General features: G+C 37.4%; 60 protein-coding genes and 2 pseudogenes (1 of these 62 cut by a window edge). 52 read left to right on the forward strand and 10 right to left on the reverse strand.

Features of this window, described 5'->3' with window-relative positions; all coding sequences use genetic code 11:
* Positions 1-264: the beginning of a class II histone deacetylase gene (locus CSV74_RS12690; protein WP_099691927.1), read on the reverse strand. Its footprint begins 846 nt before the window's first position; the window shows 264 of its 1,110 coding nt (coding positions 1-264); it begins with the start codon at positions 262-264; its stop codon lies beyond the left edge, outside the window.
* A gap of 161 nt (positions 265-425) precedes the next feature.
* Between CSV74_RS12690 and CSV74_RS12695 the strand changes: the two genes are divergently transcribed.
* The 6 genes from CSV74_RS12695 (at position 426) to CSV74_RS12715 (ending at position 5,685) form a co-directional block, all read left to right on the forward strand.
* Positions 426-1,181 (forward strand): helix-turn-helix transcriptional regulator, encoded by a 756-nt coding sequence (locus tag CSV74_RS12695; protein WP_099691928.1) that lies wholly within the window; start codon positions 426-428, stop codon positions 1,179-1,181.
* 217 nt (positions 1,182-1,398) lie between these two features.
* Positions 1,399-2,205, forward strand: a complete 807-nt coding sequence (locus CSV74_RS12700; RefSeq protein WP_158231798.1) for a conserved phage C-terminal domain-containing protein — start codon at positions 1,399-1,401, stop codon at positions 2,203-2,205.
* Complete coding sequence (locus CSV74_RS12705; RefSeq protein WP_158231799.1) at positions 2,186-3,466, forward strand: replicative DNA helicase; 1,281 nt, start codon at positions 2,186-2,188, stop codon at positions 3,464-3,466. The genes CSV74_RS12700 and CSV74_RS12705 overlap by 20 nt, the downstream gene beginning before the upstream one ends.
* Positions 3,463-3,933: a hypothetical protein gene (locus CSV74_RS12710; protein ID WP_099691931.1), complete on the forward strand. Its 471-nt coding sequence runs from the start codon at positions 3,463-3,465 to the stop codon at positions 3,931-3,933. The genes CSV74_RS12705 and CSV74_RS12710 overlap by 4 nt, the downstream gene beginning before the upstream one ends.
* Positions 3,930-4,061: a hypothetical protein gene (locus tag CSV74_RS17055; RefSeq protein ID WP_255408342.1), complete on the forward strand. Its 132-nt coding sequence runs from the start codon at positions 3,930-3,932 to the stop codon at positions 4,059-4,061. Before CSV74_RS12710 ends, CSV74_RS17055 begins: the two co-directional genes overlap by 4 nt.
* A gap of 154 nt (positions 4,062-4,215) precedes the next feature.
* Complete coding sequence (locus tag CSV74_RS12715) at positions 4,216-5,685, forward strand: methyl-accepting chemotaxis protein (protein ID WP_099691932.1); 1,470 nt, start codon at positions 4,216-4,218, stop codon at positions 5,683-5,685.
* A 147-nt stretch (positions 5,686-5,832) separates the two neighbouring features.
* On the opposite strand, the gene CSV74_RS12720 is transcribed toward CSV74_RS12715, so the two are convergent.
* Positions 5,833-6,906: a tartrate dehydrogenase gene (locus CSV74_RS12720; RefSeq protein WP_099691933.1), complete on the reverse strand. Its 1,074-nt coding sequence runs from the start codon at positions 6,904-6,906 to the stop codon at positions 5,833-5,835.
* 241 nt (positions 6,907-7,147) lie between these two features.
* Here CSV74_RS12720 and CSV74_RS12725 point away from each other — a divergent pair, with 241 nt between their 5' ends.
* The 6 genes from CSV74_RS12725 to CSV74_RS12750 all read left to right on the forward strand — a co-directional run bounded on the left by CSV74_RS12725 (position 7,148) and on the right by CSV74_RS12750 (position 13,657).
* Entirely contained in the window at positions 7,148-7,780 is a 633-nt protein-coding gene (locus CSV74_RS12725) for a GntR family transcriptional regulator (protein ID WP_255408343.1), read from the forward strand.
* A gap of 88 nt (positions 7,781-7,868) precedes the next feature.
* Positions 7,869-8,915 (forward strand): TRAP transporter substrate-binding protein, encoded by a 1,047-nt coding sequence (locus CSV74_RS12730; RefSeq protein WP_099691935.1) that lies wholly within the window; start codon positions 7,869-7,871, stop codon positions 8,913-8,915.
* Positions 8,916-8,993: 78 nt separating this feature from the next.
* Entirely contained in the window at positions 8,994-9,509 is a 516-nt protein-coding gene (locus CSV74_RS12735; protein ID WP_099691936.1) for a TRAP transporter small permease, read from the forward strand.
* Positions 9,510-9,527: 18 nt separating this feature from the next.
* Positions 9,528-10,796 (forward strand): TRAP transporter large permease, encoded by a 1,269-nt coding sequence (locus CSV74_RS12740; RefSeq protein ID WP_099691937.1) that lies wholly within the window; start codon positions 9,528-9,530, stop codon positions 10,794-10,796.
* A 35-nt stretch (positions 10,797-10,831) separates the two neighbouring features.
* Entirely contained in the window at positions 10,832-12,253 is a 1,422-nt protein-coding gene (locus tag CSV74_RS12745; protein WP_099691938.1) for an amidase, read from the forward strand.
* Between the two features lie 507 nt (positions 12,254-12,760).
* Positions 12,761-13,657 (forward strand): AEC family transporter, encoded by an 897-nt coding sequence (locus CSV74_RS12750; RefSeq protein ID WP_099691939.1) that lies wholly within the window; start codon positions 12,761-12,763, stop codon positions 13,655-13,657.
* A 138-nt stretch (positions 13,658-13,795) separates the two neighbouring features.
* Here CSV74_RS12750 and CSV74_RS12755 read toward each other — a convergent pair whose 3' ends face one another.
* A complete protein-coding gene (locus CSV74_RS12755; protein ID WP_099691940.1) occupies positions 13,796-15,139 on the reverse strand; it encodes an ATP-binding protein in 1,344 nt (447 codons plus the stop codon).
* Between the two features lie 276 nt (positions 15,140-15,415).
* Between CSV74_RS12755 and sda the strand changes: the two genes are divergently transcribed.
* Complete coding sequence (gene sda, locus CSV74_RS12760) at positions 15,416-15,532, forward strand: sporulation histidine kinase inhibitor Sda (RefSeq protein ID WP_081657949.1); 117 nt, start codon at positions 15,416-15,418, stop codon at positions 15,530-15,532.
* 130 nt (positions 15,533-15,662) lie between these two features.
* Here sda and CSV74_RS12765 read toward each other — a convergent pair.
* Positions 15,663-16,336: pseudogene (locus CSV74_RS12765) on the reverse strand (isocitrate/isopropylmalate family dehydrogenase); the annotation flags it as partial.
* Between the two features lie 507 nt (positions 16,337-16,843).
* Here CSV74_RS12765 and CSV74_RS12770 point away from each other — a divergent pair.
* From CSV74_RS12770 to CSV74_RS12785, 4 genes are all read left to right on the forward strand, one after another.
* The gene (locus CSV74_RS12770; RefSeq protein WP_099691941.1) at positions 16,844-18,751 is read left to right on the forward strand and encodes a hypothetical protein; all 1,908 of its coding nucleotides are present in this window, start codon (positions 16,844-16,846) and stop codon (positions 18,749-18,751) included.
* 1 nt (position 18,752) lies between these two features.
* Positions 18,753-19,601: a hypothetical protein gene (locus CSV74_RS12775; protein WP_099691942.1), complete on the forward strand. Its 849-nt coding sequence runs from the start codon at positions 18,753-18,755 to the stop codon at positions 19,599-19,601.
* On the forward strand, positions 19,591-20,352 hold the full coding sequence (locus tag CSV74_RS12780; RefSeq protein WP_099691943.1) for a hypothetical protein: 762 nt from the start codon (positions 19,591-19,593) through the stop codon (positions 20,350-20,352). Before CSV74_RS12775 ends, CSV74_RS12780 begins: the two co-directional genes overlap by 11 nt.
* A 301-nt stretch (positions 20,353-20,653) precedes the next feature.
* On the forward strand, positions 20,654-22,327 hold the full coding sequence (locus CSV74_RS12785; protein ID WP_099691944.1) for a DUF262 domain-containing protein: 1,674 nt from the start codon (positions 20,654-20,656) through the stop codon (positions 22,325-22,327).
* A gap of 107 nt (positions 22,328-22,434) precedes the next feature.
* Here CSV74_RS12785 and CSV74_RS12790 read toward each other — a convergent pair whose 3' ends face one another.
* Together CSV74_RS12790 and CSV74_RS12795 are read right to left on the reverse strand one after the other, a co-directional pair.
* Entirely contained in the window at positions 22,435-24,855 is a 2,421-nt protein-coding gene (locus CSV74_RS12790) for a DEAD/DEAH box helicase family protein (protein WP_099691945.1), read from the reverse strand.
* On the reverse strand, positions 24,848-25,174 hold the full coding sequence (locus CSV74_RS12795; protein ID WP_099691946.1) for a nucleoside triphosphate pyrophosphohydrolase: 327 nt from the start codon (positions 25,172-25,174) through the stop codon (positions 24,848-24,850). Before CSV74_RS12795 ends, CSV74_RS12790 begins: the two co-directional genes overlap by 8 nt.
* Positions 25,175-25,467: 293 nt before the next feature.
* On the opposite strand from CSV74_RS12795, the gene CSV74_RS12800 reads away from it, so the two are divergent.
* Both CSV74_RS12800 and CSV74_RS12805 read left to right on the forward strand, forming a co-directional pair.
* A complete protein-coding gene (locus CSV74_RS12800) occupies positions 25,468-27,498 on the forward strand; it encodes a putative bifunctional diguanylate cyclase/phosphodiesterase (RefSeq protein ID WP_099691947.1) in 2,031 nt (676 codons plus the stop codon).
* Positions 27,499-27,644: 146 nt separating this feature from the next.
* A complete protein-coding gene (locus CSV74_RS12805; protein WP_099691948.1) occupies positions 27,645-28,550 on the forward strand; it encodes a chemotaxis protein in 906 nt (301 codons plus the stop codon).
* 118 nt (positions 28,551-28,668) lie between these two features.
* On the opposite strand, the gene CSV74_RS12810 is transcribed toward CSV74_RS12805, so the two are convergent.
* Positions 28,669-28,848, reverse strand: a complete 180-nt coding sequence (locus CSV74_RS12810) for a hypothetical protein (RefSeq protein WP_099691949.1) — start codon at positions 28,846-28,848, stop codon at positions 28,669-28,671.
* A 229-nt stretch (positions 28,849-29,077) separates the two neighbouring features.
* Between CSV74_RS12810 and CSV74_RS12815 the strand changes: the two genes are divergently transcribed.
* From CSV74_RS12815 to CSV74_RS12910, 14 genes are all read left to right on the forward strand, one after another.
* Entirely contained in the window at positions 29,078-29,494 is a 417-nt protein-coding gene (locus tag CSV74_RS12815) for a hypothetical protein (RefSeq protein ID WP_099691950.1), read from the forward strand.
* Between the two features lie 80 nt (positions 29,495-29,574).
* Complete coding sequence (locus tag CSV74_RS12820) at positions 29,575-29,814, forward strand: ATP-dependent Lon protease (RefSeq protein ID WP_099691951.1); 240 nt, start codon at positions 29,575-29,577, stop codon at positions 29,812-29,814.
* Positions 29,815-29,943: 129 nt separating this feature from the next.
* Positions 29,944-30,402 carry a hypothetical protein gene (locus tag CSV74_RS12825; protein ID WP_099691952.1) on the forward strand — a complete coding sequence of 153 codons (459 nt, stop codon included), beginning with the start codon at positions 29,944-29,946 and terminating at the stop codon, positions 30,400-30,402.
* A 296-nt stretch (positions 30,403-30,698) separates the two neighbouring features.
* Positions 30,699-31,274, forward strand: coding sequence for a YrvL family regulatory protein (locus CSV74_RS12835; RefSeq protein WP_233190922.1), 576 nt, complete (start codon positions 30,699-30,701; stop codon positions 31,272-31,274).
* Between the two features lie 70 nt (positions 31,275-31,344).
* Positions 31,345-31,608 (forward strand): YczI family protein, encoded by a 264-nt coding sequence (locus CSV74_RS12840; RefSeq protein WP_233190924.1) that lies wholly within the window; start codon positions 31,345-31,347, stop codon positions 31,606-31,608.
* Between the two features lie 266 nt (positions 31,609-31,874).
* Positions 31,875-32,249: a hypothetical protein gene (locus CSV74_RS12845; protein ID WP_099691954.1), complete on the forward strand. Its 375-nt coding sequence runs from the start codon at positions 31,875-31,877 to the stop codon at positions 32,247-32,249.
* Positions 32,250-32,884: 635 nt separating this feature from the next.
* Complete coding sequence (locus CSV74_RS12860) at positions 32,885-33,412, forward strand: GNAT family N-acetyltransferase (RefSeq protein ID WP_099691957.1); 528 nt, start codon at positions 32,885-32,887, stop codon at positions 33,410-33,412.
* A 613-nt stretch (positions 33,413-34,025) separates the two neighbouring features.
* Positions 34,026-34,409 carry a VanZ family protein gene (locus tag CSV74_RS17155; RefSeq protein ID WP_099691959.1) on the forward strand — a complete coding sequence of 128 codons (384 nt, stop codon included), beginning with the start codon at positions 34,026-34,028 and terminating at the stop codon, positions 34,407-34,409.
* Complete coding sequence (locus CSV74_RS17160) at positions 34,339-34,680, forward strand: VanZ family protein (RefSeq protein ID WP_099691960.1); 342 nt, start codon at positions 34,339-34,341, stop codon at positions 34,678-34,680. Before CSV74_RS17155 ends, CSV74_RS17160 begins: the two co-directional genes overlap by 71 nt.
* Complete coding sequence (locus CSV74_RS12880; RefSeq protein ID WP_233190925.1) at positions 34,617-35,225, forward strand: Type 1 glutamine amidotransferase-like domain-containing protein; 609 nt, start codon at positions 34,617-34,619, stop codon at positions 35,223-35,225. Before CSV74_RS17160 ends, CSV74_RS12880 begins: the two co-directional genes overlap by 64 nt.
* Before the next feature lie 107 nt (positions 35,226-35,332).
* Positions 35,333-35,524, forward strand: coding sequence for a hypothetical protein (locus CSV74_RS12885; protein WP_099691961.1), 192 nt, complete (start codon positions 35,333-35,335; stop codon positions 35,522-35,524).
* Between the two features lie 421 nt (positions 35,525-35,945).
* Positions 35,946-36,125: a DUF4083 domain-containing protein gene (locus CSV74_RS12895; protein WP_099691963.1), complete on the forward strand. Its 180-nt coding sequence runs from the start codon at positions 35,946-35,948 to the stop codon at positions 36,123-36,125.
* Between the two features lie 150 nt (positions 36,126-36,275).
* Positions 36,276-36,695: a cytidine deaminase gene (locus CSV74_RS12900; RefSeq protein ID WP_099691964.1), complete on the forward strand. Its 420-nt coding sequence runs from the start codon at positions 36,276-36,278 to the stop codon at positions 36,693-36,695.
* Positions 36,696-37,069: 374 nt separating this feature from the next.
* Entirely contained in the window at positions 37,070-37,303 is a 234-nt protein-coding gene (locus CSV74_RS12910) for a DUF3953 domain-containing protein (RefSeq protein ID WP_099691966.1), read from the forward strand.
* Positions 37,304-37,507: 204 nt separating this feature from the next.
* Here the strand turns inward: CSV74_RS12910 and CSV74_RS12915 are convergent, their stop codons facing one another.
* Together CSV74_RS12915 and CSV74_RS12920 are read right to left on the reverse strand one after the other, a co-directional pair.
* Positions 37,508-37,750, reverse strand: coding sequence for a ribosomal protein L7/L12 (locus tag CSV74_RS12915; RefSeq protein WP_099691967.1), 243 nt, complete (start codon positions 37,748-37,750; stop codon positions 37,508-37,510).
* A gap of 34 nt (positions 37,751-37,784) precedes the next feature.
* Positions 37,785-38,312 carry a hypothetical protein gene (locus CSV74_RS12920; protein ID WP_099691968.1) on the reverse strand — a complete coding sequence of 176 codons (528 nt, stop codon included), beginning with the start codon at positions 38,310-38,312 and terminating at the stop codon, positions 37,785-37,787.
* 445 nt (positions 38,313-38,757) lie between these two features.
* On the opposite strand from CSV74_RS12920, the gene CSV74_RS12925 reads away from it, so the two are divergent.
* From CSV74_RS12925 to CSV74_RS12975, 11 genes are all read left to right on the forward strand, one after another.
* Positions 38,758-40,149, forward strand: coding sequence for an L-cystine transporter (locus CSV74_RS12925; RefSeq protein WP_099691969.1), 1,392 nt, complete (start codon positions 38,758-38,760; stop codon positions 40,147-40,149).
* Positions 40,150-40,380: 231 nt separating this feature from the next.
* A complete protein-coding gene (locus tag CSV74_RS12930; protein WP_099691970.1) occupies positions 40,381-41,079 on the forward strand; it encodes a CPBP family intramembrane glutamic endopeptidase in 699 nt (232 codons plus the stop codon).
* 636 nt (positions 41,080-41,715) lie between these two features.
* The gene (locus CSV74_RS12935) at positions 41,716-42,015 is read left to right on the forward strand and encodes a hypothetical protein (protein ID WP_158231802.1); all 300 of its coding nucleotides are present in this window, start codon (positions 41,716-41,718) and stop codon (positions 42,013-42,015) included.
* Between the two features lie 161 nt (positions 42,016-42,176).
* The gene (locus CSV74_RS12940) at positions 42,177-42,536 is read left to right on the forward strand and encodes an SMI1/KNR4 family protein (protein WP_158231803.1); all 360 of its coding nucleotides are present in this window, start codon (positions 42,177-42,179) and stop codon (positions 42,534-42,536) included.
* Positions 42,458-42,934, forward strand: coding sequence for a hypothetical protein (locus CSV74_RS12945; RefSeq protein WP_143560775.1), 477 nt, complete (start codon positions 42,458-42,460; stop codon positions 42,932-42,934). The genes CSV74_RS12940 and CSV74_RS12945 overlap by 79 nt, the downstream gene beginning before the upstream one ends.
* A 366-nt stretch (positions 42,935-43,300) precedes the next feature.
* Positions 43,301-43,762 (forward strand): helix-turn-helix transcriptional regulator, encoded by a 462-nt coding sequence (locus CSV74_RS12950; RefSeq protein WP_099691974.1) that lies wholly within the window; start codon positions 43,301-43,303, stop codon positions 43,760-43,762.
* A gap of 204 nt (positions 43,763-43,966) precedes the next feature.
* On the forward strand, positions 43,967-44,458 hold the full coding sequence (locus CSV74_RS12955) for a DUF4825 domain-containing protein (RefSeq protein WP_099691975.1): 492 nt from the start codon (positions 43,967-43,969) through the stop codon (positions 44,456-44,458).
* A gap of 106 nt (positions 44,459-44,564) precedes the next feature.
* Positions 44,565-45,611: a threonine aldolase family protein gene (locus CSV74_RS12960; protein WP_099691976.1), complete on the forward strand. Its 1,047-nt coding sequence runs from the start codon at positions 44,565-44,567 to the stop codon at positions 45,609-45,611.
* A gap of 465 nt (positions 45,612-46,076) precedes the next feature.
* Positions 46,077-46,511, forward strand: a complete 435-nt coding sequence (locus tag CSV74_RS12965; protein WP_099691977.1) for a hypothetical protein — start codon at positions 46,077-46,079, stop codon at positions 46,509-46,511.
* A 260-nt stretch (positions 46,512-46,771) separates the two neighbouring features.
* Positions 46,772-47,425 carry a VTT domain-containing protein gene (locus CSV74_RS12970; RefSeq protein ID WP_099691978.1) on the forward strand — a complete coding sequence of 218 codons (654 nt, stop codon included), beginning with the start codon at positions 46,772-46,774 and terminating at the stop codon, positions 47,423-47,425.
* A 319-nt stretch (positions 47,426-47,744) separates the two neighbouring features.
* Positions 47,745-48,347, forward strand: coding sequence for a protein kinase family protein (locus CSV74_RS12975; protein WP_099692000.1), 603 nt, complete (start codon positions 47,745-47,747; stop codon positions 48,345-48,347).
* Positions 48,348-48,408: 61 nt separating this feature from the next.
* Here CSV74_RS12975 and CSV74_RS12980 read toward each other — a convergent pair whose 3' ends face one another.
* Positions 48,409-49,254 (reverse strand): DegV family protein, encoded by an 846-nt coding sequence (locus CSV74_RS12980; RefSeq protein WP_099691979.1) that lies wholly within the window; start codon positions 49,252-49,254, stop codon positions 48,409-48,411.
* A 623-nt stretch (positions 49,255-49,877) separates the two neighbouring features.
* Between CSV74_RS12980 and CSV74_RS16780 the strand changes: the two genes are divergently transcribed.
* From CSV74_RS16780 to CSV74_RS13020, 8 genes and pseudogenes are all read left to right on the forward strand, one after another.
* Positions 49,878-50,054, forward strand: coding sequence for a hypothetical protein (locus tag CSV74_RS16780; RefSeq protein ID WP_199170354.1), 177 nt, complete (start codon positions 49,878-49,880; stop codon positions 50,052-50,054).
* A 229-nt stretch (positions 50,055-50,283) separates the two neighbouring features.
* A pseudogene (locus CSV74_RS17165) lies at positions 50,284-50,697 on the forward strand (tubby C-terminal domain-like protein); the annotation flags it as partial.
* Between the two features lie 142 nt (positions 50,698-50,839).
* Complete coding sequence (locus tag CSV74_RS12990) at positions 50,840-51,475, forward strand: LysE family translocator (RefSeq protein WP_099691981.1); 636 nt, start codon at positions 50,840-50,842, stop codon at positions 51,473-51,475.
* Between the two features lie 115 nt (positions 51,476-51,590).
* Complete coding sequence (locus CSV74_RS12995) at positions 51,591-51,815, forward strand: hypothetical protein (protein WP_099691982.1); 225 nt, start codon at positions 51,591-51,593, stop codon at positions 51,813-51,815.
* A 115-nt stretch (positions 51,816-51,930) separates the two neighbouring features.
* Complete coding sequence (locus CSV74_RS13000; RefSeq protein WP_304442375.1) at positions 51,931-52,290, forward strand: glyoxalase superfamily protein; 360 nt, start codon at positions 51,931-51,933, stop codon at positions 52,288-52,290.
* Between the two features lie 938 nt (positions 52,291-53,228).
* Positions 53,229-53,585: a hypothetical protein gene (locus tag CSV74_RS13010; protein ID WP_099671428.1), complete on the forward strand. Its 357-nt coding sequence runs from the start codon at positions 53,229-53,231 to the stop codon at positions 53,583-53,585.
* Between the two features lie 199 nt (positions 53,586-53,784).
* On the forward strand, positions 53,785-54,279 hold the full coding sequence (locus tag CSV74_RS13015; RefSeq protein WP_099691985.1) for an RNA polymerase sigma factor: 495 nt from the start codon (positions 53,785-53,787) through the stop codon (positions 54,277-54,279).
* Positions 54,266-54,922, forward strand: coding sequence for a zf-HC2 domain-containing protein (locus tag CSV74_RS13020; RefSeq protein WP_099691986.1), 657 nt, complete (start codon positions 54,266-54,268; stop codon positions 54,920-54,922). Before CSV74_RS13015 ends, CSV74_RS13020 begins: the two co-directional genes overlap by 14 nt.
* The last annotated feature ends 488 nt before the right edge of the window (positions 54,923-55,410 follow it).

The following is a 55,410-nucleotide window of genomic DNA, read 5'->3' on the forward strand; positions in this document are numbered from 1 at the left end:
TGCACTTAGCTCTTGAACTTTATCAATATAACTTGGTAAGTGGAATAACTCAATATCTTCTCTAGATGCACGTTGTGGAGCAATGGATTCCAGTTGGGGAGTCAAACCGCAAATGTCCATCAGGTTTTTGAAGCGTCTCTTTGTTTCGGGATCTTCACCGTACGTATGGCTTTGTACATAGCCACCGGATGCTAAATGTAATGCACCCGATCCATTATCATGCCAGAAATAGCTTTCATCGTAAATAAATCCTGTTTTCTTCATTTGACTTCCTCCTCGTAACCTCTGTAATATTGGTGTTGTGTTCATTATTCCAAATTATTAGATAATTGTAAATTACACAAAAGGATAACATTTCTACTCATTTTCAAAGAACTTCACGATGTAGTTGTTGACCAATTTATTATAGTACAGGAGGAAACTATATGAATTTAGCGAAGAAGGATTATCAAAGTATTGTTAATATAATCAATCAAACTCACTATGATTCCAATGTAATACAATCATCACTCTCCAAGTCATTTGCGTTACATCACTCATTATTGTGGCATGCGGATACACAAGGGAATATGCATAATCTGAAATTCTATAATTTCGACGAACAGATGATGTTTGATTATACGGAAACTCACTACACGAATGATGTAATGCATCCTAAAAAGCACTTATCTAAACTAGGGGATACTCAAGAAACAGTGTATAGAATAAAAGAAGTAACCACTCCTGGAGAACTGGACAAGTCATTGTACAATCAGTTTTTCGAACGCCATCAAATAATCGATCAAATGGTCATGTACTTTGCGACATCCACTACCATATATGGCGGTATTGGCTTTGTGAGATTTAAAGGGGATGAGCCTTTCACACGGAGGGATAAAGCTATACTACAAACACTTTCCGTACACCTGCAGCATGTAGTGAAGAATACGTTAAACGCACAAAAAGCTGAAACGAAGAGTATTTTGATCGATACAGTCACTACACACAAAGCGAATCTCTCCAATAGAGAATTAGAAATCTTCGAGTTAGTCACTAAAGGATATAGTAACCAAGAGATTGCGGATCAGTTATGGATCACAATTAATACTGTAAAGAAACATCTACGAAATATGTATGAGAAGTACGAAGTCAATAGCCGAACAAGTTTGATTTATAAGTTGGAAGGATTAGCAAATACGTGACAGAATTAATGAAAGCGCTATCTTTACTCTGGTGTAATAAAATATAATAACAAAAAAGAAGTTACAGCTCAAAACACGAGCCGTAACTTCTTTTTTTGTGTGCAATTTTCAACTTTATAAAAATAAAAATGAAAAACCAGTATCCTTTTTGAATAATTCTTCTATATGACTAATGAAAGAACAAATCATAAAGCGATTGAACAGGAGGCGCAAAGCAATGAAACGAAAAATCCAAGATATCAAAATACCATTTTCACCACAGTTTGCGGCAATAGTAGGCACGAATGAAGCGCTGTTTCTACAGCAACTGCATTATCGATTGCAAATATCTAAAAATATCAACGATGGTCATCGATGGGTGTATAACACGTATGAAGAGTGGACGCATGAATTCCCATGCTGGAAGGCTCATGTGATGAAAAGGATAGTAAAAAAACTGGAAAAAGACCAACTAATCATTACTTCAGAATACAATAAAATGCCAATGGATCGCACGAAATGGTATCGAATTGATTACGAAAAGCTGTCACAGACGTGCGGCGAATTTGTACCATTCGAGCGGACAGAAATGGTCGATAGAGTCGAACAAAAACGTCTGTCTGAGGAGAACGTTTTGCTCCCAGCAATAACCAAAGAACTTAAACACACTACAAAGAAAAAAAGATATAGCGAGAAGGATCTCGCCACTATTTCTTCTGTCATTGAGTATTTAAACCAAAAAGCTTTCAAACGATTCAAGGACAATACGAATACGACGAGGGATCTTCTCCATGAGCGTATCGAAGAAGGCTACACACTGGATGATTTCAAACTAGTGATCGATACGAAGGTGGCGCAATGGCTCCATCACCCACAATTTCGTCACTACTTACAACCATCGACATTATTTAAAGCAGAGAAATTTGAAAACTATTTGAATGAAGCCCCAATTGAAATGGTTCGATCAATCGTATTGGAAGCCTATGTGTCACCCACATTAGATTTTGAAAAAGGAGAGAATGCATATGAGTTACGAACTTGCTGAAAAAAGCTTACTAGGTGCGATGTTTGAAGAAAATTATTTAATTCTCGATAGTCACATGCAAGCGAGATTCTTCCAGGGGCACGTTCATCAAATGATCTACATGGTCATGCGGGAATTGGCGCAGGAAGGAAAATCGGTAGATTATATTACCGTTATGGCTGGAAGAGAACCGAGCGATCTAGGAGGAATCAATTACGTATATGGGCTCAAACGATTTGCGAATGTCGTACGTTTTGATGAATACGAAGAGATGATCATCGACCAATGGAAAAAGCAAGAAACGGCACGGATATTGCAGCAGGCGATTGAGTATGATTGGAGCGCGGATGATGTACTGCATGCCTTAGGGGAACTGGAAGAACTCCGTAGCGGTAGAGAAGCGACTACTTTAACGGAACACCTACTCACACAATATGAAAGACCGTTCAGACCGGATGAAACAAAGCCTGGCATTTCAACAGGACTTAGCGATTTGGATAAAATCCTGAACGGCTTCCAAAGCTGCGAATACATCATCGTCGCGGCTCGGCCATCCATGGGAAAGACGGACGTGCTAAACCATTTCGCACTACAAGCCAGCAAAGATGGACATATGCCGATCATCTTCTCACTTGAAATGAGTCGTAAATCGATGATTGACCGAATGATCGCTGCAACAGGTGAATACAATCGCTTACGAATGCGCAATCCGTATAAATATTTCACCGAACCACAAAAAGAACGGTGGACACCCACGCTGAATCACTTGAACGGTGGGGGAATTCATATTGACGATCAAAGCACGTTAACCGTTAGAAAAATTAAAGCAAAAGCACGGAATATCATCAAAACGAATCCGACCAAACGACCGATTATATTCATCGATTACTTACAAATCATTCGACCTGAAGGCCAAGTAATCAATCAGACGGTAGCAATCGGACAGATCAGCAATGAATTAAAAGCGATGGCAAAAGAGTTCAACTGTCCTGTCGTCGTCTTATCGCAACTATCAAGAGCGTCTGAAACGCGGCACGACAAACATCCCGTCATGAGTGACTTGCGTGACTCAGGAAATATTGAACAAGACGCCGATGTCATCGCGCTTCTCCATCGTGAAGATTATTACGACAGAGATAAAGAACCGACGAATGTAATGGAAATTGAAATTGCTAAACACCGTAATGGACCGACCGGCACGATTACGACCATCTACAGCAAAGAAACTGGCAAGCTATATGACTTCGATAAAGACTATTACAAAAGGGGAGAAAACAAATGATTACCGTTCAAGATATGTTCGACTACGCACTAGAAATGGACTTAGCACACTTAGCCAACAGCATCTACTGGGCATTACTGAAAGACAAAGTCACATTTCAGGATGACAGTAAAAAACTACAAGCAATTGAATTCGACGAAGTGGAAATTAAGCGATTAATGGAGAAAAACGACTTGAATATCGGCAAAGTAAATCTATTTGTTATGGACGGCCCTGATGACTGGTACGCCTTTTATCTGGCAGAACATTCACTGGATGCCTACCGACTACATGAAGAATTATTTCGCGAACAACAACGCAACATCACACGAGCCGATCGACTGATGATCCACTACATGACCTTTGCGGAAACCGGTGCCGAAGAATGTTTGTATGAACATAAGAAAGAGATTATTACGTACCCAGCGTATGTGGGGCACGCGAAAGCAGGAGAGCGTGTGTTGTATCGGGTGGAGGTGGGTGCATGACCGAAGAAGAACGCGGCGTGCTGATCTTGGTGATTTGTTTGCGCTCGAATTACTCGATGAGCTATGTAGAGCAAATGGGGGACGACGAGTTGGGGGTGTTGTACGAAAGGTTGATAACCAAGTGGTAGGATTGAAAAAAACTTTGCCACCTCTTCTACTGAAACATTATATAAATATAATTGAATCAAACTACCTATATATTTAGATAATTCAAAATGATACCTTATACATAAGGGTATTCCATAACCCTCCTAGGCTATCGCCTCCAAAGGAGAATGAAAGATGAAAATAGAAGAACTAAAACACACCGATTGGATGAACAAAAACAAAATTATGGCGCTTAGCTTTGGACTGGCTGCGGGACTTGGGCTCCTTGCTCAAATCCTTCTTCAGTCGTCGGCGATTATTATTACATCGGTTGCGATTCCATTTGTCGTGGCCATCCTTTTTTACGTATTTATGAATACATCCACTTTCATTGCGAAACAATTTCCATACATCTTAGTCTTTTTAACTTTCAGCATTGCGATGAGTCTGATTCTATTCTCGAATGCTAACCTAGGGACGATTGGCGTAATCTATCTGGTTTTAGTGTTAGGTGCCGTTCATGGGAAAATGCGTATTATTGGATTTGCCTACGCACTGAGTTTACTTGCACTGCTCGTGAACAATACATATTTCATATCGCCTGAAATTATTGTTGGAAGCGGTTCTAATTTACTTCTATTGCACTTTCTCACAGCCCTTTGCTTGTTTTTATTGGTCAGACAGAATGACCGTGTCTTTCATCACGTAGAAGAGCTTCTCGCACTGACGTCGCAGAATGCCGAAGAAGAACAAGTGCTGTTTGAGGAGCTGGATACGGCGGTGACGAAAATCACGTCTAATTTAGCATTTATTCAAACGAATGCGGCCAGATCCACTACTTCTCAGCGTGAAATGTTAGAGGCGGTCAATGAAGTGAGTTCAGGCAGCCAACATCAGGCGGATCATATTGCGGAGATTGCGGAAAATGCGGAACAAACACATGAAGCGATTCAAGAGATTTCGGCAGGGCTTGGTGAACTAGGGGACAAAACAAACGATGCAGGTAGTAAGGCGAAGACAGGAACTGTACAAATGAATCGATTGAAAGAGAGTCTCGATACATTTGCCGAATTCTTTACCGATTTGAATAATACATTCGGTATTCTTTCTAGTAAAATTGACGAGACGAATGCATTTGCTAGTTCGATTAAACAAATTACAGAGCAAACAAATTTATTGGCGTTAAATGCATCGGTTGAAGCAGCGCGTGCAGGCGAACATGGTAAAGGCTTTGCGGTAGTGGCGGATGAGATTCGTAAATTGGCCAGATTGACGGATGAGACACTTCAGAAAATTGATACGAATTTAGTGGAGTTGAATAGTACGAATACGATTGCCGTTGGAAAATTAGAAGAAGGCTTGAAGCAACTGACGATGCAAAACAGTGTGGCGGATGAATCCAGTGCGTCATTCGGCATGTTACATCAAGTCATGTCTGCATTGCAAAACGAGTTAGCTACATTTATCCATGAATTTGAGATCATTACAGGACGCACATTGACAATTCGTGAACGGACAGTAGAGTTTGCCGCGGTAGTGGAGCAGAGTACAGCGGCAGTAGAAGAATTAAATGCGACGCTGACTGAATTGGCAGGAGAGCAAGAAGAAATTGCAAAGTATATCAATGAAACACATGATGAAGCCATTTCCATTCGTAGAACGTAATATGCTCGGTAGCTTACCATTTACTAAATAGCATCGTGTCATTACGAAAAAGAAGTTACATCTCAAAAACAGGAGCTGTAACTTCTTTTGCATGTAGTTTTCTCGTTCAAAAAACAAAATAAACACAGCCACGAGAGCATCTTGACATTAAGCATATTTTGATTCAATTGATTCCACTATCGCATCTCCAACTTCTATAGTAGAAGAAGTACCGCCTAAATCAGGAGTCAATGCAGCTTGCGTTACTAACAACTCTTCGATTGAATTCAACAACAGTTTACCGAGGTCTTCAAATCCGAAGAAGTCGAACATTTGGCTAGCTGACCAAATTGCAGCTAACGGATTGGCAATATGTTGACCTGCAATATCAGGAGCCGATCCGTGAATCGGTTCGAACATAGAAGGGTACGTCTTTTCAGGATTAATATTCGCCCCAGCAGCCAGTCCCATTCCACCAGCTAGTGCTGCGCCTAGATCCGTTAAAATATCACCGAATAGATTGGACGTGACAACGACTTCGAATCTTGCGGGATCTTTAATCATCAGCATCGCAGCCGCATCAACCAAATAGCTAGCGGTCTCCACATGTGGATACTCTTGACTCACTTCTTCAAACACTTGATCCCAGAATACCATCGAGTAGTTCAATGCATTGGCCTTACTAATACTAGTCAATGTCTTTCCAAGATCTGAAGCCGTCTCAAATGCATAACGAATGATCCGCTCCGTTCCTTTACGAGAGAACACTCCCGTCTGCAATACCACTTCTTCCGGCTTACCTTTAAACAGCCAATCACCGGCTCCCGCATATTCACCTTCACTATTCTCTCGAATAAACAACATATCAATCGTCTCTTTTGTCCCATTCTCTATTGGACAAGGCGCACCGTTCAGCAACTGAATCGGTCGGATATTGACATATTGATCAAACTGCTTTCGAATGATCAACAGTAAATCCCATAACGAAATATGATCAGGCACTCCAGGGAAACCTACCGCACCTAAATAGATCGCATCAAACGTCGACAGTTGCCCCATCCCGTCACTTGCCATCATTTGTCCATTCTCCAAGTAATACTCGCATCCCCATGGGAAGTAGGTGAATTCGAAGGTGAGTCGTCCGTCCAGTTCAGCAACTCGCTTCATTACTTTGATACCTTCGTCAATTACTTCTGGACCAATTCCGTCTCCAGCAATGACTGCAATTTTAAAGATTTTCATGTGACCACTCTTTTCTATGTAATAGTACATTCTTTATTAGACTATCACCTTCAGACAAGAATGTATATTCAGATTATTTTATTAGTTTGAATCTAAAAAAGAAAAAAATAGGTTGTACTTAGAAAAGAAATACTAAATATTTTTAAATAAATAGAATATTCTGTATTATATACAATGTATAGACTTTATTTTCTAAATAGTATATATTATTAAAAAGTGATGAAGGGGAGCAAGTAAAATGATGTATCCGAGAAGTCAAAAGACTCTTAAGAAGGATGTATATCTAAAAGTGAAAGAAGACATCACAAATGGCGTGTTAAAAGATCACGTCTCTATAACTCAAAAAATGGCGCTAGAACTTTACGGGGTAAGTGGAACGCCATTTCGTGAAGCGGTACAAATCTTAGAATCTGAAGGTTGGGTTTACTCGCTACCTAACAAAGGTGTGTATGTAAGCCCTTTAACTCAAAAGGATATTGATGAATTTTTCGAGCTAAGATGTATTTTTGAATGTGCAGTTGCCAAAAAGGTTAGTAAAACAATTACTGATGAAAAAATAGAAGTATTTCAAAAGCTAATTGATCAAATGCATACTGATACAAGAATACAAAGTGACTTGGAGTTCACTAACTTAGATTTTCAATTTCATAAAAGACTAATCGAATATGCTGAAAACAATAGACTTTTAGTTTTAAGTGAGCAAATATATGACATGATGAAAAGAATAGGAAACATCGTATTGAAAGGACCTTCCAGACGAGAAGAAGTAATAATAGAACATACAGATATATTGCAAGGGTTATCTAACGGAGAATATGAAAGCGCAATCACGTACCATTTAGATCGTGCTAAACACAAATTAAGAAGTATTTAGTGAGTAGGTATTAATTTAACTGAAAGGAGGTGTGAAAAAGAGTTTGACATAGAATAGCCAATAATAAAAATGTATAGGGGGAATTCCATTGAAAAAACTAAGAGGATTACTAATAACTACTATAATGGGTGTTTTATTACTTGTACTTGTTGCGTGTGGTGGAAATGATACAAAAGAAGAGTCAGGTGGTAGTGGCGGGAATGCAGATGGAATAGAAAGTCTAACAATTAAGCTTTCGCATGAAGTTGCCGAAAACACATCGCAACAAGCGGGTTCACTAGCTTTTAAAGAATATATCGAAAAAGAATCGGATGGAAAAATAAAAGTTCAAGTATACCCAAATGGTCAATTGTTTGGTGATAAAGATGTCTATCAAAACTTAGTAGCAAATAACGTTCAATTTACTCAGCAGGACATGTCAAAGTTAGTTGGTGACGACCCACGCTTTAACTTAGTTTCATTACCTTTCTTATTCAAAGACAATGATACAGCAGCAGAGTTCTGGGATGGAGAAAAAGGGATGGAAATCCTAGCGGCACTTGAGAAAGACGGTGTATTAGGATTGGCAATGTGGCCAAACGGACCTAAGCACTTTACAAACGATAAAAAACCACTTAAGTCTCCAGAGGATTTCAAAGGATTGAAATTCAGAACTCAGGGTGGACAAGTTCTTGAAGACGTATTTAAAGCTGTAGGAGCTAGCTCTGTTACTATTCCATTCACGGATTTATATACTGCTTTGCAACAAGGTACAGTTGATGGTCAAACCAATACATTCGTGAACATTGATTCTAAAAAGTTCGATGAAGTCCAAAAGTACATGACACTTATTGGAGACACTCGAGTAGATGTTGGATTCTTTGCTAATAAAGAATTTATGGATGGATTAAATGAAGAAACACGCGAAATTGTAGATGGTGGAATCAAAGCAGGAACAGATGCAGCTAGACATGCGGCGAATGAGATGGCTGATGAAGCATATGAGGCTATTAAAAAACGTGGGAATATTGAAATCTATGAACTATCAGATGAAGAAATTCAGACATTCAGTGAACTTTGGGAACCTATTTATGAAAAATACACACCCATTATCGGAGAAGAATATATTAAAGCTGCACAAGAAACTGAGAAATAATAGTCTAAATAATAATAGCGACAGAATTAGGATATTGTAAATAATTCTGTCGTTTATTAAATTGAAAGGAGCGATTATATGAAAGATAAAATATTGAATACATTAGAAGTATTTGAGGAATTCGTGGCCTCTTTTTTCTTTGTAATCGGATCCGTTGTATGTCTGATTGGGATATTCATGCGATATGTAATGAATCATCCTTTAGTTTGGACGAATGAAGTTTTTGAACTATTAATGGTTACTGCAATTTTCATTGGTTTTGGTATAGCGTTAAAAGATGATCAGCATATAAAAGTAGACTTAATTTACGAGAAAATGCCTAAATCTATAAAGAAGGTATTCAACATTATTAGTAATCTTCTAGGGGCTATATTTAGTATTTACCTGGCTGTGATGGGTGTTGAGATGGTTAGTGTAGCCCATGATCAAATGAGTATTAGTATTGATTTGGGTATTCCATTATGGATTACTTATTTGGCAATGCCGATTGGAATGAGCCTACTAGGAATATATTTTGTTGTAAAGACATATCGTGCGATCTTAGGCAAGGATTTAGAAGAAGATACAACCATTAATATTGAAAATCTATTTTAAAGAAAGGAGGAGTACAATATGAATACAACAGTGATCTTAGTATTATTATTTATAGTTTTAGTTCTATTAAGAGTACCTATTGCAGTTGCGCTAGGCTTATCCAGTATTATTTCACTCACACTAATAGACTTCACCATGTACCCCGTCATACATAAAATGTTTGTCTCCTCAAGTTCTTCTGCTTTAATGGCAATACCGGGATTTATATTTGCGGGTATTATTATGGCGAGAGGTGGAATATCATATCATTTAATTGAGGCTCTAAAGTCATGGATTGGTCATTTAAGGGGAGGTTTAGCTCTCGTAACAATACTAGCCTGTATGATTTTTGCCGCGATTTCAGGCTCTAGTCCGGCCACTGCCGCTGCAGTTGGCGGAGTAATGATTCCCGGAATGGTTGAGGCAGGGTATAGTAAACGATACTCAATGGGACTAGTTGCTGCGGCAGGTACGTTAGGAATATTATTACCTCCTTCTATTCCATTAATTATTTATGGGGTTGTCTCCGAACAATCGATAGGAAAACTCTTTGCTGCAGGTATCATTCCTGGTATTTTACTAGGTGTTATTTTGATGGTAGCAGCAGTAGTTAATGCAAGAATTAAAAACTATGGTCAATTACCTAAACAAGATATGTCAGAGAGACTGCGTAAGACGCGTAAAGCATCCTGGGGATTTTTCCTGCCTATATTAATTCTTGCGGGGATTTATTCAGGAGCAGTTACTCCAACTGAGGCGTCGTTCGTTGCAGTATTATATTCATTTGTGATATCAACATTAGTTTATAAAGAAATGAAAATGCCTGTTTTTAGAAAAATAGTTAAAGAGTCTATCAATATTACAGCCATGATTTTCTTGATTATATCTGCGGCTACAATTTTCGGAATGTTCTTAACGACAGAGCAAGTTCCACAAGATTTGGCTTATTGGATACAATCTACTAGTACAAATAAATGGGTCTTTATTATAAGTATAAATATATTGTTCTTTGTATTAGGTATGTTCTTGGATGCCGTTTCTATCATCTTAATTACGTTACCAATCTTACTGCCAATCTTATTACTGTTCGATATTAACTTAATACATTTTGCAATTATTATGACTATAAATATGGAGTTAGGGATGATTACCCCACCTGTGGGCTTAAACTTATTCGTTGTAAGCGGAATTTCTAAAGAGAGGATAGGGGAAGTCGTCTATGGAGTTTTGCCATTCTTTGGTCTTTTATTCATTGGACTTGTATTGGTAATAATCTTCCCAGAACTTTCTTTATTTTTAACACGCTAAAGCTGAATGTAGAATTATAATGGAGGTTTTAAAAAATGACTAAAAATGATGATATTTTAGCATACGGATTGTCTGAGGTATCCGAGCTCATCAGAAAAAGAATTATTTCACCAGTAGAACTGATGGAGAAAATGTTGGATCGAATAAACAGTATTGATTCGAAGCTTAATTCATTTATTGAAGTCTTATCGGCTGAAGAAGCTATGCGCCAGGCTAAACAGGCAGAAGAAGAAATGCAAGCAGGTTTATACAAAGGGCCATTACATGGTATTCCCATTGGTGTTAAAGATATGATCAAGACAAAAGAAATGAAAACCACCATGGGATCGGAAATATATAAAGACCAATTTGCAAATGAAGATGCTTTTGTAGTAGAGAAGCTAAAAGAAGCTGGAGCTATAATAATCGGTAAGCAAAATACTCATCAGTTTGCATATGGGCCAACGGGAGACCGTTCTTATTTTGGCGCTGTTCATAATCCTTATGATTTAGAAAAGATGACTGGTGGTTCTAGCAGCGGCTCTGCTGCAGCTGTAGCTGCATGTATATCATATGGAGCGTTAGGCACTGATACAGGCGGTTCGGTAAGAATACCGGCATCATTTTGCGGCATTGTAGGTATGAAGCCGACATACGGAAGGGTAAGTAAACGTGGCGTCTATCCATTATCATGGAATCTAGATCATGTAGGACCATTGACAAGAAGTGTATTGGATAATGCTTTATTGCTAAATGTGATTGGAATCTATGATAATGAAGACATTCTGGCAGCGTATCGCGAACGAGAGGACTTTATTACGGGTATATCAGATGGAGTGAAGAACCTTACCATAGGATTACCGGAAAAATTCTTCTTTGATGATATGAACCCTGAGGTCCGAGAAAGTGTGGATAACGCAATCGATACTTTACGTCAATTAGGTGTTAATTTCATTGATGTCGAATTACCTGACATGGAAGAGATTACAGAATGTCAAAGAGTTCTACTGCGAGCTGATGCATATGAACTCCATGAATCCCACTTAGAGAAATATCCAAATCAATGGGATGATGAAGTGAAGGAGAGACTGTTAACAGGTGTGGATGAAAAGTCATTCTTATACTCAAGAGCTTTAAAAGTACGACAGAAGGCCAAGAATGAGTTGGCTGAAGTGTTTAAACAAGTAGACGCAGTATTGACTCCTACAGTTCCTATCCTTCCACCAAAAATCGATGGGCGCTACGTAGAAGTCGATAAGTATAATGAAGAGCATATTCGTTGGTCTATCTTAAAGCTAACAGCACCTACTAACTTCACAGGATCACCGAGCCTATCTATACCATGCGGATTCTCAAAAGAAGGTATGCCTATTGGCGTGCAGTTGATTGGTAAGGACTTTGACGAAGCGCTATTGTATAGAATTGGCTATGCGTTAGAACAGAGTCTTTCAATTGATACGGCAAAAACTCTAGTGTAATCAAACCTTTTTAAATGACTTGGTTAGTGAATAATACCATATTTATGAGCCCTTGCATCTTTAAAGCTAATTCACCAAAAAGTAGTGCACCTCCTAAGTTCCTGTATAATGTGAATTATGGCTAACGCATTAACAGGCTGGAGAAGTGCTCTATGTTTATAAAAAAATGAATTCATTTTAAATCTGATTGATCACTGAAAAATGAATTTCACTTTGACTTATTGCTTATTACTTATTGCATATAATGCCAGTGAAATTGCAATTTATCATCTCACACAGCCCAAATTATCTAAAATAGATTCATTAATTATCTCATAAGTCTTTTAAAAATATTTAAGATAGATAATTTTTAAAAACTCATTTTGAAATTGATTTATTGTAATAAAAATTAAAATCCCATATAAAGAGACAATCTACAGGATTACGATTAGTATTGAATCTATAAGGAGGCTTTGTAGTTCATCAAAGCCACGTAATGGAAATGATAGAATCGTTAGAGGTGTATAAATGGGATTATTTTTCACGGTTATTTTACCGATTATTTCAGTATTCATAGTGGGGTTCATTTTACAAAGAGTCAAAGGCTTACACATAAAATCAATTTCTTCTCTTTCGATTTACATACTATCGCCGGCTCTAGTCTTTACTTCCTTATATAAGGCAGACTTTAATGCGAGCTATATGACGATCCTGATTTATATGTTTGCTCTTTTTTACGCAATGGTTTTACTCAACAAAATCATTGCGAAAATCTTTAAATGGAATAAGAAAGTAGAGAGTGCTTCGATCCTGGCTACAGGTTTCATGAATTCTGGAAACTACGGTTTGCCGGTCGTGTTATTTAGTTTAGGAGAAAAAGCGCTACCTTATGCCATATTCATCATGGTCATACAATCACTGCAAAATAACTTCTTCGGTGTGTATTATGCATCACGCAGTACGAGTGGCATCGGTCGATCGATAAAAATGGTCTTCAAAATGCCGACAACGTATGCCGCGATTTTCGCTTTCATTTTCCAGTATTTCAGCATTACGGTGCCGGAATCCATTATGTCGACTACGTCCATGGTGGGGGATGCAGCGATTCCCGTGATGATGATTATGCTAGGGATGCAACTTGGATCGGTTGTTCGTAAGAAACCCAATTGGCAAGTGGTCATTTCAGGCGTAGTATTGAAAATGGTCATTGCACCTATACTTGCGTTTATATTCGTCATGTTCGTAGGAATGGATCCTCTAGTAGGTACAGTCCTCATCATAATTTCAGCAATGCCTACAGCGGCCACGACGACTATGTATGCGATTGAATTTGATACTGAGCCGGAACTCGTTTCCATGATTACGTTAATATCTACATTGCTTAGCATTATCACATTAAGTATTCTGTTGAATGTCATTATTTGAACGAACTAGCAATAAACAGATTCAGAAAATCTCAAAATAAAAAGAAGTTGGAGCCCGAAATGGCTTCAGCTTCTTTTCGTTCCAATCAACTAAGTGAAAGTATTAAAACAGGGGGAGTATGCAATGGTGTAAGCCTAGTTATAATTTCGGCAAACTAACTGTAAAGGTCGTCCCTTTACCAACCTCAGTATTTAGCAATAAGTTTCCATTATGATCTCGAATGATTTTTTCACAAATCAACAATCCTAACCCTGTTCCATCCACTTTTGAAGACATGAATGGATCACCTATTTGACTTAGGATTTCATCAGGGATACCTGGACCATTATCGGAAACATCAATAGTCACGTCATCCTGATCGTCTTTCACATGAAGCGTGATGGTACCAGTTTCCATAGCCTCCACCGCATTTTTGATTAAATTAATAAATACTTGTCTGATTTTTAATTCATCACCAAAAATGGTCATTTGGGTATTATCCGATTTTACATGCATGTCGATGGCTTTCTTGCCCATATCCAATTCCATCCGCACCTTAACCACTTCGATTAATTCCGAAATATTGATCACTTTTTGATTGACTACATGGGTTTCAGCTAAGGATAAAAACTTAGATGCTGTTTGTTCTATTTCTGTTAATCCTTTTTTGATCCCATCAAATTGTGCTTGAGTAGCTTCACTACGATCACTAGCAGTGAGATCCAATAATTGTAGTCGACCTTGAACGACCGTAAGAGAGTTGCGAAGTTCGTGGGCAATGATAGACGCTAATTTTCCGGTGATGTCTAATTTATCTCGACGCGTATCATGGTTTCGTAGTTCATTTTCAAACTGCAGTTGTTTTGCAATCCCTGTATAATGAACAGGCCCTTTTTTATATAAATGCGAAGGTGAGAAGTCTGTATCCGTCATATGGTATTCATGGGTTTGCAAAAGTTCAATTAAGAGTGAACCGGATAAAGATAAACCTTCATATGCACACACAATAATGTAATTCTTTGCGATGTTCGCTACTCTAGAGAAAAAATCGTCAAAGTTCTGTTCGTGTAATGCGATACAAGGAATTAACGTTTTTTTACTCTGAAGCCGCCATGTCGCCAATCCCCACACGCGAAGTACGCATTCTTCTGTCACATGAGAATCAAAAAAAACATTTAAATTCTTTAAAACATGCTCAGCATTAAAATTTACGTGCGTTTCGTATGCCGTGTCGGTATTAATAAAATAAATAGCATCCACTTGCTCTTCCGTATAACCGGCATTTCTAAGATTTTCTTTAACGGAAGCAAAAAAATGTGGCTGATCTACATACAAAATAGTGTGGTCTTTATCCAGCCCTTCCGCTACATAGGAGGTAGCATGTTCTATATACTTGTTACTATCTGTGTACGTATACACCACATGTCCTACTAGTAAGGATTCTATGCCTTTAATAGGTTCCTTTTTCCTGTTTGCATCGATCACGTCTGTAATTTTAAACACCTCCTCTCAATACAATGAATAATAAGTTATATTATACCATTATGTTTACTAGAAGTGACGCCAATTAAGTCATATTTTAGTACATTCATGGTATTCTGGGAGAGTCTTTAAAAAACATGGATTTGTGTGCCAGCAATATATGTTAAGGTGGGTGGGGGGTGAGCAACAAATCCACTGCAAAAAAACGTACACCAGAAGTTCAGCAAAAGGTTTAAATGCTTTATGTAAGGGGTATGGTAAGCAAGCGAAGTTCATAAACAAGAAAGCAGGTGCCTTATGCTAAAATTATCAAACGCTGCATTGCTCGAAGCCTATGAAAGCACAGAAGAAATACGTGTAGAACCAGAATTTATTCAACTACTTGAAGAAGAAATAAAACGTCGTGGTTTATAGATGCCATGGCGTTTTTGTTTAATATAGATAATCAAGAAGAAATTCGACGTGACACATATATTGATTCAATTAACTCCACAATCGCATCTCCCACTTCAATAGTAGTAGCTGTACCGCCTACATCAGGAGTCAGTGCAGCCGCATCGACCAAATAGCTTGCCGTCTCCACATATGGATACTCTTGACTCACTTCTTCAAACACTTGATTCCAGAAGACCATCAAGTAGTTCAATGCATTGGCTTTACTAATACTAGTCAACGTCTTCCCAAGATCTGAAGCCGTCTCACATGCATAGCGAATAATCCGCTCCGTCCCTTTACGAGAGAACACCCCCGTCTGCAACACCACTTCTTCCGGCTTACCTTTAACCAGCCAATCACCAGCACCCGCATATTCATCTTCACTATTATCCCGAATAAACAGCATATCAATTGTCTCTTTTGTCCCGTTCTCTATAGAACAAGGCGTACCGTTCAACAACTGAATCGGTCGGATATTGACATATTGATCGAACTGCTTCCGAATGATCAACAGTAAATCCCATAACGAAATATGATCAGTCACTCCAGGGAAACTAACCGCGCCTAAATAGATCACGTCAAACGTCGACAGCGCTCCATCCCGTCACTTGCCATCATCTGTCCATGCTCCAAGTAATACTCGCAGCCCCAGGGGAAGTAGGTGAATTCGAAGGTGAGTCGTCCGTCCAGTTCAGCTACGCGTTACATTACTTTGATGCCTTCGTCGATTACTTCTGGGTCGGTCCTGTCTCCGGCTATTACGGCTATTTTGAATGGTTTCATTTTGTCGCTCTTTTCTGTTTATTTGCATATTCTTTATCAGACTACCACTTGTAAATGCTACTTCACAGGGATATTCTCGGCTGCCCCCCACCACGCCATACCCAGCTGCCTAAGTCCTGCTGGATATGTCACACCTTCGACAAAGAAAAAAGTCACAATACTTCCGCGCGTTTTCATAATTCGTAGGACTAGACCCACTAAATAGAATGCCAAATGAAGTAAGGCGCTCACGAATAATATGGCGTTGGTAGCAGGATAGTATTGAATAACACCTTGATACTTTTCTTTTATACTACTCGCATTGTGTCATCTCTTTTGTGATTCATTTTCACTCAGTATAATCTAATGGCCTTAAAGAATATGTGAATTACCAAAAGGTATAATTTAACTACTCTCTATCAGGATTGATCCTCCCTAACTATTGTTTTATACTACTAGTATAATGAATTATTCTACTTAATTGAATTAATGGTTTATTAAATTAGTGAATATGCGTGAGGTGTAACAATGACATATTGGAATTTTTCTCCTATACCGAATATAGAAGAATCAAACTTTAATAAAATACTTGAACGGTTTTATAACCTTAAAATATCTGGTCTTATACGTGAAAATTTACAAAACTCTCTTGATGGAAGATTGTTGGAATCTAAAGAGCCAGTAAAAGTAATGATAAAAACAGGAATGATAAAGAGTAAGAACGTCCCTGGAATAAGTGAGGTAATTGATAGAATACATAGCTTGAAAGGACGAAATAGTTATACGACTGAAGCGATAAACCATATGGTGAAAATGGCGGAAGAGGAAGAAGTTCACTATATTTCTTTTGAAGATATCAACACCCGGGGGTTGTCTGGTGCTAAAAACGGTCAAAGTGATTCAACGAAAGATACATGGGCTATTTACGCATACAATAAAGGTGTCCATTCTGAAGAAGAGGACGCGGCTGTTGAAACATCTAGAGGTGGATCTCATGGTGTAGGTAAAATTGCTTCCAACGCTGCTTCAGATTTGAATGTAATGTATTTTGCCAACTGTGATGAATTTGGAGAACAGCATTTAGGCGGGACAGTACAGCTGATTGAACACGAGTATCAAGGTCAAAGTTATCGTTCAACAGGATACTTCGCGAAATTAGAGCACCTTGAAACAGGAAAGAATAAAACAAAGTTCTATCCGTTTCAGAATGATTTCAATGAAGTCTTTGAAAAGAAGACACGTGGTTTGAAAATTATAATTCCTTTCCTAAGAAAAGAATATAGTGATCCACGGGAGATTATTCGAAGCGTTTGTGATAGCTTTTTCGTATCTATCATACTCAATAAATTAGAAGTAGATGTAAACGGTAAATTGATTAACGCGTCTAATATAGAAGAATTTGTAAATAACTCTGAGTACTATACACAAAATATTGCAGATATGAAAGCGGAGTTTACGCCACTTTATGTTAATACATATTTAAAAGAAGAACCGAAAGAGATTAGTGTATCAGACGGTAAAGAAGATTATACATTCAATCTCTACTTTAGATATGACGAGGAAATCCCCAAAGGTCGTGTAGCAATAGTTAGAACGATTGGGATGAAGATTGAAGATAAAAAGGTTAAAAATAAAGCTAATCAGCCATTCAATGCTGTGTTAATAGGTGGAATGAAAGAAGATGCTTATTTAAAATCACTAGAGAACGAATCGCATACCGAGCTATCGGTTGATCATATGAAAGATCCTGATCTTCAAAGACGTGCGAAAAGATTTATAAACAATCTATCTAAAGAAATAACTATTATCCTGGATGAAGCTATTAGAGAACAGAATCCTACAGACGGAAAGATGGATACTAAAGATATTTTGTATGTATCTGAAATTCAATTAAAGAAAGAAGTATCTAAGGCGATGGGTGCAGTAGTTATTGATAAGAAGAAACCAGTTATTAAAGTACAAGATGATTCATTGCCACCAAATGAAAAGAATACAAATAAAGGTAAGAAAAAAAGAAAGACACCTAATTTGATCAAACAGGTCAAAAGAGATACTGCAGTGGGTGATGACGTGGATACTCCAGAAGAGAAATCGTTAAGTTTATATACAGTCCACCCAAACACTGTAGAGCGGGTGGTAGTAGGCGATAAGGAGATAGTGCGCTTTAATCTATCCAGTAATAAAGATGTGAAAAAAGCATCCAGCTGTAATGTAGGGATATCAATTATTGATGGTATGGGAAAAGAGTACAAAAATGCATTTCGATTAGATGAAAATTATAGCGAGGTTCATGATAAATTGGCGAATGCTAAATGCTCGTTGAAAAACAATAAAATTAATAAAGTGACAATCAATCAAGGTATAGCTGAATTAACGTTTAAATTAAAAAGTGACTATAACCGAGCATTGAAATTTGTTTATTACGTAGAGGTGTAAAATGATATACAAAAAAGATGCTAACTTTCCCTATCCAGTTCTAACGAATACATCCAATAGTTATGAGAGTGGCGGATTTACGTTAAATGTTGATCTAAAGGAAAATACCGATAACTATCGTTTTGACATAGAACTTGAAATAGAATCAGACTTTTTGAAGGAGTTGCTTTCTACCAGAAAAGCGAAGCTCTATCTCGTAGTTCAATCGAAAGACAATAAATTTTACGAAGTGGATCTAAATACAAAGTTCATAGATATACCTAAGACAAGAATATCTATAAACAATCGAACTTCACTTCAAATGAGTATTCAATCAAAAGAAGAGATTACGTTTGCATATAATAATGATATTAATAGTTTCTTTAAAGAATTTAGAGAAGAAATTGTAGTTTCACGATACGCCATCCTTGGATTTTCAAATACAGTCATTTTTGAAGGAAGCTCATCAAAACCGTTTGATTTGTTTGAAAGAAAAGTAAATCCAGCGCTATCATCTGCTATTAAAATAGAGCTGGGTAGTGAGACAATCATTATTCATTATCGAGATGCAGATTTACAGTTTGTCGGCTTGCCGATGAGTGGGAACTTTAATAATCCTTACATCTATATAGGGCTTCAGAAAGCGTTATCCCGCTTCATTAGTAATTATGGCGAAGATGGTCAGGTATATTTAGATGATATAGATCTACCAACTGATCAATTGGATGTAAAACTGTATAGACTTATGAAGGCGAAAATGGTTTTTGAATTAACAACTGAAACTATTGATGAAGCAATTTATAATATCTCCGACAAAGTCATTGAGAAGTATGCACTAGCTGTAAAGGGGTTGGCTACGAGTGGAGATTAGAATATTAGAAAAAGGATATAAAAAGAATCCAGAGTTTTATCAAGATTTTTTAGATAACAAGATCGCGGATAAGGATGAATATTTCTCTAATGAAACAGTGAATATACAATCTGCACCTGAATTTCCGTTTTACATCGCAAAAAAGAATGATGCACAACGAAAAGTATTATTTCTAGAAGCATTCAATACGGTTGAAGAATATTATCTGTCCAGCGATAGAGATTTACACTTGGATGAACAGTTTTGGCACTCCTTGTTAATTTTGAAAAAACGAGATTTCTTACTAGAAGAGTATCCAGAGATTAAAGAAAGCATAGAGAATTTTAATAATATAGTAGTGAAAGACTTTGACTGGGAGAACTATATTTATAAATCAGTACTAGCTGCTGAATACATTTCTGATATGGTGACGGATGAGACAGAGCGACAGCGTTATTATGAAATTATTATAGATAACTTAGATCTATATAATTATATGATAAAGTACGAAGTCTTCAGAAGTAAGCAATTCGTATTTAACATTTTAACAATTGTAGATGAGCTGGGAATTTCAAGTCTATTGAAGAAAAAGATTATAGGTCGTAGTGATTTGGCAACCGATACAAGAATTGGACGACAAGTTCTGTTTGAGTTTAACAAGAATTATCCTGTTGTGATGTCTCCAATGATGGAGAAAGATGAGTTGAAAGAATTATTTGTGGAGTACTTGGGGTATTATACAAGTGTTGAGCAACTAGAAGCTCTTGTTTGATAGTGGCGCTAGTATGTATTCCTTAAATTATTATTTGTCGTTGTAATACTAAGCAATGAAAAACAACCTGAATCCTTAGGAGTTAGGTTGTTTTGTTATGTATTCTGCTTTACACTTGCTGTTATAAATGTTGAGAAATCAGTATTTATTGTATTTGCATTATAACATTTGTGGTTTAAGGGCAATAGTTGATATAGAGACACTAGTTATTAATTGAAATATGACATGTGAAAAAACAATCATGCTTGAGAAACGTTGTTTCAACTTAAACCGATGACTAATTACAAAGGAGCTATCATAAATGAAGCAAACTTTAAACGCTAAGGAAATGCCTTTATATAAAGTGTTTTCTGATGATTATTTATTTACAATTCCAGCAGTTCAGCGTCCTTATTCATGGACAACAGAGGAAGCGGGAGATTTACTAAATGACTTGGTTGATTATATCAATCGAAATAATATTACAGAGGATAATATTGATACAATTAACGAACCCTATTTCCTTGGTAGTCTAGTGCTGGTTAATACCTATAAAAATAAATATGAAGTTTTGGACGGACAACAACGATTGACCACTCTGACCATATTGTTAGCTACTTTAAGAGACTATTTGTCCAATGATTACGGAAAGTTTATTAAGGTAATGATTAGACAAGAAGGTAATAAATTAATCCAAACTAAAGATGAAAATCGTATAGAGTTACGAAAGCGTGATCAGGATTTTTTTCAACAGTATATTCAAACTGATAAAGGGACATTGCAACTCAATAAATCTCTTGTTGGTAAAACGGATAGTCAGAATATAATCCGTGACAACGCATTATACTTTACTGATCAAATTAATATGCTTGATCCAAATATAGTGCGTGCCCTTCCGGGTGTAATAGCATCTTTATGTTATATGGTTATAGTTTCAACATATAACTTTGATTCAGCATTTCGAATTTTTACTGTGCTGAACGACCGAGGACTGGATTTACTCGAGAGTGATATATTTAAAGCTAGGGCAATAGGCGACGTACCTCAGAGTGAACAAGAAGAGTATACGAAAAAGTGGGAAGAAGTTGAGGTAGCCTTAGGCCGTGATCGGTTTAATAAACTCTTTGATCACATCCGGATGATTATACAAAAACGAAAAGGAAGTTCGAATTTAAAAGATGAATTCGAAAAGATATTTGAAACAATGGACGGTAAGCACTTTATTAACGATGTTTTACTACCGTATAGTGAAATATACATAAATCTGATAGACTTTCACACGCAATATAGAGGGAATCCAGAAATGATAAAACTCTTGAGTTTAATGAATCGAATAGAGAATTCTGATTGGATACCACCTGCGATGTTTTATATACACAAAGACAATACTCATACACAACAGTTTTTAGAACGTCTCGAAGCCCTAGCAGCTACAGCAATGATTTTGAGAAGAAACTTTAACTGGAGGATGTCTAAGTACGCAGCAATTCTTAAAGAGATAGATAGCGGATTAAATGTATTTAGTAATAATTCAAGTTTAGCAATTCCGTTAGAAGATCGCCGAAACATTATTGAACTGCTAAATGGAGATGTATATCTAGAATTAAAAGATTCTGTTAGAAGATATATATTATTACGATTGGATTCACTGCTGTCTTCTGGGCAACCTTTTTACGATCAAAAAATTATAACAGTTGAGCATATTTTGCCGCAAAATCCAGAGCGAAATAGTACATGGTCTACAAGCTTTTCTAACCCGGAAAAGTATGTGCATAAATTAGGTAACCTTGTCCTATTGACTAGAAGAAAAAATGCACAAGCAAGTAACTTTGAGTTTCCTAGAAAGAAAAGCTCGTACTTTCAGTCATCTAAAGGTGTCTCTACCTTTGCGATTACTTCTCAAGTAATTCAAGAGGATGAATGGACACCAAGTATTATCGAGAAAAGACAACAGAAACTAATCAATCTTTTAGTTAAAACATGGAATTTAAAATAATCATAAAAAATGCACCCTAATAATTTGAGAGAAACTCTCTTTATTGGGGTGCACTTTTATTTACTAGAGTTAGTGATTATTTTAACAAATCACATAGAATTGCTTTCTTATAAGTCCGAGCTTTGTCTCTCAAAATACCAATGCAACCGATACTCACAAATCTCCCGTACCCAGCCAAACAAAACATCCTCATGCAACTCTTCAATTTCTATCTCCGTACCAAAAACATCACCATCAAACACAAACAATCCTTTCGAAGATCCATTCCACTTCGTCATCGGCATAGTAGCAATCAACCTAGCCACTTTACCTTCATCATACTCCCGAAGTGACCGACCTTGTCTATCTGATAGATCCGCATCACGACGATATGGTTTCTCCATTAAATACGCATGGAAGAAGGGGGCAACTACATTTGGTGTTACAGGTTGATACCAGTCAGATGCGCCTCGCGTCAGCATGTACTTCAGTAGAATCATCTTATAGCTTTTGTTCATTAAGGTTTTATTGATTTCGATGAGTAGATCTCTGTATTGCGTGAGTACTTCTTTCTCCAAGTCATTCAGCTCATCCGCATACTCCAAAAGAATCGGATACGTTTTGAATATCTGCTGAATAGCCTTCGCATCTTCATTCGCTTTCAAATGATATTCGAGATAAGTCGGGCGGTGTCCTAGTTCTGCTTTTAACTCGAAATACGCATTAATGAGTCGCTGTTGGATCGGTTCGTTTTGTTTCATTGCTTCGAGTAAGTCAATGATAGCTGTTTCGAAATGGAACTCGAAATAGCCTGATTCGGTAAACGTTTCGCTGCTAATCTTTGTAGGTAATTCCTTGTTCTCGTTAAACACTTCGAACTTCTTCCGTGCGTTGCGATAGTTTCCGATTAAGTCGATGATTACGCAATGGGATTTGCCGGCGGCTAAACGTAAGCCGCGTCCGATTTGCTGGGTGAAGACAGTTAGTGATTCGGTAGGGCGAGCGAATAGGAGTGTGTCTACGCTCGGGATATCGACGCCTTCGTTGAATAGATCGACGGTGAAGATGATGTCGAGTTGGCCTGTTTCCAGCAAGTTGCGTGCGGTGGTGCGTGTTTGTCTGTCCGTGCTGCCGTGCAAGGCAAGTGTGCGGTAGCCGGCTTTTGTGAAATAGTCGTTTAAGTAGATAGCTTGTTTAATGGAAGAACAGAAACCAATCGTGCGGGTCTTTTTGTGTTCGTTCCATGCGTTAAGTACCGCTTCTGCATAACTGTCTCGTACTTGCAGGCGTAGTAGCTCTTCTTCATCGTAGCGATTATTGCGCCACTTCAGTTGGCTATAATCCGTCTCGTCCAGTACGCCGTAGTAGACGAAAGGGGAGAGCCAGTTTTGCCGGATGGCGTCTAGGAAGTGAATCGAGATCGCTTCGTTGCCATCGCATAGGCTGTAGACGTCTTTGTTGTCGAGTCGGTCGGGTGTAGCGGTTAGACCGAGTAGGAATTCGGGTTTGAAGTAGTCCAGTACTCGTTCGTATGTAGTGGCGGCCGCATGATGGAATTCGTCCACGACTATCAAGTCGAACGCAGTTGGCGAGAATTGGTGCAAGTGGTACTGTCTCGCGAGCGTTTGAATCGATGCGAAGACGAATTCCGTGTCTGCTTGTCTTTGCTGGCCGTTGTAAATTCCACTTGTACGATTCGGAAAGACGCGTGCGAATGAAGCTTGTGCTTGTGTGAGTAATTCTTCACGGTGAGCGATAAAGAGTACACGTTTGTATGATACTGAAAAGAAAGCAGCTATATACGTTTTCCCAAGTCCTGTTGCAAGAACGACAAGTGCTTTTTCGTAGCCCGCTTCAACCGTTTGATGTAGCGCAGTGAGAGCCAGCTGTTGTGCAGGTCGTGGATCTAATACCGATGATTGATAGGGTGCTGTAGGATCGACGGTACTACTTTCTTCTTGTTCAGTTGCACCGAATGTCATTTCAATTTCTGTCTTAGGTTCCCACACTGCACTAAATGGTAGTTTCCGATTTGTTTCATCGTATCGTTTTCTATACAACTCAATTTGTTCGCTGTTGATGGGTACCGTGTTCGCACATAAGAACATCTTCATAAATTCATCCGCAGACGTTTCGAAAATTTCTTCGTCTACTGTCGATGGTGCGTAGAGGTTCCATTCGATTCCTTTCGTCAAAGCGGAACGCGATAAGTTAGACGAACCTATAATGACGGTGGAGCTGTTTTGTGATTTGAATAGATACGCTTTTGGATGAAAGGATGTACCTCCACTTTCGATCATGCGAAGTTCGGCAGTGGGTAATCCTTCATGTAATAATTGCAGGGCTTCGGGTTGTGTAATCGATAAATAATCACCCGTCAGTATTTTGATATCAGCGCCACGCATAGAGGCGTTACGTAAGGCGGGAAGTACTTCATTCACTCCAGATTTCATCATGAACGCTGTCATCCAGTAGATCGTATCCGCTTCTGCAGTTAGCCGCTTTAAGTCATCTAGCAAGTTTTTCGTCAGTAGGCGCAGCTTAGTCATCCGCCACTTCCACCAAATAAATTCTCTCATTAAATCCGCCGCGTGCTTCAGCTTTCTCTGCGCGTACAGCTTCTAGTTCCTCCACTGTTACACCATGATAAGCAGCTGCCGCATGAATGAGTTCCAGTAAGTCGGATAGTTCTTCGACAGCATCTTCCGCGTTAGTTGCTTCTTCGTACTCTGCTAGTTCCTCGTGCATCTTATTATTGATTTCAGCTATGTATTGTGAATCGTTCAATGTATGCGTTACGCACGTTTTTCCGTCCGCCTCGATGATCTTTGGGATGAGGTCGCGTACGAGTTTGTTATAGATAGGCATATGTTGTCTCTCCTTCAATTCCGTAATTTGCTTTATTCTACCATAATTCGCTATTTTCTGTGACAATATAAAGGGTTTCATTATCCAATTATCAGAAAATAGCATATAATTATTATAACACTTATAATTTAAATAGACTTATAGCCTAAACAGTTTAAAAGTAATTGACTACTATAGGTAAATAGTAAATAATAAATAGTAAGCACTTACGTTTGTGTAACGTTAGTTGTGAGTACTTAGAATCATTATAAAATATGAATATTCCTATCTTATAGATCGAGGAGGTGGAGCGGATGTTTTCGACACCAGACTACAATGAATACATACAATTAATCGGTTCCTTTTCATCAAAAACGATACTAGTATCTGTTTTGGTGATAGCGTTCGCTTCCTATACCACACTCGTATTATATGAACGTATGCTAAAACCTAGCTTTTTTAAACGGGAAGTATGGCTCTTATTGGCTTCACTGACATTATCGTTTGGGATTTGGGCGACCCATTTTCTAACAATGGATTCCCTATTGTTGCCGGTTGAAATGCATGTGCATTACGGTTGGGCTTTCATTTGTATAGTGCCGATCTTCTTTGCGACGTTACTCGCGTTCCAGCTTGTACGAAGCCCGATGAAAGCTTGTTGGCGCCATGCCGTAGGAGCTGCATTGATTGCGCAAGGTATGAGTGCTATGCAATATTTAGGCATGAAAGCGATGATGGTGGATGCTTTAATCGTTTATGATTGGAAACTGCTCATTGCGGGGAACTTGATTGGTGGATTATTGGTCTATCTGGCGCTACGGGAAATTAGCAACCCGAGAGGTATTTCGCTATCGATAGCATTTGTCATGTTTTTTCTAACGGTTGGAACACTTTCCCTGCATTATCTAGGCATATTCGGTACTAACTATTATATAGAAGAAGGACAAGCGTTACGTGAGTCCGTTATGCATATGGAGATCATGAATGCGTTGATCGGTGTTGGGGTTGGGCTGTTACTTCTTGGGATGTTATTGACATCCTATATTGATCGCTATGTCGATTATTGGCTGAAGTATTTCGATGTTTTGACGAAATTACCGAATCGACGAAATTGGGAGCGTTGTTTGACGGATGACGCCGCAACAGGAGACGTCGCGATTTGGAATTTCCCGGATTTGCCGCGTATCAATCAATTATACGGCTACACAGAAGGAGATATTATTTTGCAGCAAATCGGTGAGTTGCTTGCAAAGTGGAAACCTTCTTACGCACAGTTGTATCGTGTCAGCGGAAATCGGTATCTATTTTGTGTAGATCAGACAGGACGAACTGCGGACTTTTATAAAAATCTTGTGATCATGCAGCGTGAAATTGATCAACTACTGCCGATTAAGAACCAAGAGATGCGCTATACATGTGGTTTAGCTAAGGCGAATCAAAATAAGTCGGTGAAGACGCTATTTAAAGAAGCGTTGATGGTTGTCGAACAAGCGGCCGCGTCACATGAGTGGGGATTGTTGACGTTCGACCCCGTTATCCACGGAAAGTCATATGAGCAAGATGTCTTGCGTGATATTTCCGAGGCGTTGGATAAAAGACATATCTATCTTGTCTACCAACCAAAAGTAAAAGGGGCTGCGCATGAGTTCGTTGGTGTGGAAGCATTGCTTCGCTGGACGCATCCAGAACTTGGTGCGATCCCGCCCATGACGTTTATTCCAATATTGGAGCGAGAAGGAAGAATGGGTGAAGTGACGGACTGGATTATTCGCGAAGTGTGCAGACAAATTCATAATTGGGATTCGCAAGGTATTCACGTGCCGCAAGTAGCGATTAATATCCCTGGTGAATACGTGACAGAACCGCGTTTACTCGACCTATTATGGAAAGAAATTAATGCATATCGATTCGATCCTAGCCGTATTGAACTGGAGATAACGGAAACGAGTACGGCGAAGTCCATCACCCAGGCTATTGCTGCGATGAAACGATTCAGGCGCTATGGATTCTCGATCGCACTCGATGATTTTGGAACAGGCGTGTCTTCTTTGTCCTTTTTACAGCAGATGCCGATTACGACATTGAAAATCGATAAGTCCTTTACGGATGGAGTACCAGCGCCAGCAAAGAAGAGTGCCGTGCTGAACGCCATAATAGCAATCGGGTGCTCGATGGATCTGACCATAGTCGTCGAAGGGGTAGAGAGACTAGAACAAGTGGAATTCCTGCTTGATTTGAAATCGGATTTAACTTTCCAAGGGTACTATTTCTCGAAGCCGTTGACCGTTCCGCAGTTCGAAAACTGGTTGGCGAATTCGAGTAAGCTGGGGTTCGTACACCCCTAACCCCATTTCATTAGTAGATTTATTTATATTGCCATAGATTGATAGTCAATTGGTGTGGTATACTAGTTCTATTGCACCAATGAATTGTATATTCTATGAATACATACATTAGTAATAGACCATATCGTCTGAGAGGGTGGAAGGATTTGTCCAATGATTCAGGTATTTTATTGGAAAGCGGAACAAATGAGCTGGAGATCGTCGGATTTGAGATGCAAGGTAATCGTTATGGCATTAACGTGATCAAGGTAAAGGAAATTATCATGCCATTGAAAATCACACCGATTCCTCATGCGCATTTTGCAGTGGAAGGAATTATTCAGTTGCGCGGGGAAGTATTGCCGGTCGTTAGTATGGAGAAAATCTTAGGAATGGCACCTTCAAGCCACCCAGAAGATGCCAAGTATATCGTCGCTGCTTTCAATAAACAAACGGTCGTCTTCCGCGTACATAACGTAACGCAGATCCACCGCATTTCTTGGAATCAAATCGAGAAACCTTCTGGCATTTATGCAGCAGAAAACTCTCAAGTGATTGGTGTCATCAAGCTCGATGGCGACATGTTGCTGTTGCTTGATTTTGAAAAGATCATTATGGATATTAATCCGGATGCAGGGATTAACGTGGAGCAAGTGAAGAAACTTGGGAAGCGTGAGCGTTCAGATAAACGCATTTTGATTGCGGAAGACTCGCCGTTATTGCGTAAGTTACTGTATGACACGCTCAGTGAAGCCGGCTACGCGAATCTCGACTTTTATGAAAACGGGAAAGATGCGTTTGATTATTTGGAGACGCTAGTGGCGGATGGTATCGATGTGAAGAAGGACATTCAGTTGGTTATCACAGATATCGAGATGCCACAAATGGACGGACATCATTTCACTAAACGTATTCGTGAGACGCCAAAACTCACCGAGCTACCGGTTATCATCTTCTCTTCACTCATCACAGATGACTTGAAACATAAAGGCGACAGTGTTGGAGCAGACGATCAAGTGAGTAAGCCAGAAATTGCAGAGTTGGTATTGAAGATTGACAAGTATATATTGTGAAAACAGACTTCCGCGAAAATGCGGGGGTTTTTTTTATGTAAACCACGAGCCACTTTCCGTTTTAAAGGAAAGTGGCTCGTTGGTCGTTCTATAGAATGACTGAAGTAAATTTACTAGATTATTTATTGTCGGTGGAACCAAAATCTTCGCGTACTTCGGTTACATCTTCTGGAGATATCTTTTTTCTAATATCGTAATATTTGTCCGCTCCGATTCCGCCTTCACCAATCATTTTGGAAATTTCCTTCGTCCGCATTTCATTCTTTTTAATAATTTCTTTTCTGTCGTCTTTAGCCATTTGCAATTCCTCCTTATAATAAAAAACTAGTTTGCTTTTCAAAAAAGAGAATCTGACTCCACTTCTATTTTACCATAGTAGAGTAGACGATTGCGAATTATCACATATATATCAAACCTTATTGTAAAATAGCAAATTACCTATATGTAATCTTTGGAAGTAATGGTATATTTATTGGAAGTAATTATACAATTCTTTTGGAATTAAAGTGACAGGAGGCATACATTAAATGAGAAGATTATTCGTGTTGCTGATCATTGCAGGCATGTTGGTAGGGTGTGGCGAGAAGCAATTGTCTTATTCGGAAGTGCCAATCGACAAAGTGAATGCAGATGTGAAAAGCTTTATTGATTTAATAGACACTGCTGATGATCCTGAGGGAAATGGGGTTTATATGTTCAATGAAACGGAATTAATACGATACTTGTATCTAAATCAAGATTTCCTGGATAGTGGAAAAGGATTTGGTGATATGGAAATTAGAACGGATGAAGATTCATTCCAGATTTACTTGCAGGAGAATGATGAACCAACAAATGACGAATATAAATTATATAAGATTACATTGGATCGGACGTATGAATATATGCGAGTTTTTAAAGATGATGAGGAAACGCATGTTCAGTTAATTGGAGTAGGAAAATAGAAGAGATGATAGTGGCAGAAAATCTGTCACTGAGTACTTTTAAGAGAAATCATACGGAACGCATGTAGAGGAGAGAGGGTATGAAGCTAGTAGGGTGTATTTTGGTGGCGGGTGTTTTAGGCATTTTGGCGTTTATCGGTCCTATAGGTTGGTATGCGTTAACTGCCATCATTGTTGGAGTGATTTTTAGATCGTTTTGGTTGTTGAAGGAAATACATCAACATATCGTTCCAGTCGATCCGTACGATGGAGTGAAGGATGCATACGAAAGATATATTCTTGAGCGAGAGGAACGGGAGAAGCAGGAGCAAAATGGTTGAGACTTGAGCGTCAATTGACTGTCCTGACGATTCACTACTAGAGGTGTGTTATGTGAAAGCTGAACTGCTTCTGAAACGGGCCAACTAAACGAGTAGAAGGAGGTAAATATCATAAAGCGTTTCATTGTTATGTTAATAATGACCAATTTTTTACTATTATCTGCGTGTAGCGAAGAGAATCAAGCAAATTATTCCCCATCACCGGAAGCTGCTTTAGAGGAACTGATTCAAAGCGAAGAAATAAAAGGAAGTATTGACTTGATCACTACAACGGACGAAATAGAAATTTTAGTGGTCGAACAGGATAAAAACAAGTACTTTGTAGGTGAATGGTTAGAAGATAAAAAAGGCTACACTGCCAATAGAATATCAGCCAATGTCACTATGGAATTAGGAGGAAGTTGGGAGTTAAAAACAAACTCCAAACATACATACACGATCTATTTTGAAAAGAAGCAAGAGGATCACAACTTTTATCCTTTATCGAATGAGGATTATTATATCTCGCTTGTAGAAGGTCATCAGGTCACAAAGGAAGACGCTATTACTACGAATGCAATACAAGATATTAGGGCAGTAAAAGATTAATCCCGTGAGAGTGAAAGGTTTGCCCGAATATTAATAATCGTTTTTCTGGTGGAGTTGTTGAATGAGCACTGTGCCAGGAATGGGCCAGTTTTTGAAACAGAAAGGAATGAATATATGTTTAAAAGAGCACTAACGTATTGTTTAATTTTCATCGTGTTTCTAACGGCTTTACAGTGGTTATTCCGACCAGAAATTCGTTGGGGTGAAAATGTTGGACTTACTGTCATTGCATTTTTTGTTTTTATTTTTGTGGAATGGATAACCAAATCCAATAAGAAAGCTAAGAGTTAAATGTCTTGCTCCCTTCACAATTGGGTGCAATTGCTTCACAAGTAATCGCGCCAATATCGCAATCGGGCCAATTTGTAGAATTTGTAAGCAGAAAAAATAAATTAAAGGTGAGTTATAGTAAGGAGGAATTCACTATAAAAAAATTGAAAACATTCTTCATATGTACGTCTATCGTATTAATCATTTTGCTCTCCATTACTTTTTTTGAATATATTTTTCTGAGATTACTTGGATTACAGTATGATTCAATAGGTGCTTTACTATTTTTCTTTGTTTTATATCTTTTCTTTGAAATACCTCTTTCACTTATTACAAATGCAATCCCGAAGGCTTTGAAATCTGTGGGGATTATCAAGTCAAGTAAAGGATGGCTGGTTTTCATTCTAAATATAAGTCTTACATTTACATTAATCGGGCTACTTGATCATTTTATGGAGAATATTGAGATTTCTATACAGGGTGTATTTATATTCGCATTAATCTCTGGGTTTTTAAGTTGGAAATTAAGCGAAAATGATGTCAAACCACCTGATGTTGAAAGTAAAGAGTTCAAGGAATTAGAAGATAAATTTAATACTTAAACTACTTTAGTTTCCACAAACGGGGCGTTTGTTTTATAAGCAAATGCTCAAATACCGCAATAGGGCCAGATTGTTTAAGAAGAAAAAGGGTGTGGGTTATTTGCTGATTTTAGTACGTTTAGTTTTCGCAGCCTTAGCTGCGTTATTTGCGGGATATGGAATTAGCACCCAAGACTTTAGGCTATCTCCATATATGATACTGTTTTTAGGTTTAGCGCTATTGGTTATGGGGTTAGAGGAGTTTCAAAAAGAGCGAAAAGTGTCTGGCTCTTTTTGTATTGTTGTTTTTTTATTTTCGTTATATGTTTCAATCGAGGGGGTTATATTGAAGTAGCGGGTGCAGTTGTTAAACAATTGGGGGCAATTCTATAACAAGGAAATGCGCTTAATCTACATAAGGGCGAATATTGTAAGAAGAAAAGTATATGAGGCTGAGCAGTTAATTCTGGTCGTTAAAATGCTGCTTCACAACAATATCTATCAAACGGCTATCGTGTTATTGCAATAACAGAAAAAGACAGAGAATTATTCTTATAGTTTTGTGAAATAAGTAACTTTTAGGAGGTATGCGTTCTGAGTCCGAGTAGTGTAATCCTTTTCATGATTTTAGTTGCACCTATACTATTGTTGCTCATTGTGGCACTTTTTTGGAAAAAGGCTCGGACTATCCTGTTAGTTCTAGCGATTGTTGTGGCATCGATCGAAACTTTTTATGTGATGTACAAACAAGAGTCATCGCTTCAAGAGTGGTATGAGCATGAGGACATTGTAAATGCCTACTTAGAGAAAACGTATCCTGAAGACGATTGGGTAAGTAGACATGCTACTAGATCTGCTTTTTCTCGGGCAGGTGTTGAAGTAATATTCATAGACGAACTCGAAGTCGTTTATATGTATATAGTTGAAGATGGTGATGTGAATCTCGTTGGCTATTCCTCGGAAGAAGGATATGAAAATCCGAAAAGAAGCGAATAAGAGATTGCTTATGGATTTAATTCAAAAAGAGTACAGAAAAAGTAAAGTGTTCTTTTTCTTGAAGTCTTTTATTAGCATAATTGCAATTTACTTTGCCTTTCGAGTTATCTTTGTTTCTGTATCAGGATTAATATTTGAAAGTCCCTTACCAAAAAATATGTATATATTCCTTTTCAGTATGCTCTTTTTCTTAGGATTATCAAATGTTGTTCAGCTAGTTGAAATGTTCCTTAATAAGAAAATAGAACACTATATTAAGTAATTGGGGAAAGATCAATGAGAAATGTTAAGGGGATGGGGGTATGTTAAAAAAGGTTGTTAAGTATTGGCTAACCACTTGTTTAGTATTCTTGGTACTTGTAACCATTATGCAATGGTTATTCGATCCAGAGATAACATGGATCCGGAATATTAAAGTTGCTGTTATTTCATATTCATTTCTTATAGCTATCGATTTGATGATCAAATTATCAACAAAAGTCAAAAAAATATGTCTGGCTGTTAAATGTTTTGGGGCTTTAACTGAACCACTGTTGCACACCAAACGGGCCAGTTTGTTAAATAATTTGTTGTAGGCATAATTAAATTTCAATTGAATTTTGCTATATTACGAAATAAATAAGGGGGAGAATTATATGTTTCCTACACTAGAAACAGATAGGCTGATATTAAGAGAATTAACAAATGAAGACGCAGAAGGCATTTTTTCTTGTTTTTCTAACGAGGACGTAACACGTTTTTACGGACAAGAAACGTTCAAAAGTGTAGTAGAGGCAGAAAAAATCATAGATATATTCTCAAAAAACTATAGAGAAAAAAGTGGCATACGATGGGGGATTGAGCGAAAGGAAACCAAAGGTATAATTGGAACTATTGGTTTTAATGCTTGGTTGCCCAAACATAAACGAGCTGAAATTGGTTACGAAATTCACCCGCAACAATGGAGAAAGGGATATACCTCAGAGGCAGTTTCCCAAGTCATTTCCTATGGCTTCGATGTTATGGGTTTAACTCGTATAGGTGCAGTCGTATTTATTGAAAATGAAGCCTCGAATAAGTTATTAGGAAAAGTAGGTTTTCAACAAGAGGGAGTATTAAGAAATTATATGTACCAAGATGGAAAGCCGTATGATACATACGTATATTCCCTCCTTAGAGAATAGGCTTTCACAATCGGGTGCGTTAACTGTACAACCATTTCGCAAAAAAACAGTAATTAAGATTGTTTGAAGGATTGGAGGGTTAACCATTTTCATTGTAGTTATTATCATTTTATTGCTTGTTATGTCCTTATTGTTCAGTGGAAAAGCTCTGTATAATAAATGGGTGGAAATATTGGTAACATTCTATTATCTTATTATTACTTTCGTATTCATCTATGGTTATCATCGTATTCACAAGAAATACAATATGTATGACGGACCTGTTGTACCAGAGGGCTGGGACGTGAATAGGGATTGGGCATACGGGTTTAGTTTTGCTTTTATCATTCCAATTGCGATTCTTGTTTTATACGCAATTATTCAAAAAATAAAGCCGATGGAAAAAGATCGTGGGACTTATTTTATAAAAGCCATATCGCTTAGTGTAATAGTATTGTTTATTTTATTTAGTATTTTTAATCTTGCATATGGTTTGAGTCCTTGAGTTAGTTTATTAGCCATGGTTAATTTAACGGATGCATTTCTTGCATAAGATTTGTGCTTCAAACGCGGGCGTTAAAAGAACAGCTATAGTGCACCAATCGGGCCACTATATGAGTTCTGAGACTACGGAGTGTTTAATTTGAATAAAAATCAATGGAAAATCATCTTTGGCATTTACATCGTATTGGTAATAAATTTCGTAGTGGTTAAGTTTAACGGAAATATATACAACACTATCAATACTGTGCAAATGAATATTATGAGAAGGGCCGAGGGTGGATCGAATTATAATTTCATACCATTCCAGACAGTTAGCATTTACCTAGCAGATTTAAGTTTCGGTGTCGCACTTGTAAATATCGTAGGTAATATCATTCCTTTTATTCCAATGGGATTTTTAATTCCATTGGCTTTCCGCTCTCAGAGAAGAATGATAAAAAACCATGTTCACATGCTTCCTGCTGATCGTAAGCATAGAAAGCATTCAGTTCTTTGCATATTTAGGATCTTTTGATGTGGATGATATTATTTTAAATATGATTAGTTGTTTCATAGGATTTTTGTTTTTAGTGCATACAGCAGAATTTATAAAAAGTATAAATCTGCGTAACTTGAGTATAGGGAGAAAAATTGATTTAAGTAATCGGGGGCTATTCGTGCATAAGGGCTTCACAACAAACTGGACAAGTTACAAAATACTAGCACTAAGGAGAGTTATTAATTGGAGAGAAATATCCTTGCAATTTCTAGTGGAGGCTTTTCCAAAGAAGATGAAGCTTATATAGACGAATACTTACTAAAAATTATTATAAAACAAAAACCATTAAAGATTGCATTTGTTGCAACGGCAAGTAATGATGCACCTGATTATATTAATAAGTTTTATGGTGCTTTCAAAACAGAACACGCAAGCCATATTACAATAAAAGACTTTGAGAATTCAAATATCCAAGAAACTGTAAATTCCTTAGATGTTGTATATGTAGGCGGTGGTAATACTCAATACATGCTAGAAACTTGGCAAAGAACACACTTCGATATGGTATTAATAGAAGCATATCAAAATGGTGTGATCTTGGCTGGAATAAGTGCAGGAGCGATGTGTTGGTTCGAAACTTGTTATAGTGAGAAAAATGATGAAGAGTACGAAGAATTTAAAGGTTTGGGAATTTTAAAAGGTAGTCTTTTTCCGCATTATAATGACGAAAAACGTCGTAAAGCATTCGATAACTGGGTAATTACTCAACCCAAAAGTAATATATATACGCTAGAAGACAATGAAAGCTTACATTTTCGTGATGAAGAATTAATTGCAAAAATTGTAGTGTGAGTTGTTCTATTACTCCGTTATCCGGGGGAGTTCTGGAATAAGGATTTGCACCCGTTGAACAATAGGACCATATTATTAGAATCAATTTAGGGGTAGGAGGAGACACAATGAACAAATATCATCGGTCTAGCTTACTGTTAATTATTATTGTATCTATAACGATAATTTTATCTACGTATTGGTTAGATGTAGAGATTGGATATGGAATTATACTTTTGTTCTTAGCTGTTGGATATACTATTTATCTAAATTTTAAAGCACTTAGAAATGAACAAAAGAAAGATAAGCAGCTTCAATAAACGGGGGGCAATTCCGGAACAAGGATTTGCATCCGTTAAATAATAGAGCCAGGTTGTTTAGAGGTTGATAAAAATTTTAGCTATATAACTGATTAGCAATCAGAGTGATGATTTTGATTATTAATATAGACGGATATCACCATCAAATTTTAGTTTCTGGGAAGAAATGCACAAAACGACAATTGGTAGATAAATATAGACATACAAAAGAATTATCGGATGAAATTAGGGATCTTCCTAAATTATTTTGTATGCTTCATAATTTTGACGAAATCCCTTATGACTTTAACATGAAGGTCGATTTTGTTATAGATACTGACACAGATAGAATTTATTCACCATCTTATTAAATTAAAGAACGCTTTAGCTGAATAAAAGTTATGGCAGAATGGAGCCGGAGATAATTTTTGGGGTGTAGAAAATGAATTCTGAAGTAACTTTAGACCGTAGTTTTAGTATTGGTGATGCGTTGATTCAAATAATTCCGATCGTATTTATCATACTAATTATAGTTGTCATAGTATTGATTGTACGTTCTAGCAAAGAAAGAAGAAATCAACTTGATAGAATTGAAAAGAAAATTGATGAACTCATAAAATAATCTTAATTTGCATTAATCGGGGGGCAATAAGTGCATAAGGTTTGTGCTTCAATCGGGCTAGAGATTGTAGTATCGCCTTGTCGAAATTACAGAGATTAACAGAGGAATTTCAAAAGTGTATCTGACAAAAACTTCTGGGGGAAAAAGAAAATGGACATTGATCAAAAACTTTATCATGCAGCAATTGATTTAATAAAAAATAGATATCCTACTGGTTGGGGTGGGGCAGCTGCGATGTATACAGAAAATGGCCAACTCCTAACCAGTGTATCGCCAAATGTTATCAATGCTTCAACTGAATTATGTATTGAAACGGGTGCAATTCTTGAAGCACATAAACTAAATAAAAAAGTAACACATTCTCTGTGTGTAGTACGGGATGACGAGAATTCTAAGTTTAAAGTTTTAACGCCCTGTGGAGTCTGTCAAGAAAGACTGTATTATTGGGGATCTGATGTTAAGGCGGCAGTTACTTCAGATGATAAGAATTTAACTTTTAAAACCCTAGAGGAAATACAACCCTATCATTGGACAAAGGCTTATGATCAGGAAGATCTATATGCTGAATAAATTCAGCTAACGGGCCGTTTAGAGGCGAAAGGGGAGGATGTTTTGTTAAACATTTTCTTAGGATTAATAACTTTCATATCCATTATCTCTCTTTTACTCGGAATAAAAAGAAAATCCAGATTAACTATATTTTTTGGTGCTATCGCTTTTATTGCTCCTTTACTTTATTTGGGCTTCAGAAATTGGATAATCTTGTTGCCATTAGTTCCCGCAATATCATTTGTGGTCTCAGATTTAGTAATTAAAAAAAGGGATTCTGCACAAGGGTAGTGGGCATGGCTTTAGATATTCCATTCCGTAAACGGTGGCGATTCTTGAAGAAGGATTGCACCCATTTCAGTAATAGGGCCAGTTGAATTAAGAGGAGTGATCTGTTGTTAAGAATTATACAGTTTATATTTGTTGCAGTTGGCATCTTCTTTGCAGCATATGGACTTATTACAGAAGATTTTCAATTTCAAAGTTATATGATGTTGTCCTTAGGTCTAATGTTTTTAGTAATGAGTATTCAAGAGTTTAAAGAAGGTCGAAAAGTTTATGGTTGGATATTTCTGCCAACTTCTCTATTTGCTTTGTTTGTCACAGTTCAAGGCTTCTTATTAAGCTAATGGACGCGATTGTTGAGTAAAGAAAATAAAAAATACAAAAGATACGAGATTATTCTTGTCCTTTTCATTTAGTGTTTTTTTTCGTTAACTTGCTGAGTGTAGCTTTTGCTTATTATTTGGCGACGGAAAAACAGGGAAATAAAAGAACCATTGCTCAAAATGTCAATGGTTCATTTATTTTAGTTGTTAATTAATTATTATTTATTATTTAATATTATCTACATACTCTTTTGCTTCAACTAGTCCTAGGCCAGTTTTTTCTCTAACATGTTTTATTATTTTAGTATTACTCGTGTTAGATTTAATCATGTTTTGAACTTCTAAAGTAAGTTCAGGGTTGATAGTTGAGAATTTTGTTTGACTTAATTTTTTATTTTTACTTAGAAGAACACTTATAACAATAACTGCACACAGCGTTATTATGAGTAAAGATAATTGTGTAGTCATATCTCTTTGAACTCTCCTTTTCTATTATCTATTTTTATAGATTACATGAAGTTTTCACATTTGTGAATCCTGTTAACTCTGCAACTAGAGCACTTAAAATAGCTGCCTTTTCTTTAGCGGTTGTTGCTCCTACTAATAATTTAGCTGTTTCTACTGCTCCACCTAATTGTTTAACATATTTTTTAATTTTAGTTAATTTAGCAATAGGAATAGCGTTCATTACGAGTAATTCAGCAACAGCTAAACTACAACCCCACCACCCGTATGGCTGCATAATCATAGGTGCTACTTCTCCCATATTTGGGTTGTAAACATTAGACGTGATACCTTTGTCGGTAAAATATTGATTAATTGCCTCAGAATCTCCTGATTCTAGCAATTCATCAGGAATTTCTTCTATAGCTTTTAATGTTTTAATTGCTTGATCTAGTTCTTCCTGTGTGAAATCATTATCACCTTCTTGAGCGTTTGTTATGCTAGGTGTGAATGTAAATAGCATTAAAGTAACTGTCATGAGCCAAACAAAAGGTTTAACTACATTGTTTTTTGATGTAATGGACATGTTGAATTCCTCCTACTATGTTAAAATCTCACTCGATCTCATGCTAACAATTGAGTTTATAAGATTCAAGATATTGTGTGTTAAAGATTACGAGAGTTTATTCTGGTGTTTTTTATTTAGTAGTTTTTACCGTTAATATTTATATAGCTCTTAACACTAATCTTTAGTTTTATCGGTGGTATTTTAATAGTCATTGCGCATATGATTGAGTATTCGTAGTATAGAGACATTCATGACAATTGTATAAATTTTCAAGGGGATATCGATTCTAGTTAGCTTAGCCGGTATTCCCTTTTTTTAGTAGAGATGTTGATGCAAGTGAGTAGCGTAAAGGATTGTCTAAAGTAACTTTCTTTAAAAACATACTTGACGAATAGGGATTAAGGGGATAAAGTAAAGTCTATATTAAAGTCTACAATACTATTAGACAGAGGGGTGCAGAATGATGAATACTTTTTTCCTTATCGTGAACATTGCGGGCCTATTATTGCTCGTCGGCCTATTATATAGAATGAATCGTAAAAAGGTTTCATTTTCAAAACGCGTTTTTACGGGGCTTGGGCTCGGGATTGGCTACGGACTTATTTTACATTTCGCATATGGCACAGAGTCTGAGATCCTCAAGCAGTCGATGCCATGGTTTAACCTAATCGGGAGCGGCTATGTTAAATTACTGCAAATGATTGTCATGCCCCTTGTTTTTATTTCCATCTTAGCAGCCTTTACGAAAGTGACGATTGGGAAAAACTTCGGGAAAATGGCGGGTACGATTTTAGGTATGCTCGTCGGTACAACCGCGATTGCTGCGATTATAGGGATTTCAGTCACGCTGCTATTTGGACTGGACGCTTCTGAAATTGTACAAGGAGAAGCAGAAGCAGCACGTGGGCTTTCTATAGAAGAAAACTACGAAACTGTAGCCGATCTTTCGTTACCTGAAAAGCTTATTGATTTATTACCTGCTAACCCTTTCTTAGATTTCACAGGGGCACGTCCAACTTCAACCATTGGGGTCGTTATTTTTGCGGCATTCCTAGGATTTGCCTACTTAACGATTACAAGAAGAGATGAAGAAAATGCGGTCACGGTGAAAAAAGGAATTGATGCGATTTATGCATTGATCATGGGTGTTGTACGAATCGTCCTACGTTTGACGCCATATGGTATTTTGGCGATTATCGCGCGAACTGTAGCGACGTCTGACTTTATGGCAATCTACAGTCTTGGGAAGTTTGTACTTGCTTCTTATGTCGCTTTACTAGTGATGTTCGGCATTCACTTGCTCATTATTACATTATCGGGATTAAATCCAGTGACGTATGTGAAAAAAGCAGGAGAAGCGTTGATATTTGCTTTTACATCACGCTCAAGTGCCGGCACATTACCGTTAACGATTCATGCACAAACAAACCGCTTAGGTGTACCTGAAGGGATCGCAAACTTTTCTGGCTCATTTGGTTTATCCATCGGGCAAAATGGCTGTGCAGGCATTTACCCGGCGATGCTCGCTGTCATGATTGCTCCATCGGTTGGTATAAATCCACTTGATCCAACATTTTTAGTAACATTAATCGCGATCGTTGCGGTTAGCTCATTTGGTGTAGCGGGTGTTGGGGGAGGCGCGACATTTGCCGCAATTCTTGTCTTGTCGGCATTAAATCTTCCTGTCGCACTCGCGGGGTTATTGATTTCTGTTGAACCATTGATTGACATGGGCCGTACTGCGGTAAACGTCAGTGGTTCGATGACAGCGGGTGTCACAACAGCCCGCGTGACGGGTGAACTTGACACGGATATGTATAATGAATCACTTGAAAAACAAACAGCAGAAGCTTAAGTTTAAGAAATCCCGCAGGAGACAACATGGTCTTCTGCGGGATTTTTTTAATTGAACTAACATCCGGTTAGAACATCAAGTGGAACTGGATAAACGGAATCATTTGACTTTTGCAAAAGATTTTTTGGGAAATTCTGTTATACTGATAGAAAAGTAAGTTTAGGTTCATAGATTCACAATAAGCTCAAGATTGTGTATTAAAAAAATAGGATGTCGAAGGGGAATTAGGCTATGGATTCACCGGGGTGGAAACAAAAAGATGCATGGACATGGAAGGAATTTATTCTGCTATTGTTACTCGAATTTGTATTCGTCATGGTAGCTGTTAAATATGGTATGCAGTCACTATATCAATTCTGGTTTGATCATACACTATACTCAGGAACGGTGACTGGATTAACAATTGCAGTTGTGCTCATGTTAGGTTTATATTTTATTGCATTGAAACCACAAAATTTATCGTGGAGGGATGTTGGGGTAAAAGGGTTTCCTGCATCGTATTGGTGGAGGATTCTAATCTGGCTATTCATAACCATTGTGTTAAGTGTGGCTGTCGTGCTTTTAACTAGCCTGGTGGGAAATGATGTAGATAACAGTAAAACGGAGAGCCTGCAACAAAATGTAAACGTAATTACGGTTCTTATAGCCTTTGTTTCCGCTGGTATCATATCGCCTGTATACGAGGAAATATTTTATCGAGGTTTTATTTATCGTTGGTTAAGAGTGAGACTTGGGATGGGTTGGGGAATTGTGTTTAGCTCACTGATATTTACGGCTGCTCATTTTCCAACGTTAAATGCGATGCCTGTAAATTTTATCACTGGTATTGTGTTTGCCTGGACCTATGAAAAGACAGGTTCTATTATTCCGGCAATAATTATTCACGGCATATTTAATACAATTGCAGTTTTACTAATAGCAATAGGGTGAATTATAGTTTTACTATTAACCAGGGGTATTTCTCGAAGAAGAATAGCACCTGTTTTCAGTAATCGGGCCAAATTATTTAATAATGTATTTAAAGGAGTAGATAACTTATGAAGATAAATTGGACTTTGTTTTTTTCATATCTTTTTGTGTGGATAGTGGTTGGCATAGTGATATTTGATAATGTAATTCCTATGATTATTTTTATAATCTGTGGAGGAGCATGCGGTGGTTTTATACTTGCTACTAAAAAGAAAAGAAAGGTTTGCAATTGAACTATTAAACAAATGGGGGCGTTTATGGAAGAGGCTTCTCTGTAGTTGGCTAGTTGATCTTCGCTACAGTCGGCGACTCCCAGAGGATCAGCGAGAGCCGTAACGAAGAACGGCTTTTGCGAGTGAAGCGAAGCGAGAAGGAGCACATCTTTGCTTTGACAGGTGAAACACCCGGCGAGCAACGCGAGGGGTGTGGTTCACCGTCCGCCCTCGGGAACGCGTCCGGCTGGAGCGCAAGTCAACGAATCTTGACCACTTTGCCTTTATCGGGGGCGATAGTTGCATGGATTTTATGCCATTAACGGGCCATTTAAAGTTATAAGAGAAGCATTACTTTAAATCAATTAGGTTGTGAGGGGTGAAAATGTTGGCTTCTCAAATGAACAGTAAATGGTCACTTGTTTTAAGTATGGTAGGTGTAATTGCGTTTAGGATAAGTTATCTTATATCTGAAAATCCAACTTTATTAGAAAAGGTCATTATAGGAACATTCTTTTTCTCTGGAATTGCTCTTATGATAGGCGGGATTATTTTAGGTATTCGGGCATTCAAAACAATGGAGGAAGGAAAGCTCAAGTATTTTGGGTTTTCAGTAATAATTCTCTTCATGATTAGTTTAGCTTTACCACTATTGCTAATGGCTTTATTTGGATTTGGAGGATAACTTGGATAATTTACTTCTTCAATCGGGGGCAATTCTGGAATAAAGGTTATGCCGTTAGAGGGCCATTTAGTTAAATTCAGCTGTTTTTATGGCAGTTCATTTTATTAATAATGGAAATAGGTGATTTTGTTATGGTTGATAGACTTTGGGAGCACGAACCATTGGATAAATATGAATTGGAAGAATTGACAGAGGATTTATTAATAAAAGCAGAAAAAAATTTAAATGTAAAACTACCAGATTTTTATGTTGAATTAATGAGAACTCAAAATGGTGGACGATTATATAAAAATTCTATTGAGATTAGTAAAATGAATGTGATTGTTGATCATCTTCTTGGTATTGGGAGTAGGGGAAATGAAGGGATTCTTATTACGCCTTATATGGTTAAAGAATGGGGTTTACCTAACGATATTGTGTTAATTAGCGGAGATGGGCATAGTTGGTTCTTTCTAGATTACCGGCAAAAAAAGAGGAGCCTTGCGTTTCCTTCTCAGATACAGAAGAAAATATCGAAATAATAATAGCGAGTAATTTCAAAGAGTTTATAGATAAACTTTCACGAGATAGTGAAGTGAATGAATTTGAATTAGTTTCAGAAAGCTCTTATTCAACTGGACAACTTGAGAGAGAGGTTGAAAAGGGTGATGATCCATTCTTGATTACAGACAGTTTTTTATATTATTCTGTGGCAGATTGTAATTTGGATTGGTTAGTGTCACAAGCTATTATTGTTATGGACAATCCAGATGAATTCATTGCACCTGAAGTGATGGCTTACACTATGAAAAAAGTTGCTAACTCGGAACGAAAAATGAGTGATAGACATTCATTGGTTTCCTTAGCTGAAAAAGTTAAAGATCACAATTCTGTCGAAGTAAGAAAATACTACAAGAGAATACTTAATTATATAAAATGAAATGAGTAAGTGTTTTTTAATTGAATAATCAGGGTGCGATTGTGGACCATGGTTTATTCGTAGTCGCTTAGTTGATCGGAGTGGAAGCCGGCGACGGGAGGATCAGTGGGACAGGTGAAACACCTAGCGAGCGAAGCGAGGAGTGTGGTTCACCGCCCTCCGGAACGCGTCCGGCTGCAACGCAGATCAACGGGTTCAAACCACTGTCCGACCTATGGATGCGATTGTTGTATAAGAAATCTGCAATTTATTCAGTAATAGGGCTGTTTTATTGAAAATAGAATTCTATTTTTAAAAGTTCCTTCAGAATATAGTGGCGTTTGTTTAAGATTATAGACAAATACGTTCCAACTAGGAGGAAAGAAAATGGATAAAAGTATATTAAGTTTAAAACTAAAAGAATACCGCAAACAAAAAGGGCATACACAAGAAGAGCTTGCGGAGTTATTAGACGTTAGTGATAAATCAATATCAAAGTGGGAATTAGGCAATGGTTATCCAAGCAAGAAAAATATGATGAAAATTTCAGAATTATTAGATGTGTCATTAGAGGTTTTAATGATTGAAGAACAAGCTGAGGATACTAGATTGAAAAGGAGCTTTCAATATGCTTTGGTTAGCTACTTTATTATTATTTCACTAACGATATTAATTAGAGGCATAAAAGAAGCAGATCGTTATAAAGATATATTAAGTAGTGATGTTAGTGAAATTATGAAGATAGTGATTGTTAACTTCGGACAAAATATTTATATTGCGATTGTACCAGCATTGATTATTGGCTTAGTCTCTCATTTCTACTTAATACCCCGACAGGAAGCTGATTAAATTAATAATAAGACTATTTAAGTTATCTTCATTTTACGGCAATAGGGTGTGATTGTGGCACAATTTTTTTTGGCAGATCAACGGGTTCCAACGACTATCCCCACTTTAAGCACCAAACATAGGCAAGCAACGTAAAATCCAAATCACTTTGATCGTCTTGATTGTTGAGCGATATAGGCAATCTTCTTAGTAAAGGAGAATACCATGAAAAACTTCACAAAATACTTTTTATCTTCATTCATACTAGTACTATTCCTAAGCGGCTGCAGTTCCACTACCGAACAGCCAAATGAAGGTCTATTCGAGTACAAAGAATCATTCATTGGCGATAACAGTGCAGTAGTCCATATAATTGAGCAACTGCGTTATGCTGAACAGTTTGAAAAAGTTTCGCTGGAAACCAAAACAGAACCTTATGGAATGACGATTCAGTATGAACATATGGATGCTGCAATAGAAGAAAGTGAATATAAAGAGGCGGCCGTTTATAATGCTAGCTACTTATTCACGCTCATCGATAATGCAGAGTGGGTTGTCTTTAATTTTGAGGACTACACATATAAGCTCAGTAAATTGGAATTGCAAGACTGGTATGGTAAAGAATTAAATGATTTTACAAATGAAGAGGAATTGGACGTTTTCATTCAAGAAAAGTTAAAAGATGAGAGTGAAATACAACAGCTGTTTGTAGAATAAAAATCAAAAAATTCATCATTTTATGAACAATATACTATGCAACAGAAATCCATCATTCTATGGTATACTTGCAGAAAAAATCAGGCATATTTGGAGATGGACAACGATGATACGATTTGAAAATGATTATACGGAAGGCGCTCATCCGCGGATTCTGCAACGATTGATTGAAACAAATGAAGAACAAACTCCTGGATACGGTATGGATGAACACTGTGAAAAAGCTAGAGAGTATATTCGGAAAGAGTGTGAAGCGCAAGAGGCCGATATTCACTTTTTAGTAGGGGGAACCCAAACGAATACTACCATCATCGCGTCGATTTTACGTCCGTATCAAGGTGCTGTCTCTGCAGAGAGTGGACATATCGCGACACATGAAACGGGAGCGATTGAATCTACCGGACATAAAGTACTTACTGTACCTAGCGAAGACGGGAAAATTACAGCTGGGCAAGTAAAAGAGTTAGTCGATGCTCACTGGAATGAAGCAAGCCCTGAGCATAGTGTACAACCTGGACTCGTGTACATTTCTAATCCTACAGAAAACGGGACGACGTATACTAAAGCGGAATTAGAAGCTTTGAGTAAAGTTTGTGGAGAATACCAGTTGCCATTAGTACTCGACGGCGCTCGATTAGGATATGGTTTGGCTTCGATCGACAACGATATCACGTTAGCGGATTATGCGCGACTATGTGATGTTTTCTATATTGGCGGAACAAAGGTCGGTGCGTTGTTTGGTGAGGCTGTTGTTATTACAAATGATTCACTGAAAAAGGATTTCCGCTATTTCATCAAACAAAGAGGCGGCTTGCTCGCGAAAGGTAGACTTTTAGGGATCCAGTTTGAAACGTTGTTTGAAGACGGTTTATATTATGAAGTTTCGAAGCACGCTGTGGAAATGGCGTCTCTTCTTCGACATGCATTTGTGGAGAACGGATTTGCATTGCGTTATGATTCCACAACCAATCAGCAATTCCCCATTCTTCCGGAGTATGTTATGACCGAGTTAAGCAAAAAGTATTCATTCTCCTTCTGGGAAAAGATCGACGCTACACATAGTGCGGTTCGTTTTTGCACAAGTTGGTCTACTAAGAAAGAGCATGTGGAGATGTTCGTGAACGATTTGCATCGGCTATGTATTACTTCATAATACTGTCTGGTTGGTGTTGAATTACGGTCGATAATAAACTAGGACCTACTCTAGTAGGTGGTAGATGCCAAGCGATTTGTAGATATTAGTAAAAAACAACTATGCGTGATTATTTGCCGTGTAAGTAGGCTCGGTTTTAAGTGAACCTATACTGTTACACGGTTCACTTCCATTAAGAGGAGTAGCTATTGTGGTGAAATTTTGCGTTACAAGATGGAGATCCTTGGCTCTATTGGCATTCATGTGGTTTGCGAGACCTTACCAGTTTTGTTGGTGGGGTCTCTTTTTGTGTTTGTATGACACCCGAGAGGATTAGTACAAAGACTCTCTTTAAATTAATTGGCTAAGCATTGGCTTTCTGCAAAATCCGTACTCTGCGAATCTGAGCGGGTGAAAATAGGGTCGTTTATTCATAAAGTCATAGGGAATAGATAACCAAATACCTTAAGGAAAGAGGGAAAGCAGATGAAGCAGTTTTTGCAGCTAGTCAGCATAGGAATTGCCGGCGGTGCCGTTTTGGCGCTACTCATGCATGTCATATGGTCTGTAACCGGAAATGAAGCATATATTTTACTATATAATGTAGACTACTTCCCCATCATTCATGTCTTTTCTCACGTATTTTGGTTCGGCATCGTCTTTCACTTCGTTTTTTGTATTGCCAGTGTGTTAGGGCTGTTTTATATATTGAGGTTTTTTAAATGGCAATACAAAATGTGGCCATATGTTGTGGTTTACACAGCGGGAAGCGGAGTTTTGTATTTCCTTACCTTGCTAACCGACCAGCCTCCAGCAGCGGATGACGGCATGGCATGGTTATACTGGACGGTGAGTCATTTGATGTTCAGTGTGCTCGTTGCTAGCATGGTCATCCGATACGTTGACCGCGGTCGCGTTTAGCACATCTGAGATTCGATTGCTTGGAAAATGTCATGCGTGGTCCTATCTAGTCTTTCGCACAATCAGGAAGTATCTCCTATGTATTTTCACCCTTCCTATTTGCTTTCAAATTGGAAGGGGGATATTATTTATTTTACCGACTCGGCACTTTTTAAGGATAAATTCCATGTGCGTAACGTAAAGTAGATTGATGATGTGTATACATCTAATATCCTCCCTTGCGTCGCGACGAAGTCATTTTTCCAAAAAGGAGCCTTTACATGAACCTCATTCAAGGACTAATCAGCTTTATCTTGCACATTGATGAGCACCTGGTCGATATCATTCAAATATTTGGCGGCTGGTCGTACGTCATCTTATTTTTAATCGTTTTTATTGAAACTGGGGTAGTGATATTTCCCTTTCTACCTGGGGATTCCCTGCTGTTCGCAGGCGGAGCATTTGCGGCTCTGGAGGCTTTTAATATTTGGTTGCTTGTCGCGGTCTTCTTCGTTGCGGCCGTCCTGGGCGATACAGTGAACTACCATATTGGACGTAAAGTGGGGATGTCGATTTCTCCTGACAGATGGCTTGGGAAAGTCATAAACCAAGAGAAAATGAAAGCTGCGGAGAAGTTCTTTAATACGCATGGCGGGAAAACCATTCTGATTGCCCGCTTTATGCCGTTTGTCCGGACATTCGCTCCGTTCGTTGCAGGCGCGAGCCGCATGAATTACCGGTACTTTGCTTTCTATAATGTCGTTGGAGCGGCATTTTGGGTAGGTATATGCACTATGCTAGGGTATTTATTCGGCAATATTCCTATTATTAAAGAAAACTTTTCCACAGTATTGCTTGCGATTATCTTTTTATCTGTCCTCCCTGCGTTGATCGGTATTGTGAAAAGCAAATTTAGCAGTCAAGCTGTACGATGAGAAGGGACAGTTGTTTTGTACTCATAATGTGTCAATTAATACCTATGCATTCATAATTAGTTGACATATAAGCCGGTTCAATTTAAAGTAAGTCTATACTATTATACGAACACTTCCGTTAAGGGGAGTAGCTATTACAGTAAAAGTCGTCAACACAGGATGTGAATCCTCGGCTCTACTGGCAACTTACGTTGTTTGCGAGACCTTACCAATTATTTGGTGAGGTCTCTTTTAGTTGTAGTAGAGACATCAAAGCCACTAATTGGTCTTGATGTCTCTTTTTTATATATCGAAAACTACTGGAGGTTACATTTTGAGTATGTATCAGGAACTTGTACATTCCATTAACATAAATAAAAAGAATCGTTTGGTGGACTTTCATCCATCTTTGCAACTCGTCGGAACAGGGAGAAGTGCGTTTGTTTTCCGAGTCAAATGCTCTAACAAGGCAATTAAAGTATTCTTTCCACAATCCGTGTACATCGCGAAGGAAGAAGCAGAGATTTATCAAACACTCAAAGGGATTCACTATTTCCCCTGCATTTATGAAACGGGTGCGAATTACGTAGTGATGGATTACGTCGAAGGGGATACACTTTTTGATTGTATGACGAATGGGCGAGTCATTACAGACGCTCATATTAAAGAAATTGACTACGCATTATCACTAGCGGCCAATACAGGATTAAACCCTTCTGATATTCATTTGCGTAATATATTTATCACACCCGATAATCAAGTGAAGCTGATCGATGTGGCGCGGTATAGACAGAAAAAGGACTGCAGGCAGTGGAGCAATCTAAAAAAAGCCCATCGCCAATTTTATCGAAAACGTTTCTTTTGGAAGAAAGTCCCGAGCGCGTTCTTGAATGCTGTGGCGTTCTTGTATAAAAGGGGACTCATACCATCGTATCGGTTATGAAGAATGTCATGGAAAATATAAGAAGGGACCGAATTCATATTGGATTCGGTCCCTTCTTATATTAATATGTAACCCAGCTTAATCCCGTAGTCCCTTCACCTGCATGTACGGCCACACAAACACTAAGTGAGACGACTTGAACATGTAATGTGGGAAATTCTTTCAGTAGCTCATTCTTCCATATTTCAGCGTCATGTGCATTATGGCAATGAATAACTGCTACCTCTGGTACAGAACCTGTTTCCATATCGGCACGGAGTAGCGAAGTGACATGTTTTTTTGCTCGCTTCATGGACCGCACTTTTTCTGTCATCACGGCTTTTCCGTTCTCAAAACTAATGAGAACTTTTATGTTCAGCAAATTACTTAAAAATGCTTGTGTACCTGAAACGCGACCACTTTTATGCAGTTGGCCAAGACCGCCTGGAATGAACGATAATTTTGAATTTGAAGTCATAGCAGTAAGGGCTTCCACCACTTCTTCAGGTTCTTTACCTTCTGCAAACAGTTCATTGCCCATCTCGATCATTTTAACCATCGGAAATGAACCAATTTTCGAATCAATCGGATACACAGGGAAGTCTGACATCTTTGCGGCTGATTGAGCGCTTTCAAATGTACCAGAAAGGCCACTGGATAAATGCACGGCCATCGCAAAGTCATATCCTTCTGTCTGCAGTTTTTCATATAAAGAAGTCATCTCACCAATTGTAGGTTGTGAGGTTTTAGGTGAACCTTTTGCTGCACGTAATTTATCATAAAACTCATCTTTTGTGAGATCCAGTGATTCCCTATAGCATCGATCTCCAAACACTACGCCAAGAGGAAGTACAAATACATGATGTTTTTGAATGAATGCCTCATCTACTTGTGCTGCCGTATCCGTAATCCAAGCTATTTTCTTCATTATAAATTTCTCCTCAAACTACAAATTTCGTATATGAACTAGCGAACTTCTAACCATAACTTACACTACGGATTAGCCAGGACCTAGTGACAGTTGTCATATCTTGTCGAATAATTGTGTTTGCTGTCATAAATTGAACATATGTCTAGAGACAAAAACGAATGGTAGTGTAAGAATTTACGGGGAGTCTTACAGATGTGGTTTATGGATAGTGTAATTTACCATCTGTCAAGTAATAACAGGTTCGGTGCATGGGGAGAAAACGTTAAAAGGCTTGACATATGGGGACGCAATTCATACATGAATTGGTGTCTAGAATGGTTTAGCGGATAAATTTAGAATTAATTGGAAACATTGAAGGGAACAAAGTATTTCATGCTAAAATAGATTATAACAGGAAAATTTTCTCAATAAATGGACCAAAATGAATTGTAGATAAACTATTGCAGAAATTAAGGCACCTGTCCAGGGTCTGTAGGTTCACGCTGATCCTCACGGAGTCGGCGCCTACACTCCAAGCAACGGATTGTATTATGTAAATAAGCATTTTCATCAAACGGGCCACTTTGCGGAAGACAGTTATTAAAAATAAAATAAAATTTAAATGAAAGGATGCGACGATAGTGGAAATAAATGACTTTAAAGTCACGCCTGAAAAGATGAAAGGTAAGACAGTTTCCGATGTTGCTGTTACTTCTAATGCTGTAGTTATAAAGTTTACTGATAGCACGTATTTAGACATCTATCTCGATAATTCAGCACAAACATTAAAAACATCAACTAACAAGCTAGAAGGTTAAAAAATTCAAAAAATCATCTAAAACGATCGGGGACGTTTGTTTTATAAGCGAATGCTCAAATACCGAAATAGGGCTACTTAAATGAATAATGTACCAAAGAAGGGTGAATGTCATGGAAAGCTTTACAGTTTTACCAATGTGGAATTCTTCGGGAAAACAAATTGAAATTATGGATTCAGATGGCATGCAAGTCGGTTTTATTCAGAGAAGGTATTAAAGTTTTTGGGATAGACTTATACATTATTCGCCTGTTACAATTTCTTTTTTGGAAACCATAAATATATATGGTGCAAGTAATGGGAAACATTTAAAAGTAAAAGAGCAGTCTTTTAAATCGAATCTAGTGAATTTAAAATGGGATATATTTTTAAATGATGATGCTAAAGAAAATAAGTTTTTGCTAGAAGATCAAACGAAAATCAGTACAAATCCACGTATGGTGTATTACAAAAATAATAAAGAATATATTTTTAGAAAAGATATATTTAATCGTACTTGTAAAATTAGCTTAGATGGAAACATCCATGCGACTATTAATGTGGAGAAGAAAGTTCCGGTATCGTTAAAGACTGTAGCCAAGACCGATGACCTCACAATCATCGAGTTACTTGGTATTTATTATGTAATAAGTTTGGTTTATTAGTGCTATATCTTCCGTAAATGGGGGCAATAACAGCATAAAGGCTGCCATTCAATCAGGCCAGAGTATAGCAAATATCTGATGATGAATTAAGGTCAGCATTTTTCAGATATAGAATTTATTTTTAAAAAGGGGTGAGACAAGTTTGGACTTTTCCAATGTTTGGATATTCGTACTAGCAGCTCTTGTCTTGTTAGTTATTCCAGGACCATCTGTTTTTTATATCATTGCAAGAAGTGTAAATCAAGGTAGAACAGCTGGAATAGCATCAGTCCTTGGCGTTGCTACAGGTGCGGCAATTCATGTAATCGCAGCAGCCGTTGGAATATCTGCGCTTCTCATGACATCATCATTAGCATTTAACCTAGTAAAGTACTTAGGAGCTGCATATCTTATCTATCTCGGATGTAGAACATTATGGTTATCGAAGGAATCCAATCAACCTACTATCCCAAAAACGGAACCTGATAAGATAGCTAAGATCTTTAATCAATCTGTCATAGTAGAAGCCTTGAACCCGAAGACTTCTCTGTTTTTTCTAGCTTTTTTACCGCAATTTATTTCGCCTACAGGCAGTTCTGTCACACTTCAATTTTTAATTTTAGGTGGTATTTTTATTGCAATGGGTTTAATTAGCGATGGTATATATGCATTTCTTGCATCTAGTGTTCGAAAATGGATCCTTGGAAGTCAGTTGAGAACTAAAATTCAAAACGGATTAACTGGTGGCACGTATATTGCCTTGGGACTTCTTACAGCTTTTGCAAACCCGCAAAAATGATTTATAGAACAGTTGGAAACCACGATTAGTATCCCTAGAGAAGTCTTACTGTGCTGATGTTAGATAATTAGTATTTCATAATCGGGCCAGTTTGAGGAATGAAAGAGGTGTAGCAATGAAAAATTTTATTGATCTTTTAGAAAAACTTGAACGGAATAAAATTTATTATACTTTAGATAAAACTAGAGATGAATATATCAGAGTTGATATTTCAGTACCAGGTGAAAGATGGGAAGTTGAGTTTGCTGCTGAACATGACGATATTGTTGTTGAAAGATTTAAGAGTGTAGGAGACGTAGAAGGAAAAGAAGCTTTAGAATATTTGTTTGATAATTTTTAAGATTAAACAATCGGGGGCGTTTGTTTTATAAGCAAATGCTCAAATACCGCAATAGGGACATTTAATTTAACATGTATGCTGAAAATAATAGAAAGAACATAATAGAGGGGGTGTAATTATGCAAAAAGTGATTCCTGCTTTCCGTATTACTGACTATACAAGGAGTATTGCATTTTACGTAGATAAAATGGGTTTTAAAATCGATTGGGAGCATCGGTTTGGACCTCAATTTCCTTTTTTTGTTCAAATCACGAAGGATAAAATGACACTTTATTTAACTGAACATACTGGTGACTGCCAAGTTGGTGGATTAATTCACTTATTTGTTCCGAATGTCGATAACTGGTACAACGAATTGAAGTATAAAAAGGATATTTGTATTCCTGATCCTCCAAATGAGGATATTGAGGGACTTCGGATGATGACAGTTGTTGACCCTGATGGTAATCAATTACGCATATGTACTCGTTTATAAATAAATTATTCATGCTAACTTAACTAGAGGTAATATTCAATAGTCGGGTGCAATTGCTTGATAAGCGATTGTGTCTATATCGCAATCGGGCCAATTCATAGCACTAGGAGTGATTTATAGTGACAAAAGCAAAGCAGTATTTTCTGGGATATTTTCTGCTATTCCCAACAATTTTTGTGATTAGCTCCTTCGTGTGGCGATTTATTATTCGGAATAATGATTTATTGATTGTGTTAACAGATTCTTTATCAATCTTAGCTATTTATTATTTCATAGTTAGCATTTTCTTTGGTGTTCGTTTGAAATAATACGTTGTACTGGAATCGGGGACGTTTATGGAAGAGGCTTCTCTGTAGTTGGCTAGTTGATCTTCGCTACAGCCAGCGACTCCCGGAGGTTCACCGGCCGCCCTCGGGAACGCGTCCGGCTGGAGCGCAAGTCAACGGACCTTGACCACTTTGCCTTTATCGGGGGCATTTATTTAATAAGCATCATACTACAATCAGGGCCAAATGATTGATTAATAAGGATTGAGAGAGGGGATTTGTATTAAGAGTAATAAAAAGAAAGATTATATTTTAGGTGTAAGTATTGTCTTTGTTTTCCTCTTTTCTTTTATTCCCAGTTTCGGATTGAGAATTGATGATGGTTCTCGTTTTTGGGGCTTTCCTGCTGAATGGCTTGGTATTTATGAATACGGTGGCTTTAGTTTTATGTGGTTAGGTTTTTTGTTTAATATTGCATTTTTTTATTTGATTTTTTTCCTGTTGAATAAAATAGTAGTTAGATTAAACAATTCTAGAAGTAATAAGTCGGATAATGTATAGAAAAATGGTTAGGATCTAGTGGTTCACTATCGGGGAGCATTTCTTGAAGAAGAATTGCACCCGTTTTCAGTAATAGGGCCAAGTTGCTGAATGAATTCGAGGAGGGGGAACGTGAGTTATTACTATAACAGTTATTTACATGTGGTTAAGAGAGAATTTATGTTCATCATAATGGCAGCAGTTTTGTTAGTTCTAACCTTTTTTATTTGGGTTGGTGTCCCAGTATTTATAATTGGTAGTGCCGTGGCAAGTCTAACAACTAGTCAATTCCTTGTAAATTTATGTATTTCATTTTCAATAGCTATAATTTTTTCTTTATACTTTTTACCAATCAATTTCAAAGTTGCACAAGATATAGCAGTTACAAAAAAACGCAGTACATATAATTCATTTATACGAATAGAAATTATGTGGATAGTAGCTATTGCAGCGATTCTACAAATCATTTTAAGTTTCATTCTTCAATGATCGGGCAATTCTTGCATACGGTTTGTGCTTCAATCGGGACATGTTGAAAAAACAGTCAACTAAAAGGTAAGTATATTCATTTCGAATATACTTATTTTTATTTGGATTTATTCTGGGTATAAGTCATATAAAACTTTTAAGTATTTTTTGTAACGTAATTGAATTCTAGGAGTTATATAAGTATAAGGGGTGAAAAGAGGTGGACTTTGAGGAAATCTATGACGAATACTTTAAAGAAGTTTTTTTGTTTATAAAATCATTATGTCACGATGAAAGGATAGCTGAAGAAATTACGCAAGAGGCATTTTTTAAAGCGTTAAAATCACTTGAAAAGTTTGATGGTTCTAAAGATATTCGAGCATGGCTTTTTACAATTGCCAAGAATACATATTTCTCGCACTACAAAAAAATGAAAAGACAAGTAAACCTAGACTTAATAGAAGAACCAATGATGGAAGTACAATTTGTAAAGCATTTGATGAATGAGGATGATGCTTTTACTGTTCATCAGTTTATTCACTCGATGAATGAACCTTATAAGGAAGTATTTTCACTACGCACTTTTGGCGAATTACCTTTTGAAAAGATAGGAAAGATCTTTGGAAAAAGTGCGGGATGGGCAAGAGTAACCTTTTATAGAGCAAGGAAGCAAATTTTAGAGTATATGGAGGGTATGAATTATGAACGAGATTAAATGCACAATCATTCAGGATGTTTTACCTCTTTATATTGATGAAGTTGTTAGTCAAGATACAAAAGAGATGGTAGACGAGCATTTGCGGCATTGTCATATATGTCAACAGGAATATGAGTCAATGAAACAAAATCTTTATCTTCCAGTAGAAAAACCCTCTCCACTTTTTAATACTATCAGCAAGAAGTTTCGTAAGAAAAAAGTGGTGATTTCAATTGTATCCGTTTTAGTAACGGCAATTATTTTAACAGGAGCGTTTTCTTATGTTTTCCATTACAAAACGGTTATTCCATACTCAAAAAATCTAATTAAAATTGAAACACATGATGACAATCAATTGGTTTCCCATTATTTTGGTGAAAGTTATGCTGGCGTTAACGGAACACATCCTTTGCCACTTGAAATTAATGGAAATAAAAAGAATGTGAGTTTTATTTACTATACAAAAACAATTGCCGATTCGCCTACAAGAAAACTTATTAATAATGAAAACAGTCTTAATGAACAAGAATATACTTTTAACCTTCCCGAAAGTGAAAAAATTGATGCTGTGTATTATGTAGATTTTGATGTAGAAAAAATTGCTAGAGAAGATTCTTGGGATTCTCTATTAAAACGCGCAGTATTGATTTGGGAGAAATAAGGGGTTCTTCAACAAATTATTTTAGTTGAAGAAAAGTTAACTGATTTTAAGGGAAAGAATGATGTCCCATTATCAGGCGCGATTACTTTATAAGCGATTATGTCTATATCGCAATCGGGCCAAATCGTTGATTAAGCAGGTTTTGTAAATATTTCCGTGAGAGCGGTGTGGGAAATGGGTGGGGAAAGTGTTAGCGATTTTTGTATTAGTAGTTTTGATAGTTTATTTGTTCGACTTTGCTAAAATAAGAAAACAGAATCAAACAGTGATTGAGCAAAATGATAAGATCATCTCTCTCTTAGAGGAGATTAAAAGTAAACAATAATTACGCTTTAAACGGGGGCTTTTACAGAAAAATGTTTGAAGCATTAGCTTAGTTGATCGGAGCGGTAGCCGGCGACTCCCTCTTGGAAATACGATAGTGACAAGGTTTATCGAGTTTTGAATAAGACTAAAAATTATTTTTCGGATGTATCTGTAGTATGCAT

The sequence above is a fragment of the Sporosarcina sp. P19 genome (assembly GCF_002743165.1).
Lineage (GTDB): Bacteria > Bacillota > Bacilli > Bacillales_A > Planococcaceae > Sporosarcina > Sporosarcina ureae.

Excerpts from the sequence above, each read along its gene's own strand:
- CSV74_RS12810 (WP_099691949.1), bottom strand. The coding sequence starts at position 28,848 with ATGGCTAAAGACGACAGAAAAGAAATTATTAAAAAGAATGAAATGCGG.
- CSV74_RS12750 (WP_099691939.1), top strand. The coding sequence starts at position 12,761 with ATGGGATTATTTTTCACGGTTATTTTACCGATTATTTCAGTATTCATA.
- CSV74_RS12695 (WP_099691928.1), top strand. The coding sequence starts at position 426 with ATGAATTTAGCGAAGAAGGATTATCAAAGTATTGTTAATATAATCAAT.
- CSV74_RS17160 (WP_099691960.1), top strand. The coding sequence starts at position 34,339 with ATGTTCACATGCTTCCTGCTGATCGTAAGCATAGAAAGCATTCAGTTC.
- CSV74_RS12860 (WP_099691957.1), top strand. The coding sequence starts at position 32,885 with ATGTTTCCTACACTAGAAACAGATAGGCTGATATTAAGAGAATTAACA.
- CSV74_RS12745 (WP_099691938.1), top strand. The coding sequence starts at position 10,832 with ATGACTAAAAATGATGATATTTTAGCATACGGATTGTCTGAGGTATCC.
- CSV74_RS12715 (WP_099691932.1), top strand. The coding sequence starts at position 4,216 with ATGAAAATAGAAGAACTAAAACACACCGATTGGATGAACAAAAACAAA.
- CSV74_RS12845 (WP_099691954.1), top strand. The coding sequence starts at position 31,875 with ATGATTTTAGTTGCACCTATACTATTGTTGCTCATTGTGGCACTTTTT.
- CSV74_RS12980 (WP_099691979.1), bottom strand. The coding sequence starts at position 49,254 with ATGAAGAAAATAGCTTGGATTACGGATACGGCAGCACAAGTAGATGAG.
- CSV74_RS12885 (WP_099691961.1), top strand. The coding sequence starts at position 35,333 with ATGAACAAATATCATCGGTCTAGCTTACTGTTAATTATTATTGTATCT.
- CSV74_RS12995 (WP_099691982.1), top strand. The coding sequence starts at position 51,591 with ATGAAAAATTTTATTGATCTTTTAGAAAAACTTGAACGGAATAAAATT.
- CSV74_RS12705 (WP_158231799.1), top strand. The coding sequence starts at position 2,186 with ATGAGTTACGAACTTGCTGAAAAAAGCTTACTAGGTGCGATGTTTGAA.
- CSV74_RS12965 (WP_099691977.1), top strand. The coding sequence starts at position 46,077 with ATGAAGCAGTTTTTGCAGCTAGTCAGCATAGGAATTGCCGGCGGTGCC.
- CSV74_RS12950 (WP_099691974.1), top strand. The coding sequence starts at position 43,301 with ATGGATAAAAGTATATTAAGTTTAAAACTAAAAGAATACCGCAAACAA.
- CSV74_RS12815 (WP_099691950.1), top strand. The coding sequence starts at position 29,078 with ATGAGAAGATTATTCGTGTTGCTGATCATTGCAGGCATGTTGGTAGGG.
- CSV74_RS12720 (WP_099691933.1), bottom strand. The coding sequence starts at position 6,906 with ATGAAAATCTTTAAAATTGCAGTCATTGCTGGAGACGGAATTGGTCCA.
- CSV74_RS12790 (WP_099691945.1), bottom strand. The coding sequence starts at position 24,855 with ATGACTAAGCTGCGCCTACTGACGAAAAACTTGCTAGATGACTTAAAG.
- CSV74_RS12785 (WP_099691944.1), top strand. The coding sequence starts at position 20,654 with ATGAAGCAAACTTTAAACGCTAAGGAAATGCCTTTATATAAAGTGTTT.
- CSV74_RS12800 (WP_099691947.1), top strand. The coding sequence starts at position 25,468 with ATGTTTTCGACACCAGACTACAATGAATACATACAATTAATCGGTTCC.
- CSV74_RS12700 (WP_158231798.1), top strand. The coding sequence starts at position 1,399 with ATGAAACGAAAAATCCAAGATATCAAAATACCATTTTCACCACAGTTT.
- CSV74_RS12955 (WP_099691975.1), top strand. The coding sequence starts at position 43,967 with ATGAAAAACTTCACAAAATACTTTTTATCTTCATTCATACTAGTACTA.
- CSV74_RS12900 (WP_099691964.1), top strand. The coding sequence starts at position 36,276 with ATGGACATTGATCAAAAACTTTATCATGCAGCAATTGATTTAATAAAA.
- CSV74_RS12930 (WP_099691970.1), top strand. The coding sequence starts at position 40,381 with ATGGATTCACCGGGGTGGAAACAAAAAGATGCATGGACATGGAAGGAA.
- CSV74_RS12775 (WP_099691942.1), top strand. The coding sequence starts at position 18,753 with ATGATATACAAAAAAGATGCTAACTTTCCCTATCCAGTTCTAACGAAT.
- CSV74_RS12725 (WP_255408343.1), top strand. The coding sequence starts at position 7,148 with ATGTATCCGAGAAGTCAAAAGACTCTTAAGAAGGATGTATATCTAAAA.
- CSV74_RS12795 (WP_099691946.1), bottom strand. The coding sequence starts at position 25,174 with ATGCCTATCTATAACAAACTCGTACGCGACCTCATCCCAAAGATCATC.
- CSV74_RS12770 (WP_099691941.1), top strand. The coding sequence starts at position 16,844 with ATGACATATTGGAATTTTTCTCCTATACCGAATATAGAAGAATCAAAC.
- CSV74_RS12920 (WP_099691968.1), bottom strand. The coding sequence starts at position 38,312 with ATGTCCATTACATCAAAAAACAATGTAGTTAAACCTTTTGTTTGGCTC.
- sda (WP_081657949.1), top strand. The coding sequence starts at position 15,416 with ATGCTAAAATTATCAAACGCTGCATTGCTCGAAGCCTATGAAAGCACA.
- CSV74_RS12735 (WP_099691936.1), top strand. The coding sequence starts at position 8,994 with ATGAAAGATAAAATATTGAATACATTAGAAGTATTTGAGGAATTCGTG.
- CSV74_RS12895 (WP_099691963.1), top strand. The coding sequence starts at position 35,946 with ATGAATTCTGAAGTAACTTTAGACCGTAGTTTTAGTATTGGTGATGCG.
- CSV74_RS12925 (WP_099691969.1), top strand. The coding sequence starts at position 38,758 with ATGAATACTTTTTTCCTTATCGTGAACATTGCGGGCCTATTATTGCTC.
- CSV74_RS12960 (WP_099691976.1), top strand. The coding sequence starts at position 44,565 with ATGATACGATTTGAAAATGATTATACGGAAGGCGCTCATCCGCGGATT.
- CSV74_RS12915 (WP_099691967.1), bottom strand. The coding sequence starts at position 37,750 with ATGACTACACAATTATCTTTACTCATAATAACGCTGTGTGCAGTTATT.
- CSV74_RS17055 (WP_255408342.1), top strand. The coding sequence starts at position 3,930 with ATGACCGAAGAAGAACGCGGCGTGCTGATCTTGGTGATTTGTTTGCGC.
- CSV74_RS12970 (WP_099691978.1), top strand. The coding sequence starts at position 46,772 with ATGAACCTCATTCAAGGACTAATCAGCTTTATCTTGCACATTGATGAG.
- CSV74_RS12975 (WP_099692000.1), top strand. The coding sequence starts at position 47,745 with ATGTATCAGGAACTTGTACATTCCATTAACATAAATAAAAAGAATCGT.
- CSV74_RS12825 (WP_099691952.1), top strand. The coding sequence starts at position 29,944 with ATGTTAATAATGACCAATTTTTTACTATTATCTGCGTGTAGCGAAGAG.
- CSV74_RS12820 (WP_099691951.1), top strand. The coding sequence starts at position 29,575 with ATGAAGCTAGTAGGGTGTATTTTGGTGGCGGGTGTTTTAGGCATTTTG.
- CSV74_RS12740 (WP_099691937.1), top strand. The coding sequence starts at position 9,528 with ATGAATACAACAGTGATCTTAGTATTATTATTTATAGTTTTAGTTCTA.
- CSV74_RS13020 (WP_099691986.1), top strand. The coding sequence starts at position 54,266 with ATGAACGAGATTAAATGCACAATCATTCAGGATGTTTTACCTCTTTAT.
- CSV74_RS12935 (WP_158231802.1), top strand. The coding sequence starts at position 41,716 with ATGTTGGCTTCTCAAATGAACAGTAAATGGTCACTTGTTTTAAGTATG.
- CSV74_RS12710 (WP_099691931.1), top strand. The coding sequence starts at position 3,463 with ATGATTACCGTTCAAGATATGTTCGACTACGCACTAGAAATGGACTTA.